Here is a 56592-nt window from a genome sequence, read left to right on the forward strand (position 1 = left end):
CGGAAGTTAAGCACTGCCGCGCCAATGGTACTTGGGCTTAAGCCCCGGGAGAGTAGGTCACCGCCAAACCTAGTAAAAGCCCAATCCTCTCTAACGATGAAAACCCAGAAAACAAACAACCACACGACGCCCAGACCCTGTAACCGTTCGAATTGCCCACGGCTATCAGTTCGTTGAGCGACACAGATGGGTTTGCCTTGGCTTAATGCCTGACGGTGTGGTCAAGCACTTCTATTTCAGGTGATCTCGAGCTTTTTCTTCAGCGGTCCGCTGTTTTTGATGATGACGGCAGGAACAGGTTCAGAAAGGCCCTGAATTGTAATTCCACCCGTCTTACCCAACATGTCCGCCACGCCCAAGCCACAGAGGTCGTGCATGTATTTCGAGTAGATAATGCCAGCTTCGATCTTATGGGTAACGGTTTCAAAGGCCTCTGCGATGACCGAAACTGTACCGATCGCGGTGACAGGTGTAAGCCCTGTTTGACCTGCAGATTTCCCCACACGCCCGATGACGGCCCGTCCTGAATGAACCCCGATGCCAACTTGCAGTGGTTCCTCAAGATGCTGTTCCAGGCTTCCTTGATGCTGTTGCAATATCAATTGACAGTTAGCCGCGGCTGACAATGCCGATCTTGCAGCCTGCGTTTTGTGTGTTTCCAAACCGAAAACTGCAGTCAAACCATCGTTGGTGAACTTATCGATATGGCCGTTTTGCTCCTCGATCTGCTCGACCATTTGATCCAAAAGCTGGTTCAGAACGAAGATGACGTCATAGGGCAGTGTTTTGTCGACGAAGGGTCTGAACTCTTTGATCTTCAAATTCAGCACACTGACTTCACGTTCTACGCCCCATCCATAAGGGTCTGATTTCAAAGGAGTAGACGCCAGGCGTTTTGGTTGGATCAGTGGACGGATACTGGTGTCGCCGGTTACGCGTGTTTGGCAAGCAAGGCGCATGTTGGGCTCGGCGTTGATTTTGTCGAGCAGCTTACGCTCTGCCGGGCCAATGGGGCTGAGGCCATCCTCTCCCGCGACCACCACAACCCTACAGGTCGAGCAGCGGGCCCGACCGCCGCAAACCGATACATGCGAAAGGCCGTTGTCCCGACTGATGTCCAAAATCGTTTTGCCAGGTGCCGCGTCAACAGTCAGACCTTCCCCGTAGGTGACACGTACGCGGCGTCGCAAACTGGTTGCTATGAAGAACAACAGGAATAATGTCAGAAGTCCGCACAATATGATGACCACCCAACCTTGGGCGATAGCCTGGTATTCCGAAACGGCCTGACGCACGACTGAAACGCGTTCGGCCAATTCTACGGCTTCGGTCGAGCTAGGATCGAGGTTAATCCTAAGCAGTTCGCGCTGTGCGGCCGTCATCCATCCGGCCATTGCGACGATAGGTACAGCGACCGCCAAAGGCAGCAAAACCAATAACCCGTTCTTGTACCATTGTTTAGGGCGCAACCAGAAATGCACGCCGATCATTCCATGTAACCAGACCAGCAACAGCAGCGCGTTCTGCTTGATGGCTGACACCGGCCAGAGCAGCGAAAGCTCTTGTACGTATGTCACGGGAACGCCTGTGACCAATTCTGAACCCCGGGTCACGATGACATGGCTGACCAGCCAATAAGGGATGGCAAGTCCCAGTATGATTTGGAACCAGCGCCAGAATGGCATTTTCAGGCTGCGGATACTCAGAATGCTGATGGCGCCCAAAAGGATGTGCACACCGAACGAGCCGTAAAGAAGAACGGTGCCGGGAACCGAGCTCCAGACAAGGGACATCACCGACAACATGCGATCCATCCAGTCGAGCGATACAAGGCCGAGCGCGTGGTTGATGAAATGACCCGTTGCATAGATCAATAGAACAAGACCGGACCAGAGCCGCGCTTGTTGCGTCAGGGTGCCTTGCCCGTTGGCTTTGATATCCCGGTGATTGATAGCCATGTCAGCGCCTATTCATCCGTCAGTACACCCCTATTCAACTAGCGAATGAACGGGTCACGGATAGTAGGGAATCCCATTGAATCGGCCTTTACCGGTTCACTTTCAGGTGTGGTTTTCGTGTGCAGTTTGACGTCCCTAGGCGGGTCAAGGTCGCTGAAAAAGCGCCGCCAACCGTGCAGGGGACAAGATTAACGAAGCTTAATCTGGCGGACCGACATCGTTAATTTGGCCTGCCTTTATTTGATGTGTGACTGGTAAAGCAACACAAACTCAATGGAGGATAATATGGGAACCGCACAAACTGTTACCCCGCAGAAGAGCCTGTTTTTTGGATTGTTCTCGAACTACGCAGAAGCAAGAGTCGAACAGTTCCGCCGTCGGATTTTTGCCAAAACTGTACGTGAGCTGGAAGCCCTGAGCGACAAGCAATTGGACGATATCGGTGTTCCGCGCGACAAGATCAAAGAGCGTGCTTATCAAAGTGTCTATGCCCATCAGCCCTATCAGCAAGCCGCGTAACACCGGCGAACGCAAATCAAGCTGAAACGTAATAGGGAGGAGAGTTATGCTGGATACGATTTCAAGCATCACGGTGACACCGAACGCCAGTGCATTGGTCCTGTTTGACCGAGCCATGAAAATAAAGGCGATCCGGGCGGATATCGTGCGCGCCGCGCAAGAACTTAACCGCCTAAGCGATCACCAGCTATCAGAGCTGGGAATAAATCGCAGTGACATCGAAGATACGATCGAAAGGTATATCTGAGCGATCATGACTAAAGACCGAAGTCGCGGGATCATTGTCTGTGCTGCTGCACACCGCAGGAACAGGGCAAGCTATAACCCCGCCAAAACAAAAGCCGTTCCGAAACCTCGGAACGGCTTTTGTTTTTGCGTCTAATAAGAAATGGGGTCACATGGTGTGATCCACAATTTGCAAATGCTGTGCCAGCCTGTCGATTTCGGCCATCCAATTCTGTACCAGTTTTGGGTCACTGGGCGCCGCGCTGACACCTGCCGGGATGGCGCGCGCTAGTACTGCCTCTACCGCCAAAGACACAGGGATTGAAACCAGGCGGGCCATTGCTGTGCCTCTGGCATCGCCCCAAGCATCCATCACGTAAGTCTTGTTCCAGACATCTATTCCGTCTTTTTGGGCCTTCAGGCCGACGCACAAAACAACGCGATCGGGCTCGCCTTCGTCATAGGCATTCTCGGCCCAGAACTGATCGGACATCTCTTTCAAGCACGCGTCGCCTTGCGCGCCCGAGAGGCTTTCGATCTCGGTAAACACGTCCGACCACGCATCGGCCCAACCGTTCAGGCGCAGGGTGCCGCGGACGAATTCCTTGACGGTCCAGTGATCTTCGAATTGGTACTCGGCCATGAAAGGCAGCGAGTCCCGATTGGGATAGACCTCAAAGCTTTCGGGTGTGGGCAGCGGCGCGATATAGCTGCTGATCGCGTCCCAGGGCCGCGTAACATCCAGCGGGGCGTAGTCGCGGATCGATTTGGACGGGGACCGCAGCGCCTTTAGCACGCCCAGAGGCGACCAGCTAAACTTATAGCGAAACGGGTTCGGGTTTTTGGGAATGCCACCGCAATATGAGATAAAGCTCAGGTGGTTTTGCGGATCGAATGCACCCGACGCGCGATAATCGGCGACCAGCGCATGGGCCATCAGGTGATCGATCCCCGGGTCCAGCCCAACCTCATTGACCAGCGCCACACCGGCCTCGCGCGCCTTGTCGTCCAGTGCGCGCATTTCGGGGGCGATGTATGAGGATGAGACAAAGTTTGCCTCTTTCGAGATCGCCAGTTCCGCCAGCGGCACATGCCAGTCACCGGGCAGCATGGACACGATCACGTCGCCCTTTTCCAGCACCGCGCCAAGCGCGTCGATGTCAAAGGCTTGGATGTCGTCGGTCAGGTCTCCGACCTCGGCCTTGGCTTTTTCGATGGTCCGGTTCCAGACGGTAACCTTGTGTCCGCCGTCTATCAGGCGGCGCAGGCCGGGGATGGCCGACAGGCCGGTGCCACACCAGTGGATGGTCATTCGTATGCTCCTTTTCGGCTTTCAGCCGAATTTAAGTTTCGCGGTTACAATCGCACCGACCAGCAGAATTGATATCACATTGCCAAGGATCAACGGCCATGCAGCGATCATCAGCCCATAGATCAGCCACAGTGTCAGCGTGGTCAGGATCAGCAAGTTGGCAGGAAGGGACAGGTCTTTTGTTTCGCGGGTGCGCCACGTTTTGAGAGTCTGAGGTAACCAGCACACTGTTCCCAAAATTGCCGCTGCTGCCCCGATCAAGTGTTCCATGGTTGCCTTGCCTAACAGTGTTTGACGAATTCGGCCCGTGCCCGACCCCAGACGCCGCTGTCCAGATCGGTCAGCGTCAGCAGCGAGGGCAGCAGTTGCGCGGCATAGTCCTGCGAGCTTTCGACAGGCAGCATTGAGGGCAGGTTGTCGATGGCCATCACATCCATCACCGGATCATCGGCCACGCGCAGGGCGGGGTCGTCCCATGTTGTGGCGCGGTCATAGACCGGGACCGGGTTGTAATCGCTGTCCGGGTCGCAGGCCACGTCACCGATCGCGGTCAGTTTGCGCGGTGCTGTCAGCGCCTCGCGCGGGACAAAGACGGGCGTGCCGGGGCGCGCAAAGATGCAGTTCAGGAACAGGTTGTGATCAAGAATTTCGGGGAAGGGTCCGCCGCTGGCAGTCTCGGCCATATCCCATTTGGTCACGGCGACGCCCATAGCCTCGCACAGATCCGCAGCGCCCGTGCCCACGCGGCCCAATGCGCCGATGACGATGGCCGTTGGGCGGGTGCCGGTGGTGTCCAACTGTGCCAGCAGTTCGGCATTCAGCGCGTCCTTGCCGGGGTAAACGCCAACCGGGGGACATTCCTGCCCCTGTTGCTGGGCGACCCATGTCTTAAGCGTGACCGCAGCGCCCGCATACCCGGCCCAATAGCCAAAGGCAGCAACACGGCGGCCATCTTCGTCCACCAGATATTCCAGATCATAAAGCGTGCCGCCGCCGGCCTTGAACCGCTCTAGCAGCGCGCGGCCTGAGTGCTGGCCCTTATAGGCATGGCCAAACATGATGTGGCGATGGGGCAAAGGCGTCCCGTCTTCCGGCAACTCTTTCAGGCCGAAGATGATCGCATCCAGCGGGGCTTCGGGCCACGAGTTCTCGGCTGCGATCTCACACCCGGCCTCTTTGTAGCCGTCCAGCGGGATGGCGCGGACCGAGCTTTCCTCGACCGTCACGCGGATACCTGCCGCGATCAACGCCGCAGCGCCTTCGGGGGTCAGCCCAACCCGTTCCTCGTTCGGGCGCTGTTCTGCCCGGACCCAGAGATGTGTCATTCTTATTCCTTTTGTCAGAGCATCCCGGCGGCACGCACCGCCTGAACCGAAGGTCTGGCCTCCATCGCGTCGCGGAAGGCGATAATCTTGGGAAAGGCCGAGACATCAACCCCGTCCCCTTCCAGCCAGCTGCACACGACGTAAAGGTAGGCATCGGCCAGCGAGAACGTGTCACCCAGAACGAATGGCCCACGCAACCCGTTGGACGAGATATACTCGCAGGACGCAGTCATCGTCTGGGTAACCTTGTCCTTCATGTCTTTCAAACTGGGCTTTTTGTCTGCCCAACGGTGCCCACGCATCTTGTGGGCGTGGTTCACATGCATGGTCGAGGCAAGGTAGTACATCACCTCACGCATCCGCGCCGCCATCACCGGATCCTCAGGGACCAGCCCCGCCTGCGGAGCAATCGTCGCAATATAGTCCAGCAGCGCGCCGGTCTCGGTCAGAATGCCGCCCTCAACCGCCAGCGCCGGAACGCGACCCTTGGGGTTGATCTGCCTGTAGGCGGGCTTTGTCTGTTCACCACCAGCGAAGTCCAGCTTGATCGCTTCATAGTCGAGCCCGCTTTCTTCGAGCACAATGGCGACAGCGACCGAGATCGTGCGCGGGGCATAATAGAGCTGCATCGTAGCCTCCTTACAGGTGAGTTTGTGCGAATTGCCGGTCTGGTGCTTCCAGATGTGGCACAGCGTTGAACAACACCGGGCTCAGCTGCGTTCCAATCGGGTGAAGACGGTGCATCGACGTATTCATGATCGCAAGCGCCACCCGCGCCATGGCCGGAATATCCAACCCCATGGCCTGTCGCACCACCATCGAGATCAACCCGCCAGAGGTCACCACGATGGCGGGCCCACCTTCGGTGCCAATATCGCGCAGCGCGTCTGATACGCGGGTTTCGAATTCGACAAAGGTTTCAGGGGTATCCTGAATCTCGCCATTGGCCCAGGCTGCGAAAGTTCGCGGCAGGTGTTCGACGAACTCTTCGCGGTCGGTGGGAACGGCTATGCCCTTTTGATCTTCAAGCAACTTGGCGAGCGTGAAATACTCAATCTCGTTCAGCCTTGCGTCCTGAATCGGTTCAGGAAGGCCCATGCTGGCCGATGTCTCGACGTGCCTGGTCAGGGTCCCACAATACACGCGTGGATAATGTGCCCGTGTGGCTTGCAGATGCGCGCCAAGCCAATGTGCCTGTTGATGGCCCAGTTCACTGAGCTTGTCATAGTTCTGTTCATCCCGTGCAGCGGTGTTGGCTTGGCCGTGACGTATCAGGGTAATATGTGACATGTGCGCCTCTCTTGCCGCAAAGTCTTAGGGCAGGTTCCCGGTCGGGACCAGAGACGTTCGCTCGCTGGATGGCAAAAAACTTGGGGATTGAACCTGCTTACCCGAAAGCGCGCGGCTTGTTTCCGTTCATGGTAAAATTCCCGTGTTGCGTAACGGAAAAAAGTTTCCTATACGACACAAAATCAGGCATACACGAGTATACTGACGATTCTGCACTTAACCAAACACGCTGGCATCTGCTGGTTGACTTGGGGAATGGTCCCGGAAAAAGTTGGAAAGGAACGTATGTCGCACCTTGTTGCCCAACCGATATGGGCAGCAGTTTTGGACAACGGGCTTGGAGGGGTCTTCGACATGACTGACGCACCAAAACGCACACCGCTCTACGATCTTCATGTCGAGCTTGGCGGTAAGATAATCGACTTTGCAGGGTGGGAGATGCCGGTCCAATATCCTTTGGGGATTATGGGCGAGCATAAGCAGTGCCGGGAAAAAGCGGCTGTGTTTGACGTCAGCCATATGGGTCAGGTGATCCTTCGGGGTGAAAACGTGGGCGAAAAGCTCGAGGCACTGTGCCCCCAAGCCTACGAAACCTTGAAAGAGGGCAAGGCGCGGTACGGGTTTTTCACCAATGCCGATGGCGGGATCATGGATGACCTGATCGTGTCGAATGCGGGGGACCACTATTTTGTAGTGGTGAATGCCGCGCTGCGCCATCAGGACATCCCGCATATGCAGGCGCATTTAGACGGCGTTGAGGTAACCGAAATCTTCGACCGCGCTCTGGTGGCCGTGCAAGGTCCGAAGGCCGAGGAGGTTGTTGGGGGCCTTTGTCCCGCGGCGCGTGATCTCAAGTTCATGGAAACTACGGTGGCGGAAATCAACGGTGTAGAATGCCGTATTTCGCGTTTGGGATATACAGGTGAAGACGGGTACGAAATCTCGATCCCCGAGGCTGAAGCGATAGGGATAACCCGCGCGTTTTTGGCCCATGATGATTGCGAGCCCGCTGGTTTAGGCGCGCGCGATAGCCTGAGACTCGAGGCTGGTTTGTGCCTCTACGGCAATGATATCGACCAGATGACCTCTCCGATCGAAGCCTCTCTGGGTTGGGCGATCCAGAAACGCCGCAAAGAAGAAGGCGGCTTTCCCGGTGCAGAACGCATCCAGATGGAACTGGCAGAGGGGCCTACGCGCAAGCTGGTTGGCATCAAGCCCGAAGGCCGCGCCCCCGCGCGTCAGGGCGTTGAGATCCAATGTGCCGAGCGCAACACAATTGGTCAGATCACATCGGGTGGTTTCGGCCCCACGGTCGGTGGCCCGGTAGCAATGGGTTATGTCTCAGCAGGACACGCCGCTCCGGGCGAAACTGTCAACCTGATCATCCGGGGCAAGCCGCAACCGGCGCAGATCGTGGCGCTGCCCTTCGTCACACAGAATTACAAGCGTTGAAGTCAGGAGAGAGAAGCATGGCAACCTATTATTCCGAAGAGCATGAATGGATCGATGTCGATGGCGACACGGCCACTCTGGGCATTACCCAGCACGCTGCCGAGCAGCTTGGGGATGTGGTGTTCGTTGAACAACAGGAAGTTGGCGACGAATTTGCCAAGGATGGCGAGATTGGCGTGATCGAGTCAGTCAAAGCCGCTTCGGAACTCTACGCGCCGGTGGATGGTGAGATCATTGAGGTTAACGAAACCCTTGCAGATAACCCTGGCGCTCTGAACGAAGATCCAGAAGGCAACGCGTGGATCTACAAAATCAAGATCGCAGACGCATCGCAGCTCGAAGATCTGATGGACGAAGCGGGCTACAAAGCTTTCATCGGCTGAACCCAAGGCGGGTCCCCGCGCGGATCCGTCCTTCATCTGGCTAAAAATATCCCCGCCGGAGGCATCTGCCACAGCGGCCGGGCGGGACCTTCCTTGAGGAGCGCTACCAATGGCTTTCAAACTCACCGATTACGAAGCCTATGACTTCGCCAACCGCCGCCATATCGGGCCCAGCCCGACCGAGATGCGCGATATGCTCAAGGTGATCGGCTTCAAGACGCTGGACCAGCTGATCGACGCCACTGTCCCACCTGCGATCCGGCAAAAGGAACCGCTGGACTGGGGTCCGGCGATGACCGAACGCGATGCGCTGTTCCATATGAAAGAGGTGGCGAGCAAGAACAAGGTTCTGACCTCACTGATCGGTCAGGGCTATTACGGCACCACCACGCCCGCACCGATCCTGCGCAACATCCTGGAAAACCCGGCCTGGTACACGGCCTACACGCCTTATCAGCCCGAGATCAGCCAGGGCCGTCTTGAGGCGCTTCTGAACTTCCAGACCATGGTTAGTGACCTGACCGGGCTGGACGTCGCCAATGCCTCCCTGCTGGACGAAGCCACCGCAGCGGCTGAGGCGATGGCCATGGCCAAACGTGGCGGGCGGTCCAAGGCCAACAACGCAGCCTTCTTTGTCGACCGCAACTGCCACCCGCAGACCATCGCTGTGATCAAAACCCGCGCCGAGCCTTTGGGCATCGACGTGCAGGTGGGCGACCCCGACAGCCTCGACGCCGGTGCGGTGTTTGGCGCGATCTTCCAGTACCCCGGCACCCACGGCCATGTGCGCGACTTCACCGCCGAGATCGCGGCGCTGCACGAACACAAAGCCATCGCCATCGTCGCCGCTGACATCCTGTCGCTGGCGCTGCTGAAATCCCCGGGTGAGATGGGCGCGGATATTGCCATCGGCTCGACCCAGCGTTTTGGTGTGCCGATGGGCTATGGCGGCCCGCACGCGGCCTATATGGCGACCACCGACAAGCTGAAACGCGCCATGCCCGGCCGGATCATCGGTGTCAGCATCGACAGCCGGGGCAACAAGGCTTATCGCCTCGCCCTGCAGACCCGCGAGCAGCACATTCGCCGCGAAAAGGCGAACTCGAACGTCTGCACCGCGCAGGCGCTGCTGGCCGTCATCGCCTCGATGTATGCCGTCTACCATGGCCCCGACGGCATCAAGGCCATCGCGCAATCGGTGCACCGCAAGACCTCGCGTCTGGCTGTTGGTCTGGAAGAGGCGGGCTTCACGGTCGAACCTGAGGTATTCTTTGACACCATCACCGTGGAAGTCGGCCACCTGCAAAAGACCGTCATGGAGGCCGCCGTGGCTCGTGGCGTCAACCTGCGCAAGGTCGGCGAGACGAAAGTAGGCATCAGCCTCGATGAACAAACCCGCGCTGAAACCATCGAGGCCGTCTGGGGTGCCTTTGGTATCGACCGCACCGATGACAGTTCGAACGTCGCCTACCGCTTGCCGGATTACGCGCTGCGCGAGACGCCCTATCTGACCCACCCGATCTTCCACAAGAACCGGGCCGAGGCCGAGATGACCCGCTATATGCGCCGTCTGGCCGACCGCGATCTGGCGCTGGACCGGGCGATGATCCCGCTGGGCTCTTGCACCATGAAGCTGAACGCCACGATCGAGATGATCCCGGTCACATGGCCCGAGTTCGGCAATCTGCACCCCTTTGCTCCGGAAGATCAGGCGCAGGGCTATCATGAGATGATTGCCGATCTGAACGACAAGCTGTGCCAGATCACCGGCTATGACGCGATCTCCCAGCAGCCCAACTCGGGCGCGCAGGGCGAGTATGCAGGCCTGCTGACCATCCGCAACTATCACTTCGCCCGCGGCGAAGGGCACCGCAATGTCTGCCTGATCCCGACCTCGGCACACGGGACCAACCCGGCCTCGGCCCAGATGGTGGGCTGGCAGGTGGTGCCGGTGCAATCGGATGAGAACGGCAATATCGACCTGAATGACTTCCGCGCCAAGGCCGAGAAGCATTCCGATCATCTGGCCGGTTGCATGATCACCTACCCCTCGACCCATGGCGTGTTCGAGACCACCGTGCAAGAGGTCTGCCAGATCACCCATGATCACGGCGGTCAGGTCTATATCGACGGCGCCAACATGAACGCCATGGTGGGTCTGTCGCGCCCCGGTGACATCGGCGGAGACGTCAGCCACCTGAACCTGCACAAGACCTTCTGCATCCCCCATGGCGGTGGCGGCCCCGGCATGGGCCCCATCGGCGTCAAAGCGCACTTGGAGGAACACCTGCCGGGCCACCCGGAATACGGCACCGCCGTGGGTCCGGTCTCGGCGGCGCCCTTCGGCTCGCCCTCAATCCTGCCGGTCAGTTGGGCCTATGTGCTGCTGATGGGCGGCGCGGGTCTGACGCAGGCGACCAAGGTGGCGATCCTGAACGCCAACTACATCGCCGCACGTCTGCAGGATGCCTATCCGATCCTATATACTTCCGAGACCGGACGTGTGGCACATGAATGCATCCTCGACACGCGCCCGCTGGACGCCGAGGCGCATGTGACCGTGGACGATGTCGCCAAGCGTCTGGTCGACAGCGGCTTCCACGCCCCGACCATGTCCTGGCCGGTGGCGGGTACGCTGATGGTGGAGCCGACGGAATCCGAGCCGAAGGACGAACTAGACCGTTTCTGCGACGCCATGCTGTCCATCCGGGCCGAGGCGCAGGACATCATCGACGGCAAGATCGACGCAGAGAACAACCCGCTGAAAAACGCCCCCCACACGGTGCGCGATCTGGTCGGAGACTGGGACCGCCCCTACACCCGCGAACAGGCCTGTTTCCCTCCGGGTTCCATGGGCGTCGACAAATACTGGTCGCCGGTCAACCGCGTCGATAACGCCTACGGCGACCGAAACCTCGTATGCACTTGCCCGCCGATGTCGGAATACGAGGAAGCAGCAGAATAACAAAAAAGCCCTGCATTTGCGGGGCTTTTTTACGGCTCGAAATCTGCTGGCACACCGAAAGGCGGTGCATCCACACTTGTTCCAGTCAGTGCGTGCATAAACGCCACAAGGCTACTGATTTCGGCGTCCGACAACTGCACCGGGGTTATGTCGATCTTTTTGCGCTGCCGCTCCATTTCCAGCCGATCATCCCACACTATAAAATCGGCTTTTTGCAGCCACGAGATGCGGGGCAACGCCGCCATATCTTTTGTCCAGTGTGACAGGCTGTGTTCGGGGTTCAGATGATGCCGGATCATGCTTTCGAGATCAGGAAACGCTCCGTTATGCCCGTAAGGTGCGGTCAGGGCGACATTGCGTAGCATCGGGGTGCGAAAGCGATAGGCGTCCTCAAGCCGGTCGCTTTCGCCCATGCGGCCAACGTCGCGCACATAAGGATCCCATTGCCGCGTGCGCCCCGGACCAAAGGGCGGTAGCGCCAGCGCATGGAATTCCTGATCCGACATTAGCGGGCCGGAATGGCACGAGGCGCAATTTGCCTTGCCATAGAACAGGTCCATTCCCTCTTTCTGATCTGTCGTCAGGGCTGATGCGTCGCCCGTCAAATACTGATCGAAGGGGCTGTCGGCACTGCGCCACTCAACCGCCATGAACGCGGCCAGGGCGTTGGCGATCTGGGTGATGGTGATGTCTTCGGTCGTTTCAACCTCATCAAAAGCGGCGACCATGGCCTTGCCATAGCGCGGATCGGTACGCACGCGTTTGGCAAGGATCGGCCAGCCCAGATCAATCCGGTCGGCAACCGCTCCGGTCACTTGATTTTCGCCGACATTCCCGGCCATTTCGAATTGCGACGTCAGCGGGAACAGCGCCTGCGCGGCCAACAGAGAATTCAGGCCCTCAGGCAGCCATTCCTGCGCGGGAGAGTTGAACCCGTTGCCGTAGACATCCGAGATACTCAGGCGGCCATCGTGGAATACGGTGTGAATCTCTTTCGCGCCAAGGTTCCAAAGTCCGGGCGAGTTGCGTGGAATGCGTTTGCGGATTCTGTCCTCTCCTGTGCCGGGTTTGCGATCCGGCCCCAGTCCTTGCCCGCCTTCGCCTATGCCCAAAGACAACCCGTCCGAAGTGCCAAAATCCGGGTGGTGGCAATGGGCGCAGGATATGTTCTGGTTGCCTGACAAGATGGGGTCATAAAACAGTTGATGACCGATGGCAGCCTGTTTCATATCAAAGGGGATAAAGTCATCATCGGTCAGTGGGCGGGGCAGTTCCTGCGCTGCCGCTGCACTGACGAAAAGGAAGAAAATCCCATGCGCCAGCTTGTATTTGCCCTTTGCCTTTTTGCGAGCCCCGCGCTGGCCGAGTTGGAACAAGCACGCGACATGATGGAGGCGGGCGAATTTGAGGCCGCGCGCAAGGAACTGCTGCCCGCCGCGCGGTCCGGCAATGCCGAGGCCGAAGAGTTGATCGGCGTCATGTACGGCCTTGGGCTGGGGGTCGAGCAGGACTACGAGCGGGCGTTTGAATGGTACTTGCGCGCGTCGATGAAAGGGCATCCGGGGGCGCAGTCGGGTGTCGGCTGGTACTATGAGCTGGGTCTGGGCATGCCTGCGCCCGATCTGGTTCGGGCGTATATGTGGTACACGCTTAGCGCGATTGGCGGCGACCCCGATGCGGCGATCAGCCTTGAGGAAGTGGTCAAGAAAATGACGCCGGAGCAGATTGAAAGAGCGCATGTTCTGGTGAATGACTACAAAGGGTGGATGTACCCGTTTCGGTAAGGGCCGGACGCAGCGCCCGGCCCCTTTCGCTTAGTTCAGATCCGCGTCGCGTGAGGCGTTGATATCAGCCTCGGCCGCTGCAACCGCTTCGGTCAGGGCGTTGAACACCTCGTCCCCGCGGGCCACGTTGGACTGGAACCAGTCATAGACCGGGGTTGCGGCCTCTTTGAACGCAGCTTTCTGGTCGGGTGTCGGCACGTAGAGGTCGCCGCCACCAGCGACGAAATCCTCATAGGCCTGGATCGACTTGCGCTTGGGCGAGGCAAAGGTGGCCTGCTGCAGCGCATAGAACCCGTCGACAACCACGCGGCGCATGTCCTCGGGCATCTCCTGGAACTTGGCGTTATTCATCCACCACAGCGCGCCCATATAGGCGTGGCCGTCCAGTGTGACGTATTGCAGACCGGCATCGGGGAATTTCATCCCCATGATGTCGGTGATCCCGTTCTTGGACCCTTCAACCACACCGGTCTGGAAGCTGGTGAACAGTTCAGGCCACGGGATCGGGGTGGGCGATGCACCCAGTGCCTTGACCAGCTCTTGCGGCAGGTCAGCGACCACGGTGCGGATTTTCAGACCTTCCATATCCGCAGGTTCGGCGATGCGACGCTGGGTGTTGGCAAAGTTGCGCCAGCCGCCGGTGTTGCCAATGGTCATCAGACGGATCGCGCCGCCGGAATCCTCAAGCGCCATGTCGCGGACCTTGCGGGTGAAATCGCCGGACAGCACATGCTCGGCCACGCGGTCATCGGCCATCAGATAGGGCAGGTCCAGGACCTGCACGTAGGGGAAGATGCCCGACGCGCCGCCCGAGGTCGAAATATAGATGTCGATCGTACCGTCAGCCACGCCTTGCAGGCACTCGGCCCCGTTCGAGCACAGCTGCGTGCCGATGAACAATTCGACCTCGATGGCGCCGTTCGAGGCAGCCTCGACATAGTTCTTGAAGACGATCAGACCGTCATAATCCTCGTCATTCTCGTTCGAGTTCGCTGTCGCGCGCAGGGTATAGTCGGCGGCAACGGCAGATATGGCGGACGCGGCCACCAGCGATGTGGCCACCGCTGCGGTTTGGAAAAGTCTTCTGAGCATGCGTTTCCTCCCTGTGATACTCAGTTCAGTTTGCAAATCCCGTTATCCTCGGGATTGTCATGGATAGTGCGGGGACATAGGTGATCAAAAAGATCACTATGATTTCGACAGCCAGAAATGGCAGGATTGCCTTGGCAATGGTCTCGACCTTTTCGCGCGACACAGCGGCGGCCACGAACAGCACTAGCCCCATGGGCGGAGTGGCCAGACCGACGGTCAGGTTAACGCTCATGATAATAGCAAAATGGATCGGGTCCACGCCGAGGCTGGTAAAGATCGGGCCAAGGATGGGACCAAGAATGATGATTGCCGGGCCTGCATCCAGAAACATGCCCACGACAAACAGCAACAGGTTGATCAGGAACAGCAGGATCAGCGGGTTTTCTGACAGGCCAAGGATCAGTGCTGCCAATTGTTCAGGCGCGTGGCTGAGGCTGACGACGGTCTTGAATGCCATCGCCGCGCCGACCAGCAGCAAAACCACGGCCGAGGTCAGGCCTGCGTTGCTAAGAATCTCGGGCACCTCTTTGATCGTCAGGGTGCGCAAGACGAAGAACCCGATTATGAAAGCATAGCCCACGGCCACGGCGGCGGCCTCGGTCGGAGTGAAGATTCCTCCAAGGATACCGCCCAGAATGATGACCGGTGTGAGCAAAGGAAAGAAAGCCTTGAGGCTGGCCTGACGACGCTCGGGCCATGTGTATTTGCGGCTTGCGACAGGGAAATCGTATTTGTCGGCCATGACCTTGATCATCAGCATCAGGCCGACGCCAACCATTACACCCGGCACGATGCCCGCAAGGAACAGAGCCGCAACGCTTTCACCCATCACATAGGCATAGATGATCATGATGCCCGAAGGTGGAATGATAGGCCCGATCACCGAGCTGGCCGCCGTGATCGCAGCGGCGAAACGGCGGGTATAGCCCTGTTTCTCCATCGCCGGGATCAGCATCGAGCCCAGTGCCGAGGTATCGGCCACCGCCGATCCAGACAGCCCGGCGAACAGGATTGAACTCAGAACGTTGACATGGGCCAGACCGCCGCGGAAGTGGCCCATCAGTGCCTGAGAGAACTCGACCAGACGGATGGTGATGCCGCCGCGGTTCATCAGCTCTCCGGCCAGCATGAAGAAGGGAATGGCCATCAACGGGAAGCTGTCCATACCATTGTAGACATTGCGGTACAGCAGCGTGATGTCGGCAGTTTGACCGTTCAGCCACAGCAGAATACCGGGCGCGGCCAACAGGGCGAAAAAGACCGGCAGGCCGATCATTAGGAACACGAGGAAGGTGGGCAGAAACCAGATCAGCATCTATTCAGCCCCCACCGGCGCATCTGCGATTTCAGGGAGCATGTCCCCGCCGCCCAGCATCGTTACGATGGCGCGCAAGATAAGCTCGATATTCACAACCAACAGAAGAATGACCCCCACCAGCAACGAGGCCATCATCCAGCTGCGCGGGACGCGGTACCATTCGTCAAAGCCCAGCGAAGTCGGAACATAGAGCGCCGCCGTGGCAAAGCGGCCGCCGAAACCCGTTACCTCAGACCAGCCGATATTCACCGCGACGGCCAGCACCACCAGAGAGACGAACAGCAGGAACAGCATCAACACCTGCCCCAGCACGCGCGGCAGCATCATTGGCACCATATCGATCGCCACGAATCCGCCGCGCCGGAACGCAGTGGGGGCCATCAGCCCGGTCATCCACAGCATGCAGAAGCGCGCGGCCTCATCCGGCCAGGGTAGGGCGTTGCCCAGAACGTATCGGAAGAACACCTGAATCAGGATTGCGATCACCATCAATGCAATCGCAACGACACCAACCGCGCGGCCCAAACGCAGCACGGTTTCGTTCACGAATGCAATCGGCGCAAGCGCCGTTGCCAGTCCGCTCATGCGGATCCTCCCTTGTTCAGCCGCAGGTTTGTCCCGCGGTCGTCAGATCGCGCTTAGTGTTGCGCGAATTGGCCGAGTTTCCCGGCGTAGAATGTCAGCGCGTCTCCGTCCGCCATGCTGACTTTCAGGACTTTGCCCACCACGATCACGTGATCGCCTGCATCGTGATAGGCATGCTGTTCACACTCAAACCGCGCCAGACAATCCGGCAGCAAAGGTGTTCCGTTCCCGCAGCGGTCGTGGTCGATATCCCGCAGGGCGAACGCGTCTTTAGAGCAGCCAAAACACAGATCGGCCTGTTCCGACGATAGCACGTGCACGCTGAAATGGCGCGCCTTGTGGAAATAGGGGAACCTGCGCGAGTTGCGATCGCCGGCCCACATGACCAGCGGGGGGTCCAGCGACAGCGATGAAAAGCTGTTGGCGGTGATGCAGACCGGGCCATCGTCGCTGTCACAGGTGACGATGGTGACACCGGTGGCAAACTTGCCAAAAGCGTCCCGCAGGGTGCGGGTGTCATCTTTGTGCGGGACGAATGTGCGAGTGATGTCCTTTGAGATTGCGTTCATCATGGTACCTCATGCCCCAGTGCCGCCTCATAAAGACGGAACCAGCTTTCACGATCCAGGTTGACTTTCAGCGCGTCCGAAATGCCTTGAATCCGGGTCAGGTTGTTGGTGCCCATCACCGGCAGAATCCCTGCCGGGTGCGCCAGCAGAAAAGCGACGGCAACTGCCGCGCGATCCACGCCGAATTCGGCAGCTATCTCATCTGCAACTATGCCGACCGGTGGATTTCCCGCCATCAGCAACCCACCCCCCAGCGGAGACCACGCCATAACGTGCTGGCCGTGCTGCTGATGAAAGGCAAGATCGCCATTGGTGAAAGGGCTTATCTGACCCAGAGACAGCTCGATCTGGTTAGTGACCAGCGGCGTCTTCATCGCCGATTGCAGCAGGTTCCAGTCCCAAGGACGGAAGTTCGACACGCCGACAGCACGCACCTTGCCGCTGGCGACCACCTCATCCAGTGCGGCGCCGGTTTCATGGTGGTCCATGAACGGATCAGGACGGTGGATCAGCAACAGATCGATATGGTCGATGGCCATCTCGGTCAGAGAAGTATCGACAGATTTCAGGATATGCGCGCGCGAGGTGTCATAGTATTTGACCTTCGCGTCCGAATACCGTCCACAGGGCGCGACGATATCGCATTTGGTGACGATCTCCATCTTTGACCGCAGGGTCGGATTGGCGCGCAGGGCGGTACCCAGAATGCCTTCGGCCGTGTAGTCGCCGTAGATATCCGCCTGATCGAAACTGGTGATCCCCTGATCCAGACAGGCTTGTATCTTGGCCTCGACATGTGCGGCCGAGGTGTCATCGTCATCTCCGATGCGCCACATGCCGTAGACGATGCGGCTCAGGTCCAGCGTGTCGGATAGTTTCACACGTTGCATCAGCGACGAACTCCGTTGCCCAGCGGGGTCGCCGGGGTATTTGCAGGCACGCGCCCGTATTCTTCGGGCAGCGAGCAGGTTTTCAGATTGGGCAGGACGCGGGCCCCGAAATGCTTGGCCTCATCCATGTGCGGATAGCCCGAGAAGATGAAGGCGCGGATGCCCATCTTTTGGTATTCTTCGATCTTGGTCATCACTTGGTCGGTCGATCCGACCAAAGCCGCGCCGCAGCCGGATCGCGCGCGGCCAACACCTGTCCACAGGCCCGGTTCGACATAGCCATATTCATCCGCCAGATCGCGGTTCTTGGCCTGATGCGCCACGCCCAAAGAGGTCGCGTCCAGCGCCCGTTCTCGGATCGTACGGCCATATTCGTCATCCAGCTTCGAGACGATATAATCCGCGTATTCCTGCGCCTCGGCTTCGGTATCGCGGACGATCATGTGAACGCGCAGACCGTAATCCAGCGTGCGGTTGTAGTTTTCAGCCACGGCGTGAACGGCCTTCATCCGCTCGGCTAGTTGATCCTTGGTTTCGGGCCACATCAGGTAGACGTCGCAATGCTCGCCACACAGGTCCAGCGCCGATGGAGAATACCCTCCGAAATACAGCAGCGGACCGCCGGTTTGATACGGCTTGGCCGGATCGGTGGTCAGGCCTGAGAAGTTATAGACCTCGCCCGCATGGTTGATCTCATCTAATGTCCAGGCTTGCTTGAGGATCTCGACCACCTCGCGGGACCGCTGATAGCGGAACGCGCTGTCGGCTTTCTCGCCGGGGAAGTCGGACGAGATGATGTTCACCGTCAGCCGCCCTTGCAGCATGTGATCCAGCGTTGCGATGGTGCGGGCCAACATGATCGGCTGCATCTCGCCACAACGCACGGCGGCCAGCAGGTTGATCCGGTCTGTGATCGGCGCGCAGCCCGCCACGAAACTCAGCGTGTCCTGACCGACCTGATAGGAAGATGGGCACAGGATGTTACGAAACCCTTGCGCTTCGGCTTCGCGCACGATGCCGGAACAATGTTCCCAACTGGATCGCAGGTCACCGTCGGGGACACCCAGAAACTGATAATCGTCTGAACACAAAGCTGCGAACCACGAAACCTCGGCCGCATCCAGATCGGGGGATGTGATGGGGACGATGGTCATTTGATTCGTTCTCCGTGCAGCTTTGACTTTCCTCTTGCGTAGCAATCACTTTGATGTAGATCAATAGTGTATCAATTTTTCCCGCGACTCAATGAAGCGCTTTTCCGATGGCAACAACGCACCGCAACCCCAACGCCCTGCCGATCTACGTTCAGATCGCCGAGCTTTTGATCCGCGATATTGCCGCCGGACGCCTGATGGACGGCGAACGTCTGCCCCCGGAGCGGGACATGGCAGCCAACCTCAATGTCTCGGTCGGGACATTGCGAAAATCGCTGGCAGAGCTTGAAAAGAAGGGCATGCTAGAGCGCGTTCAGGGTTCTGGGAACTACATCCGCGAGACGGGAACGCAGAACAGTGTCTATGCGATGTTCCGGCTGGAATTGCCCGAAGGTGGAGGACTACCGCGCGCTGATATCCTGTCCGTTGACCATCTTGCGAAACCTGCCGACCTGCCGCGCTTTGGGGCATCTGATCGCGGTTCGCGGGTGCGCCGGATGCGCTATCTGAATGACACAATTATCGCGGTCGAGGAAATCTGGCTGGACGAATCCGCCGGTTTGATTGATCGCGCGTTGCTTTCAGATTCGCTGTATCGCTATTACCAGCAGCAATTGGGTTTCTGGATCACCCGCGCCGAAGACCGGGTGAGTATCCGTGCTTTGCCCGACTGGACGCCCGCGGGGTTCACAAAACCAGCGGGCCAAACAGCTGGCTATATCGAGCGGTTCAGCTGGTCGGAAAAACCCGAACCGGTTGAGTTTTCTAAAACGTGGTTTGACCCGGACCGGGCGACCTATGTCCAACGTCTGAAGTAAAAGGAAGAACGCATGACCCGGACCATCCATTACGGGCTGATCGGATGCGGCATGATGGGGCAGGAACATCTGCACAATATCGCTTTGTTGGACGGCGCGCGTGTCGCTGCAATTTTCGAACCCGACCCGGACATGGCGCAGGCCGCGCAGAAGATTGCGCCAGAGGCAAAGATGGTGGCCTCTGTCGATGATCTTCTGACCGTGGCGGAATTGGATTGCGTCGTCATTGCCAGCCCGAACCATCTGCATGTCGCGCAAATCGAACACATCGCTCGGGTTCGCCCTTTGCCATTGCTGGTCGAAAAGCCGTTATTCACCAATCCCGAAGATGAAACGCGGCTAGAAGCGATCCAGCGCGATTACACCCATCCGATCTGGGTTGCGATGGAGTATCGCTATATGCCGCCCATCGCCGCTTTGATTGACGAGGCGTCAGCGACGGGCGGTGTCAAAATGCTGACGATCCGAGAGCACCGCTTTCCCTTTCTGGAAAAGGTCGGCAACTGGAATCGGTTCAATCGCAATACGGGCGGCACATTTGTCGAAAAGTGCTGTCATTTCTTCGACCTGATGCGTTTGATCCTGAAATCCGATCCGGTGCGTGTTACCGCAAGCGGCGGGCAAGCCGTCAACCATCTGGATGAGGTTTACAACGGCGAAACACCCGACATTCTGGACCACGGTTATGTCATGGTCGACTTTGCCTCGGGCGCGCGTGCGATGCTGGAGCTTTGCATGTTTGCCGAAGGCGCGCGCTACCAGGAAGAGATTTCGGCCATTGGTCCGAACGCCAAGATCGAAGCGCTGGTGCCCGGACCGGGCCGGTTCTGGCCCGATCATCTGGGCGAGGCACCGGTGCCGCAATTGATCATCAGCCCGCGTGCCCCGAAGGGGCCGGTTTGTAAGGACATCCCCGTCGACCCGGAACTATTGGCGGCAGGTGACCATAACGGGTCTACCTTCTACCAGCATCAGGGGTTTCTGGCGGTCATTCGGGGTGAGAAGTCTGCGCCTGAAGTGAGCCTGCAGGACGGCTTGTGGGCCGTGCGTATGGGGTTGGCTGCGCAAAAGGCGCTGGAAACCGGCGAAACTGTCTGGATTTGATGCCGCACTTATTGCGCGGCCTCCTTTTGTTGCGCGGTCGCCAGCAGCGCGGCCAGTTCCGGACGGCACGATCCGCAATTAGTTCCAGCCCGCAGGGCCTCGCCAATGGCGTCGACGGTCAAGAGGCCCTTGGTTTCGATCGCGGTTAGGATCGTATTCACACCGACATCGAAACAGGAACACAGAACAGGGCCGGGATCGGGCCTGTCTGCCGGTGCCCGGCCTGACAACAGATCGGGCACTTCCGGCAATGTCGCCAAATAATCACGCATCACGGCGACTGGTTCGGGTGAGACGAACAGGGCAGCAGCGATACGCCCATCCTCATGAAATGCCAGACGCGCCATTCCGCGTGCCGGGTCCTCGACCACTGCAACCTCTGCATCAGGAAGGTTAAGCATTTTGCGCGCTGTTTCGATCCAATCGTCCACGGCGTTCAATCCGGCCAGTTCAGCGCGATAGCCCGCTTTTGTCGGAACCTGCGCCCAGTATTCACAGGTTGGGGACATTTCGTGCCGAGATACCGCGAACCCGTACCATTTTGCGTCGAAACGGGTGAGACGAACGACCGAAGCCTTGCTCTCGGGTTGGCCAGAAACCGGATCGGTGGCCGCGGCGATGACTGCATCTATCCGGGCTGAGGGGGCGGTTTCCGCAGTCCAGTGGATTGGCGCAAAAACCTGTCCGCGCGTGACGTTTTCGTTGATCCGAGCGCGGAATATCGCCTTGCCATGCGGGCTGCTGATTTCAACAAGATCGGCAGGTTTTATTTCGGTCTTATGCGCGTCTTCGGGGTGAATCTCGACAAAGGGTTCAGGCAGGTGCGCCGACAAACGGGCGGATAACCCGGTGCGCGTCATGGTATGCCACTGATCGCGCAAGCGACCGGTGTTCAGCCAGAAAGGATGGCGCGGTTCAGTCTTTGCAGCCGGTGGCCGCCAGGACACCGGCAACAGCCGCGCCTTTCCGTCAGCGTGAAAGAACTGGCCGTCGGCAAAAAAACGACCGCCCTGTCGATTTGCCGTTACGGGCCAACGGGTGGGTTCAAGCGCCTCGTATCCGGCTGTATCCAGATCGGCAAAACCAGAGATATCGAAGTCACGGCCAAAACGCGCCGCGATACCAGACAGCGTGGCATATTCCCGAAATATCTCACTGGGGGACTGATAGTCGAAAGCCGATTGCCAGCCCATGCGACGCCCGACCTCGGCCAGAATGTCCCAATCTGCGCGCGCCTGCCCAGGTTGAGGCAAGATCGCGCGCTGGCGGCTGATCGTGCGGTCCGAATTGGTGACCGTGCCGTCCTTTTCGGCCCATGCTGCGGCGGGCAACAAGACATCAGCCAGCCGAGCGGTATCTGTGCGTGCCGTAATGTCCGAGACTACGGTGAATGGACAGGCCGCGATGGCGTCGCGAACGGAATCCGCTTCGGGCATCGAAACGGCAGGGTTTGTATGGATCACCCACAATGCCTTGATGCGTCCGTCCCCCACTGCGCGGAACAGGTCTACGGCCTTCAGACCGGGGGCTTCGGGCATGGTGGGGGCTGACCAAAATCCCCGCACGGCGGCGCGGTGGTCGGCGTTTTCGATGTCCAGATGGCAGGCAAGCATGTTGGCCAGCCCACCCACTTCGCGCCCACCCATCGCGTTGGGTTGCCCTGTGACAGACAGAGGCCCGCAGCCGGGTTTGCCAATACGACCCGTCGCCAGATGGCAGTTCAGGATCGCGTTGACCTTGTCACTGCCCGACGTTGATTGATTTACCCCTTGGCTAAAGATGGTCACGACCTTTTCGGTGCTTGTCCACATCTGGCAGAAGGTCGCAATGTCTTCTACGTTTAAGCCGGTGACCGAGACATCGTCGGCTTTTGCGGCCTGTATGGCCTGATCAAATCCGCTGGTGTGCGTCAGAAAATCGGTATCGATCAACCCACAGGCGTCAATCTGGGTCAATAGGTGGTTGAACAGCGCCACGTCACTGCCTGCGGCCAGCGGCAGATGCAAATCAGCGTTGTCACAGGATGCCGTGCGACGAGGATCGATGACAACGATCTTGGTTCCGCGCGCCTGTCTGGCGGCCATCAGGCGCTGATACAGAACCGGATGGCACCACGCGAGGTTCGATCCGACGAGGACGACCAGATCAGCCTCTTCCAGATCTTCGTATGTCCCGGGGACGGTATCAGTACCGAATGCGCGTTTATGCCCCGCCACAGTCGAGGCCATACAAAGGCGTGAGTTGGTATCGATATTGGCCGAACCGATAAAGCCCTTCATCAGCTTGTTGGCCACATAATAGTCTTCGGTCAGCAATTGACCCGACACGTAGAATGCGACCGAATCCGGCCCGTGCTCTGCGATCGTGTCCCTAAACCGATCGGCGACCAATTGTAGCGCGTCGTCCCAGCCAGCCTCTTCGCCCGCGACCACGGGCGACAGCAGGCGCTGCGACAGACCTACGGTTTCTGCCAGGGCCGATCCCTTGGAACACAAATGCCCGTAGTTGGCCGGGTGATCCGGATCGCCTGTAACGGTCAGGCCACCCGCGCCATCCGGTTGTAGCAGAACGCCACACCCGACCCCGCAATAGGGGCAGGTCGAGCGTTTGGCGCAGGCACTCATGTCTTTCACGCGGCGCTCCTTTGCCCCAGCGAGGTGCTGTCCAGCAGGATGCGATCCCCGTCCAGCTGCACCGGGTAGGTGGCAATCTGCCCTTCATCCGCGCCTTGCGCCTGACCCGAGTTCAGGTCGAACACCCAATTATGCAGCGGGCAGGTGACAGACTGGCCGTGCACGATGCCCTCAGATAGCGGGCCGCCCTTGTGGGGGCAGGTGTCCGAGGCGGCAAAGACCTCATCCTTTGCTGTGCGGAACAGGGCGATACAACCGACCGGCGTTTTCACCACGCGCGCGCCGCGCAGGGGGATGTCGTCGATATGTCCGATGTCGATCCAGCTCATTCTGCGGCCTCCAGTGTCAGATCGGCCAATGGCGCAAAGCGCGGGGCCTCTTTGGCCTGCTCGGCCCATGGGTCTTTGCGGTAGATGGATTGGCTGAGTTCGAACCGTTCAACCAGCGCGCGCCGGTTGTCCAGATCATCCACCACGGTTTCCTTGATCCAGTCGAGGCTGGCCTTCGCCATCCATTTGTACAAGCGGTCCAGATACTTGCCGCCCTCTCGATAGGCTTGGGTGACGGCCATCACGACCTCAATCGCCTCATCCTCGGTCGGAACCTGTACCAGCAGTTCGGTTTCCTTAACGTCCATGCCAGCGGCGCCGCCGATGCTGATCTGATAGCCGCTGTCGACACAGACAACACCGATATCCTTGCAGGTCGCTTCGGCACAGTTGCGCGGGCAGCCCGAGACTGCCAGCTTCAGCTTGTGCGGCGTCCACGAGCCCCACAGGATTTTCTCAAGCTTGATGCCCAGACCGGTGCTATCTTGCGTGCCGAACCGGCAATGATCGGTGCCGACACAGGTTTTCACCGTGCGCAAGCCTTTGGAATAGGCATGGCCCGAGACCAGACCAGCCTTGTTCAGATCGGACCAGATATAGGGCAGGTCTGCGCCCTTCACGCCCAGCAGGTCGATGCGCTGCCCGCCGGTGACTTTGACGGTCGGCACATCGTATTTCTCGGCCGCATCAGCAATAGCACGCAGTTCCGCAGGGTTGGTGATGCCACCCCACATTCGGGGCACAACGCTGAACGTGCCGTCTTTTTGAATGTTGGCGTGTTTGCGTTCGTTGACGAAACGGCTTTGCGGGTCGTCCTGATATTCCACCGGCCAGTCAGCCAGCAGATAGTAATTTACCGCCGGGCGGCAGACATGGCAGCCGTTGAGCGTTTTCCAGCCCAGCTCTTGCCAAACGGCCTCCTGGCTTTTCAGCTCTTGCGATTTGATCAGGCGGCGGACGTCTTCGTGGGTCAGATCGCAGCAGCCGCAGATGGGTTGTGCGGCTGGCATCTGGAAGTCATCGCCCAGCGTAACCTGCAGCAACTGTTCCACCAGTCCAGTACATGTCCCGCAAGAGGCGCTGGCCTTGGTGGTTGCCCGGATCGCGCCCAGATCAGTTGCGCCGCCTTCAATGGCTGATGTGATTTGGGATTTGCATACGCCGTTGCAGCCACAGATTTCCGCCTCAGGCGGCAATGCTGCAACGGCTGAGAGAGGGTCCACAGTGGCCCCTCCCTGATAAGCAGGACCAAAAATCAGCGTCTCGCGCATCTCCGAGATGTCCTCGCCGTCCCGGATGAGACCAAAGAACCAGTTGCTGTCGGCGGTATCGCCATACATGACCGCGCCGACCAGCTTGTCATCTTCCAGCACCAGCCGCTTGTAGACACCACGCGCGGGGTCGCGAAAGACGATGTCCTCGCGGGTTTCGCCCTCGGCAAAGTCCCCGGCGCTGAACAGATCGCAGCCCGTCACCTTCAGTTTGGTCGAGAGCGAGCGTTGTTTGAACGCCGCGTCTTCACCCAACAAGGTCTGGGCCAACACTTTCGCCTGATCGTATAGCGGTGCGACAAGGCCAAATAGCTCGCCCTGATGCTCGACACACTCCCCGACGGCGTAAATGTCGGCGTCCGAGGTGATCATCTGATCGTCCACATGGATGCCCCGACCTACGGCAAGGCCCGTCTCCTGCGCCAGTGCGGTGTTGGGGCGGATGCCCACAGCCATCACCAACAGGTCACAGGGAAGCTCGGTGCCGTCCTCCAACAGCAGCGCCCGGGCCTTGCCATCCTTGCCCGCGATTTCGGTCGATTTGGCATTCAACAGAACGGTGATGCCTTTTTCTTCCAGCGATTTCTTAAGCAGATAACCTGCGGCCGGGTCCAGCTGACGCTCCATCAGGTGACCCATGATATGCACAACGGTCACATCAGCCCCGCGCGCGGCCATGCCTGCGGCGGCCTCAAGCCCCAACAAACCGCCGCCGATCACGACGACCTTGTTGCCCGCACCCATGCCCATCATCTTCTGCGTGTCTTCCAGATCGCGATAGGCGATCACACCGTCCAGATCATGCCCGGGCATCGGGATCATGAAGGGGTTGGAGCCGGTGCCGAAGATCAGCTTGTCATAAGGAACATGGCCGTTTTCGCCTTCGACCACTTTCAGCTCGCGGTCGATTTTGACAACTTTCTCGCCGAACCGGCAGGTGATCCCGCGTTCCGCATACCAGGCGTCATCATGGGTGACGATGTCTTCATAGGTTTGTTCACCTGCCAGAACCGGGCTCAGCATGATGCGGTTGTAGTTTCCGCGCGGCTCGGCGTTGAACAAGGTGATGTCGAATGCATCGGGGGCGGCGTCGGTCAGGTGTTCCAACACCCGACCCGAGGCCATGCCGGCTCCGATGACAACCAGTTTCTGTTTCATGGCTTTCACTCCGCAGCGATGGCTTGGGGGGCAGGGGATTTGGGCTTGGGTTTCGCCCCGTGCTCGTATTCTTCGAGGAAATCCAACACCTCTTGCCGGTATTCGTAGTAATCGGGATGGGCCAGCAGCGCCTTGCGGGTACGCGGGCGCGGCAGGTCGACATTGGTGATCTTGCCGATCGTGGCCTGTGGGCCGTTCGTCATCATCACCACGCGATCGGCGAGCAGGATCGCCTCGTCCACGTCGTGAGTCACACAGATCGTGGTAACTTTGGTCCGCGACCAGACCTCCATCAGAACCTCCTGCAGCTCCCACCGGGTGAGGCTGTCGAGCATCCCGAAGGGTTCATCCAGCAGCAACAGTTTCGGCGACAGGGCAAAGGCGCGGGCGATGCCCACACGCTGGCGCATCCCGTTCGACATGTCGGCGGCGGATTTGTCCATCGCATCGGCCAGACCGACCCGTTCGAGGTAATATTCCACAACATCCTGCCGCTCGGCCTGGCTGGCGCGCGGATACACGCGGTCCACCCCGACCGATACGTTTTCCTTGGCGGTCAGCCATGGGAACAGCGAAGGCGATTGGAACACCACGGCGCGTTCCGGATCCGCGCCTTCGACGTGGCGGCCATCCAGCTTGATCGCACCTTTCGAGATTTCGTTCAGACCAGCGGCCATGGTCAACACCGTGGACTTGCCGCAGCCCGAGTGGCCGATCAGCGAGATGAACTCACCCCGGTTAAGCTTGAGGTTGAAATCCTCGACCACGGTCAGCGGACCTTTGGGCGTGGGGTAGACCTTGTGCAACTGGCTGAAGTCCAGATACCGTTCTTCGATCAGACCCTCCTGCGCTTCTTTCACCGCTGCGGGGACACCGTGGATCGGGGTTACGTCGGGCAGGGTCTTGGTGCCTTCGACCTTGGCCTCGATCCCCACATCCATCAGGTATTTCGTGACCTCGCCACGCAGCGCCTTGAACGTCTCGTCATGGTTCATGGCCGAGCGATCACGCGGGCGAGGGATCGAGACCTTGAACTCAGTCCCCAGCGTGCCATCGGGGTTCAGCGGGATGATGCGGTCGGCCAGCAGGATCGCCTCGTCCACGTCATTGGTGATCAGGACACAGGTTTTACGGTCGGCCTCCCAGATCTTTTCGATCTCTTCCGCCAGATTGCCTCGGGTCAATGCATCCAGCGCCGACAGCGGTTCGTCCAGCAGCAGAACCTCGGGGTCCATCGCCAGTGCGCGGGCCACGTTCACCCGTTGACGCATCCCGCCCGACAATTCAGCGGGGCGGCGACCAACGGCGTGGCTGAGGCCAACCATACGGATGAAATGGGCGACCTTTTCCTCTTTTTCAGCCTTGGGCATCTTGGGGAAAACCGCGTCCACGGCCAGCCGCACATTGCCCGTCACCGTCAGCCACGGCATCAGCGAGTAGTTTTGGAAGATCACCCCCCGTTCCGGCGCGGGGCCGGTGATGACCTTGTCGCGGAAAGTGACGCTGCCCTTGGTGGGGAACTCGATCCCCGCCATCAGGTTGATCAGCGTGGTCTTACCGGTGCCGGAAAAGCCCAGCAGCACCACGAACTCACCTTCCTGAACCGAGAGGTTGATGTCTTTCAGCACATCCGTCGCAGCAGTGCCGGTGCCGAAGGATTTGCTGACATTCTTGAAGTCGATCACAGCCATTTGGGTCACCGGTTGTTCGAGAAGGTAAACAGCGACTGCAGCGCATACATCACGCGATCCAACAGGAAGCCGATGATGCCGATGGTAAATACAGCCACCATGATCTTGGCGAGCGAGCTGGAGGAACCGTTCTGGAACTCATCCCATACGAACTTGCCCAGACCGGGGTTCTGCGCCAGCATCTCAGCCGCGATCAGGACCATCCAGCCAACGCCAAGCGACAGACGCAGGCCGGTGAAGATCAGCGGCAGGGCCGAGGGCAGCACCAGCTTGGTGATCTTGGTGTAGGTGTTCATTTTCAGAACTTTGGAGACGTTCACCAAATCTTTGTCGATCGACGCCACACCCAGCGAGGTGTTGATCAGCGTGGGCCACAACGAACACAGCGTCACGGTAATGGCCGAGATCAGGAAGGATTTTGCGAACCAACCGTCATTGGTGACGTAAACGGCCGAGACGATCATGGTCACAATCGGCAGCCATGCCAGCGGCGAGACCGGTTTGAAAATCTGGATCAGCGGGTTCAGCGCGGCGTTTGCGGTGGGCGACAGGCCCGCAGCGATGCCGAGCGGCACAGCGACAATAGTGGCGATCAGGAACCCGAAGAACACGGTTTTGATCGAGGTCCAGATTTGGTTGTAGTAACTCGGCGCACCGGTATAGGCGACTTCTTTGACTTTTTCGGGCTGGCCTGCGTCGATGAACTTTTGATTGCGCTTTTCGACCATGGCCTCGAACTTGGCCTTCTTGGCGGCCTTGGCCTGTGCGTCCTGATGCAGGCTAATGGCCTCGGACCAGACCTGCGCCGGACCGGGGACAGCGCCTAGCGAGGTTTGCACTTTGGGTGCCAACGTGCCCCAGAGAACCAAAAAGGCACAGATGGCCAGCAACGGTACGACCAACAGGCGCCAAATCTCACCCATCTGCGCGCGCGGGTTGTCGCCTGCGCCGGCTTTCAGAATGGGGGTGATCCAGGCCAGGCCCAAAACCTGAAACCATTTGTCGGCGGCGTTGATCCGGGTGAACAGGCGGGCCTTGCGGGCCTCGCGTTCAGCATCAGCGGATAGCGTATCGTGGTCGATGGCTGTCATCTTGCGGTCTCCTGGCCCGGTCGATCAGTGCCGGGCGGGGGTGAATTTCTGTGTGAGATGGGAAAAGCCCCCCGACCGCGCAGGGTCGGGAGGCAGGGGAGTTAACCCTGGACTTCGGTTCCAACGACGACCTGCTCGCCTTTCAGGCCAATCGGCAGGCTTTGCAAATAGGCATTAGGCTGACGGGCGTCGTAAGGGATGCCGTCGATGATATCTTCGGCAGGTGTCGGGGCCTTGTAGCCGTCGCTGTCCCAGGGGAAGTCGGCCTCATTCGCCAGGCCTTCGTCGACCAGCATTTTCGCGGCGTCCAGATAGATGTCGGGGCGGTAGACGGACTTGGCGACCTCATCATACCACGCATCGGTCTGCGGCTCGGCGATCTGGCCCCAGCGGCGCATCTGGGTCAGGTACCAGATGGCGTCCGAATAGAACGGGTAGGTCGCGTTATAGCGGAAGAACACGTTGAAATCGGGCACTTCACGCTTGTCGCCCTTTTCATATTCAAACGTTCCGGTCATCGAGTTCGCGATCACGTCGTAGTCGGCACCCACATATTCCGGCTGGCTCAGCATCTCGACTGCAGCAGGGCGGTTGGCGTTGTCGTTTTCATCCAGCCACATCGCGGCGCGGATCAATGCTTTGGTGACGGCGCGGGTGGTGTTGGGGTACTGCTCGGCGAACTCGGCATTGATGCCAAAGACCTTTTCGGGGTTGTTCTTCCACAGCTCGTAATCGGTGATGACTGGAACACCGATGCCTTTGAACACAGCCTGCTGGTTCCAAGGTTCACCAACGCAGTAACCGTAGATGGTGCCCGCTTCCAATGTGGCTGGCATCTGCGGCGGAGGTGTGACTGACAGGAACACATCCGCGCCGATCTGGCCGGTCACGTTCTCGGGGCTGTAGTAGCCCGGGTGCAGGCCACCAGCGGCCAGCCAGTAGCGCAGTTCATAGTTGTGCGTAGAAACGGGGAAGACCATGCCCATGTTAAAGGGCTTGCCTTCGGATTTGTACTTTTCGACCACCGGGGCCAGCGCCTCGGCCGAAATCGGGTGCTGCGGGCGGCCGTCATCCATTTTCGGGATGTTGGGCTTCATCTCTTCCCAGACTTCGTTCGAAACGGTGATACCGTTGCCGTTCAGGTCCATCGAGAAGGGGGTGATGATATGCGCCTCGGTGCCATAACCGATCGTCGCGGCCAACGGTTGCCCGGCCAGCATATGCGCACCGTCCAGCTGCCCGTCGATCACACCGTCCAGCAGCACTTTCCAGTTGGCCTGCGCTTCCAGCGTCACAAACAGACCCTCATCCAGAAAATAGCCATTCTCATAGGCCACAGCCAGTGGGGCCATGTCGGTCAGCTTGATAAAGCCAAAGGTCAGCTCGTCTTTTTCCAGCTCCAGTGTCTCAGCCAGGGCCGGGCTGATCAGCGCTGTGGTGGCGACAAGGCCTGCAAGGAATTTCTTCATGTGGGTCTGTCCCTTTCTTGGTCCCGGCGATCCGGGAGGGGTGAAAAACAAAAAGCCGCTGCACGCTCTGACCGGGAGGAGTGGTCAGAGAGTGAGCGGCTTTGCTCAGTCATTCCCAAACTTTGGGAGGAATTCTAAAGGTACACGCCTTTGCGTACCGATGAGATTAGCGTGCGGAAAGATGAGGCTCAAATCAAGGTTATTGCTGCGATGCAGCGTGATTTTTCTGCATTTGCGCTGCGCGCTGCTGACTGGCGCCTAATTTTTGGGCGTCAGATATCCTGAGGATCAAAAATGCGTCCATCCAGAAACGCGTCGCGCTTCAGTGACAGCTGCCCGTTATGCGATGCCACCGGCGTGGTTTCGCGAATCGCACCCTCAAGTTTTTCCGAGGCTCCGGGCAAATCGGCCCCAATGCCGTCCATTTGGTCGCGATAGATATCGCTGCGGAACACAGAGCCCGCCTGCGCCAGTGCTAAGTGCGGATCCAGATCAAACCGTTGGGCCAGGCGCTGGGCGATCCATTTGGCCTGACTGCGCCACGGAAAGCTGGCAGCGCCGTCATGAAATTCCAAAAAGCCGGGCACTTCGCGCTGCTCGGCCTGACCAGAGATGACAAATCTGCCCGACAGGGCGCGGTCGATCAATTCCGAGGGCAAATTCAGATAGGCATCGCGCGCCAGAATTTCTGCCGCCGCCGTTTGGCTTCCGGGTTTGCTGAGCCAGCGCCCCGCGCGCCATACAGCACGCATCAGCTTTCCTAGCAGATGCGGTTCCGTATCCGCCCATTCCGTCCGCACCGCCAAAACTTTTTCCGGCGCAAAGGCCCAGATCGCCTGACCCGGTAACAAAAGCGCGCCGGCCTGCGATTCGACCGCAACGGATCCCCATGGCTCTCCAACGCAGAACGCATCGACATCTCCGTCAGCCAACGCCTGCGCCATCAGGGGCGGTGGGATCGTGCGCACCTCAATCCCGATCTGTGACAGGGCGGTGGCTTCGATCCAGCAATGCAAAAGCTCGACATGCATGGAAAAGGGGAACGGAACGCCGAAAACCAAAGGGCGCTCAGTGACTGAAGCCAAAGCCGCTGCCGCCTTGTATGGATCATCGAAATCGAAATCATATCCTTTGTCGCGCAATCGCATCTCAAGCGCGCGGCTGACACCGATGACATCGCCATTCACCGACAGGACCGAAACGGCGGACAACGGTTGGGTTACGCCACCCAGGCCCAAAGCCATGGCAACAGGCACAGGCGACAGCAGATGCGCCGCATCCACACGTCCAAAGGCCAGCATATCGCGAACCGACGACCAGGATGGTGCGGCGATCAGGTCCAGTTCGATGCCTTCTGCACGTGCAAGACCCATCTCATGCGCAACGATCAAGGGCGCGGCATCCACCAAGGGGACATAGGCAACGGGTAACTTCACGGCGTTCATGACAACAACCCCGAGGCGGTCACCAGCGCTTCGGCCACATCCGCGACACGGCGGCCTTGGTCCATCGCAGCTTTGCGCAACAGGGCATAAGCCTCTTCTTCTTCGACCCCGCGCGCTTTCATCAACAACCCTTTGGCACGGTCGATGACCTTGCGTTCTTCCAAGGCCCGCTTGGTTTCAGCCAGCTCGCGGCGCATTTGGCGAACGATCTGGAACCGCGCAATGGCTGCATCCAGCACAGGTTTCAGGCGATCCGGCTGCATCCCGTCAACCACATAGGCTGAAAGCCCGGCTTCGATTGCTGTCGAGGCCAAATCCCCCGCGGCCCCTGATACAAACATTGCAACCGGACGTTCCAATGGCCCCGAGGCCAATGTCAGTTCTTCAAGCATATCGCGGGTGGGATTGTTAATGTCGATCAGCACCACATCCGGCACCAGCGCTGCAATCTTGCGCGCAAGGCTCGAGACGTTGCCGATGACGTGAACATCGTAGGCACCGGATGCCTTAAGCGCGTCGACAATGGCAATTGCGCGTTCGCGATCTTCTTCAACAACGACGATGGTCAAGGTGTCAGGCATGGCACCTTTTCACCAGTCAGGTGATCCACGACAAGAGATTGATGGGGATTCTTTCTGCCTTGCAGCAAGCCTGCCTAAAAAACAGTCAATCGGGCCGAAAGTCTGGCTTACGCGACGGATTTCTTCCGCCTATCGGAAACTCATGTGCGGAAAAGCGGCACGAACACCGGTCGTTTTTCTAAATTAACACGCCTTTTTCACTTGCTGGGCAGGGGATGGGTTTCTAGGTGTTGCGGCGGGACACCCCTCCCCAACGAGGGGCGTGTATCTGGAAGGGTAATACAGATGAGTATTCAACAACCGGCAACGCGGCCGGCTAATCCGCGTTTTTCTTCTGGCCCCTGCGCCAAACCCCCCACATTTGATCTGTCTAAACTGGCCGATGCTGCGCTGGGACGTTCGCACCGTGCCGCCGTCGGTAAGGACAAGCTGAAGGCAGCCATCGAAGGCACGCGTGAGGTGCTGGGCATTCCGGCGGATTACAAGATCGGCATCGTTCCCGCCTCGGACACTGGCGCGGTCGAGATGGCGCTGTGGTCGCTGTTGGGCGAGCGCAAGGTCGAGATGCTGGCATGGGAGAGCTTTGGTGCCGGTTGGGTGACCGACGTGGTCAAGCAGCTGAAGATCGATGCCGAGGTCAAGACCGCCGACTACGGACAGATCGTCGATCTGGCCTCGGTCGATTTTGCTAATGACGTTGTATTCACGTGGAACGGCACGACCTCGGGTGTGCGGGTTCCCGATGGCGACTGGATCGCGGATGACCGTCAGGGTCTGACGATCTGCGATGCAACAAGTGCCGCCTTTGCGATGGACCTGCCGTGGGACAAGCTGGATGTGACCACGTTCAGCTGGCAGAAAGTGTTGGGCGGTGAGGCGGCCCACGGGATGCTGATCCTGAGCCCTCGTGCGGTTGAGCGGCTGGAAAGCTATACCCCCGCATGGCCGCTGCCCAAGATTTTCCGCCTGACCAAAGGTGGCAAACTGATCGACGGTATCTTTACCGGGGCCACGATCAACACGCCTTCGATGCTGGCGGTTGAGGATTATCTGTTCGCACTGGACTGGGCGCGCTCGGTTGGCGGCTTGCAGGGCTTGATTGCCCGCGCGGATGCCAATGCCGGGGCAGTGCACGCGTTTTGCGACCAGAACGACTGGATCGCCAATTTGGCCGACGACGTGGCGACGCAATCGAACACGTCCGTTTGCCTGAAGTTCACCGATCCACGCATTCATGACGGTGCGACATTCGCCAAGGCCGTGGCCAAACGGCTTGAGGCTGAGAATATCGCGCTGGACATTGGTGCCTATCGCGACGCCCCCGCGGGTCTGCGCATCTGGTGTGGCGGCACGGTTGAGACCTCGGACATCGAAGCGATGTTGCCGTGGTTGGCCTGGGCCTTCGAGGCCGAGATCGCTGCGCAAACGGCAGCCGCCTGACAAGATTTTTCGACGAAAAATCTGGGCCCGCCTGTGGCCCGGACATTTCCCTATAGTTCAAGGACCAGAGATATGGCCCCCAAAGTACTCGTATCTGACAAGCTCAGCGAAACCGCCGTGCAGATCTTCCGTGATCGCGGCATCGACGTGGATTTCATGCCCGATCTGGGCAAAGATAAGGACAAGCTGGCCGAGGTGATCGGACAGTATGACGGCCTCGCCATTCGCTCGGCCACCAAGGTCACGCCGACCCTGCTGGAAAAAGCCGATAATCTGAAAGTCATCGGTCGCGCAGGGATCGGCACCGACAATGTCGACAAGGAAGCGGCCTCCAAGAAGGGTGTGATCGTGATGAACACGCCCTTTGGCAACATGATCACAACTGCCGAACACGCCATCGCGATGATGTTCGCCGTGGCGCGGCAAATCCCCGAGGCCAGCACCTCGACCCATGCGGGCAAGTGGGAAAAGTCCAAGTTCATGGGGATTGAGCTGACCAACAAGACGCTTGGTGTGATCGGTGCGGGCAATATCGGCGGCATCGTTTGCGAACGCGCGCTGGGGCTGAAGATGAAGGTTGTCGCGTATGACCCTTATCTGAGCGAAGAGAAAGCCGACAAGATGGGTGTCGAAAAGGTCGAGCTGGACCAGTTGCTGGCCCGCGCCGATTTCATCACACTGCATGTGCCGCTGACCGATCAGACGCGGAACATCCTGAGCCGCGAGAATCTGGCCAAGACCAAACCCGGTGTGCGCATCGTCAACTGTGCCCGTGGTGGTCTGGTCGATGAAGAGGCGCTGGCCGAGATGCTGCAATCGGGTCACGTGGCGGGCGCGGCCTTTGACGTGTTCAGCGAAGAACCGGCCAAGGAAAACGCCCTGTTCAACCTGCCCAACGTGGTCTGCACGCCCCACCTTGGCGCGGCCACGACTGAAGCTCAGGAGAACGTGGCGCTGCAGGTGGCCGAGCAGATCTCGAACTATCTGCTGACCGGGGCGGTGGAAAACGCGCTGAACATGCCCAGCGTGACTGCCGAAGAAGCCAAGATCATGGGCCCCTGGATCAAATTGGCCAGCCATCTGGGCAGCTTTATCGGCCAGATGACGGATGAGCCGATCAAGGCGATCAACATCCTTTACGATGGTGTCGCGGCCGAGATGAATCTGGCGGCGCTGAATTGTTCGGTCGTGGCTGGGATCATGAAAAAGTTCAACCCCGAGGTGAACATGGTCTCGGCCCCGGTTGTCGCGAAAGAGCGCGGCATCCAGATCTCGACCACCAATCAGGACAAGACCGGTGTCTTTGACGGCTATGTCAAGGTGACCGTCGTGACCACCAAGCGCGAACGTTCGATCGCGGGTACTGTGTTCAGCGACGGCAAGCCGCGCTTTATCCAGATCAAAGGCATCACGATCGACGCAGAGGTGGGCGCGCATATGCTCTATACCACCAACGAAGATGTACCGGGCATCATCGGTGCGTTGGGACAGACGATGGGCGAGAACGATGTGAACATCGCGAACTTTACCCTTGGCCGGTCCGAGGCCGGTGGCGAGGCCATCGCGCTGCTTTATGTTGATGAGCCGGTCCCGGCCGAGGCGCGGGCCAAGCTGGCCGAGACGGGTCTCTTCACCCAGATCAAGCCGTTGGAATTTGACGTCGCCTGAGTCACTTTTGAACGGTGACGATTTTGATGCCCGCACTGAAAAAGTGCGGGCATTGTCTTTCATTGGTCATTCTCATGGTCCAAAAGGCCGATGACCCACGCAGAAAGCATTGATGTGACGACCCCCATTTACGCAATCGGTGACATTCACGGGCAGCTCGGCATGCTTCAAGAGGCATTAGCTCGGATTGAGGCGGACGGAGGTCCGGATGCGCGCGTCGTGTTCTTGGGCGACTATGTGGACCGTGGTCCCGATAGTCGGGGTGTTTTGGATCTGCTGATCCAAGGCCAACAGGAAGGGCGGAATTGGGTCATGGTCCTTGGAAACCACGACCGAATGATGACGCGGTTCGTGCAGGAAGGTGAATTTGCCGACAAACATCTGCCAATCACACTCAGTTGGTTGCATCCGCGTCTGGGAGGGCGCGAAACTCTGGCCTCTTACGGAGTTGATGTGACGGATGCGGACCGTATCTATCAGGTACATGAACGCGCTTGCGCCGCTGTCCCGCCACGGCACTTGGATTTTGTAAACGCGCTGCCGACATATCATCGCGAAGGTGAGTTGCTGTTCGTGCACGCGGGTGTCAGGCCCGGTATTCCGATCGAGCATCAGGCCGAAGACGATCTGGTATGGATCAGGCACGAGTTTCTCGCAGAAAAACGCCCGTACCCGTGGCTGGTCGTTCACGGGCACACGCCGGTTGATCAAGCCGAACACTGCGGAAACCGGGTCAATCTGGATACGGGGGCAGGTTATGGGCGCCCCCTGACAGCCGCTGTTTTCGAAGGGCGCAACTGCTGGTCCCTGACCCAGCGTGGCCGGGTTCCACTGCGCAGTTAGGTAAACTGGTTCTTATAGCGTTCGCGTAAAACGTTTTTTTGAACCTTGCCCATTGTGTTACGGGGCAGTTCATCCAGTAAAATCAGTTCCCTAGGATGTTTGAACCGCGCCAGGTCGTTTTGCACGGTTTGCATTATGGCTTCCAGATCAGGCGTTTGCCCCGGCTGGGCCACCAGAAGACCCAGAACCGTTTCGCCGAAATCGGGATGCGGCACGCCAATTACGGCGCTTTCCAGAACGCCGCTTTGATCATCCAACATCACCTCGATTTCCTTTGGGTAGATATTGTAACCACCTGAGATAATAAGGTCCTTGCCGCGTCCGAGGATATGGACATAGCCGTCCTTGTCCACGCGCCCCAGATCGCCGGTGATAAAGAACCCGTCCGCGCGCAGTTCGGCTGCGGTCTTTTCAGGCATTTGCCAATAGCCTTCGAAAACGTTCGGGCCGCGCACTTCGATCATGCCGATCTCGCCTTGAGCCAGATCCGCGCCGGTTTCGGGGTCGGTCACTTTCAATTCGACATCCGGCAAGGGGAACCCAACCGTACCCGGGCGACGTTCTCCGTCATAAGGGTTCGAGGTGTTCATGTTGGTTTCGGTCATGCCATAGCGTTCAAGAATGCGGTGACCGGTACGCGCTTCAAACCGCTCATGTGTCTCTGCCAGCAGTGGGGCTGATCCCGAGATGAAAAGTCTCATGTGTGACGCCAGGTCCTGAGTAAAGCGCTCATCCCCCAGCAAACGGGTGTAAAACGTTGGAACGCCCATCATCGACGTCGCCTGAGGCATGAGGCGCAAGATATCGTTCAGATCAAATTTAGGCAGAAAGATCATTGACCCGCCCGAGGCCAGAGCAACGTTTGTCGCGACAAACAGACCATGCGTGTGAAAGATCGGAAGCGCATGCAAAAGCACGTCATCCTGAGTGAACCGCCATTCCCGCACCAGCGTTTCCGCGTTCGACAATAGATTGGCCTGGGTGAGCATGGCCCCTTTTGATCGCCCTGTTGTCCCGGACGTATACAAAAATGCAGCCAGATCGTTTTCGTCCCGTCGGACAGGCTCAAACGCCGGTAGCATGCCCAATGCCCGCCGCATCAGACTACCGGATCCATCAGCGTTTAGGGTTTCAAGCCGGGCATTTTGTGCCTCTGCAATCGGTGCCAACCCGTTTTCGTTTGCGGCGTCGCACACCACCAGAGAGGCCCCGCTGTTTTCAACAAAATAGCTCAGCTCGCTGACCGTGTACGCGGTGTTGAGAGGCAGGAAGATCAGGCCAGCCTGAGCACATGCAGCATACAGCGCCAGTGCTTCGGGGGATTTTTCAACCTGCACGGCGACCCGGTCACCCGGTTCCAGCTCAAACCCAACCAGCGCGTTGGCCAGCTGCGCCGCCATATCCAGAAACGCGGCATAGCTTAAGGTTTGTCCGTCTGAAAGATGCAGGAATGGAGTGTCCTTGCCCGCGTGAATGCCAAATAAGCGATCATAAAGCGGGTTGCCCATGGCATCTGTTCCTTTTGCCCGATCAGTTGTCCGGAAACTTGGCTTGGATTGATGGGGCGGTAAAGCCTATTCTTGATGAGATCAAAACTGCGTGGTCATGCGGTAACCGGCTGCAAAGAACATCTTTGCAAAGGTGACGGGCTGACCCTCTAGCCAGGTGATGCGTTCACCGGTGAAGACGGGCTCGCCCTCAGATACGTCCAGAAATCCTGCAACAGCGTGATCAGCGCGGCTGGCCAGAAAGGTCAGCTCGACATTGGTAAAAGGTACTGTCTGTATTAGCCATTCATTTGGCCCGATCGTCGAGAAATCTGCATTTACAACCTGCGGAACGCTGTCGACAACGATCCAGCGATCTTCGTATTGAAACGGTGTATTGCCTGAAAAATGCATGCAACGCACATGCATGACCTGTTGCCCCGCCGCCAATGCAAGCCGCGCGCTCAGCCAGTCCGGAGCATCCTCAAGCCCGGAAGACACCAACGCATAGCGATAGGTTCCACCAGACGCTTCGACTTCATCCCGGACCATGGGAATCGTAAATCGAGCCTGACGCTGCGGTGCGCTAAGGACCCGAGTACCTGCTTTGCGCCGCCGTTCCAGATACCCTTCTTCGGCAAGTTCACGCAGCGCGCGATTGACGGTTGTTCGGGTGCACGAAAACTCGGCCGCGAGGTCCTGTTCATTGGGTAACAGCGACTCTGGCCCCCAATGCCCGGTACGAATACGCGAAAGAACGGTTTTCTTGATGTCTTTGTAGCTGGTATTTTCGGTGGTCTGTGGCATGGAACCTCGTCTTGGCTACGGGTTTTAGACGTCGTTCAGCAAATCGGCAATCGCGTGGCGATAGTTCGATACGATCTGGTCGTGCGAGACGTGCCGTCCACCGCTAACCATGTGCCGACCTGCGGACCAAAGATCCGTTACTAACCTGTCAGGCGCTGCAAAACACAGACCGTCCAATAGTTGTTCATCCGCAAGGCCGCACAATGTGGGATGAGCCCGGTCAATCGCAACCAGGTCAGCCAGTTTACCTAGTGCAATCGTCCCCGCATCACGCCCCAAGGCCTGCGCCGCCCCTTGAGCCGCGCCGGTGTAAAGCGAGTGTCCGACAGACCCTTTGCCAGTGACCAGTACAGCTCTTTCACGGTCTCTCAGACGTTGAGAGTATTCCAGCAGGCGAAGCTCTTCTGGCAGGGAAATCCTAATATTAGAGTCTGATCCAATGCCAAATCGACCACCTTCATTCAGAAAAACCGAGCCGTTGAAGATACCATCGCCAAGATTGGCTTCGGTAATGGGGCATAGCCCGGCCACTGCGCCAGACGTGGCCAATGCTCGGGTTTCCGCGTCGGTCATGTGTGTTGCGTGGATCAGGCACCAGCGATCGTTCACTTCGACCCTATCAAGCAACCACTCGACCGGCCTGCGGCCCATAGCGGCCTGAACATCGGCGACCTCGCGCAATTGTTCGGCGATGTGGATGTGGACCGGCCCACTTGGCGTCGCCGCAAGCAACGACAGAAGGTCGTCCGGCGATGTCGCCCTGAGTGAATGCGGTGCAACACCAATTCTGCTGTCAGGATGGGGCAGAGCGGCGCGACAATCCGAGACCAATTGTAGATACGCATCCAGGCTGTTCCCAAAGCGAAGTTGCCCGCCCGTCAACGCCTCTTGCCCGACCCCGCCATAGGTGTAGAGGACCGGCAGATGCGTCAGACCAATGCCTGTTTCTACGGCAGCGGCGAATATGCGCTGACTCAATTCGCTCTTGTTGTGGTAGTGAAGGCCGCCGGGCTGGTGGTGGACGTAGTGAAACTCGCCCACCGCGGCGTAACCGGCCTCTTGCATCTCCATGAATGCCAGCGCGGCAATGGCTTGGATCTGGTCCGGCGTAAGCCTGTCCAGAAACCGGTACATCAGGCTGCGCCAAGTCCAGAAACTTTCACGCCCGGCCATGCGGGTCTCGGTCATCCCGGCCATTGCGCGCTGAAAGCTGTGGCTGTGCAAATTCCCCAGTGCCGGAAGAAGAACGTCCACTCGTATATCTTCGCCTTTGGCAGGCGCGTCGGTTTCCAACTGGGAAATTTTACCGTTTCGAATTTCGACCCTCAGATTCTGAATCCATTCAGAGCCTAACAAAGCTGTTTTCGCGTGGAGCATCATTGTCATTTCTTTTGTGTAGACTTTAAAATTTTATAAGTATACGAAAAAATAATCCATATCCTGAACCAGAAGAATCGGCATGACGGCAAATTCAGTCCTCTTCAGCGCATGCGTGGCCATGATGACAGATGGCCCGATGCCGTACGGGATATGCCCGAACGGCGCTGTCGCTATCGAAGTTGGAAAGATAGCCTGGGTGGGGCCGCGGCGTGACTTGCCGGAGGCGTTTTCCGACTGGCCCACACGTGATTTCGGCGACCGGCTGATCACGCCTGCATTGATTGATGCGCATACGCATCTGGTTTTCGGAGGCAACAGAGCAGCCGAATTCGAAATGCGCCTGAACGGGGCATCTTACGAGGACATCGCGCGGGCCGGGGGTGGGATTTTGTCCACCGTTCAAGCAACGCGCGCAGCGACTGAGGCTGAGTTGCTGTCTGACGCCCTAACCCGCGCCGACGCGTTGTTGGCAGAGGGCGTTAGTTGCTTGGAAATCAAATCGGGATACGGGCTGGATATCGAGACCGAGCTAAAGATTCTGCGCGTCGCCCGAAAGGTTGGCGAAGCCAGACCGGTTCGGGTGAGGACCAGCTTTTTGGGCGCACACGCCGTGCCGCCTGACTATGCCTCAGACCCTGACGCCTATTTGAAAGAGGTCTGTATTCCCGCTTTGCGGACGGCCTTCGCAGAAGGTTTGGTGGATGCAGTAGACGGGTTTTGCGAAGGCATTGCCTTTTCACCACAACAGATCGCCCTTGTTTTCGACGAAGCCCGAAAACTCGGGTTGCCGGTCAAGCTGCATGCCGAGCAGCTTTCGAATTTGGGCGGTGCCAAACTGGCAGCGGGATACGGTGCGCTATCGGCGGATCACGTAGAATATCTTGATCAGGACGGAGTAGAAGCGATGGCCGCGGCGGGTACGGTCGCGGTTCTGTTGCCAGGTGCTTATTATACACTGCGCGAAACACAGGTGCCGCCTGTTGCGCTGCTGCGCAAAAATGCTGTTGCGATGGCGTTGGCGACGGATTGCAATCCCGGATCGTCGCCGCTGACGTCGTTGCTGTTGACCATGAATATGGCCTGCACCTTGTTTAGACTAACACCACAAGAGGCATTGGCCGGGGTGACGCTGCATGCCGCGCAAGCACTTGGTTTGCAGGATACCGGCCAAATCGCAGTTGGTATGCGCGCGGATCTTGCGGTTTGGGATGTCGCGCACCCGGCCGAGCTGTCGTACCGCATGGGATACAACCCGTTGCACACGCGGTACTTTGAGGGGGCGGAATGATGCGCCTTGTACCCGGGCAGGTTTCCATCGCCGAATTGGCTGAAATCTATTGGCGGCAGCGACCGGTCACCCTCGACCCGACTTGCAAACCTCTTGTTGAGGCGGCCGCCGAACGGATCAAAACCGCCGCTGCCGGAGACGCTGCCGTCTACGGCGTCAATACAGGCTTTGGGAAACTGGCCAGCCACAAGATCGCGCCCGAAGATACGGCTCTTTTGCAACGAAACCTGATCCTGAGCCATTGCTGCGGTGTGGGCCCTGCGACGCCGCGACAGGTGGTTCGTCTGATGATGGTGTTAAAGCTTTTGTCTTTCGGGCGTGGTGCATCCGGTATTCGGTGGGAACTGATCGCATTATTGCAAGACATGCTGGATCGCGGTGTCACGCCCGTGGTCCCAGCGCAAGGTTCGGTTGGTGCGTCCGGTGATCTGGCCCCATTGGCGCATATGGCTGCTGTTTTGATCGGAGAAGGGCAAGCTGACGTAAATGGTTCGGTCTTGTCGGGGCGTGAAGCCCTGCAGTCTTGCGGGTTAGAGCCTGTTGAGCTTGGCCCGAAAGAGGGTTTAGCCCTGATCAATGGCACCCAGTTCTCAACCGCTTATGCCTTGGCCGGTTTGTTTCAGGCCTGGCGGACCGCGCAAAGCGCATTGGTGATCTCGGCGCTGTCCACGGATGCGATCATGGGATCGACCGCTCCGCTGCAGCCGGAAATCCACACCTTGCGCGGGCATAGGGGCCAGACCGAGGCCGCGAACGCGATGCGCGCGGCGTTGGCGGGTTCCGCGATACGTGAAAGTCACCGCGACGGGGATACGCGCGTGCAGGATCCGTATTGCATCCGATGTCAGCCACAGGTCACGGGCGCGGCCATGGACGTGATGCGGCAGGCTGCAGCAACCCTTGAGGTCGAAGCAAACGCAGCAACAGATAACCCGCTGGTGTTGAACGGCGTCGACGCCATTGTCTCAGGTGGAAATTTCCACGCTGAACCTGTTGGATTTGCCGCCGACATGATTGCATTGGCGATTTCGGAAACAGGTGCCATCGCGCAACGGCGGATCGCGCTTATGGTTGACCCTGCGCTCAGTTTTGATTTGCCCCCGTTTCTGACAGCTGAACCGGGTCTGAACTCTGGTCTGATGATTGCCGAGGTGACGACAGCCGCGTTGATGAGCGAAAACAAGCATCTCGCGAACCCTTGCGTGACCGACAGCACGCCCACTTCGGCCAATCAGGAAGATCACGTTTCAATGGCCGCGCATGGGGCTCGGCGTCTGGGGCGAATGGTCGAAAATCTGAACTACATCCTGGGTGTCGAGCTTTTATGCGCTGCGCAGGGCGTAGAATTCCGAGCTCCTTTGAAAACCAGTACGCCGTTGGGGCGTGTCATCGACCGGTTAAGAGCTGATGTCGCAGCGCTGTCGGATGACCGGTACCTTGCGCCCGACCTGGAAAAGGCCAAGGCATTGGTCGCAGAGGGCGACATTCTGGCTTCTGTCGGGACCTCCATGCCGGAGTTGGCTTGATGCAGGTGGTCGGCGTGCAAAAGGGTGATGGCCCTCTTGTTTTGGGGCAACCGCACGGCGGTACATCCGTGCCCGACGCTATCGCGGATCGTCTGAATAATGTTGGACGGGCATTGGCGGATACGGATTGGCACATAAACAGGCTCTATGATGGATTGAGCCCAGCAGCGACGGTGGTGCAGGCCCATGTCAATCGCTATGTGATCGACGCCAATCGGGATCCTGAAGGTGTTTCGCTGTATCCGGGTCAGAACACCACCAGCCTTGTCCCCCTGACCGATTTTGACGGCCGCCCCATATGGAAGGAAGGGCAGCAGCCTACTGACGACGAGGTCGCGGATCGGCGCGAGATGTACCATGCGCCGTACCATGCGGCGCTTGGTGCTGAGCTGGAGCGCGTTCGCGCGAAACATGGCGTGGCTGTCTTGTTTGATTGCCACTCGATCCGCAGCCGGATTCCATTTCTGTTCCAAGGGACGCTTCCTGATCTGAACATTGGTACAAACAACGGCACAAGCTGTGCGCCCGTGCTTGAAGCGATCGCGCATGAGTTTTCGGCATCGTCCCCATACAACACGGTGTTGAACGGCCGCTTCAAAGGTGGGTGGACAACCCGGCACTACGGTCGACCCGACGCAGATGTGCACGCCATCCAGATGGAGCTGGCGCAATCTGCATACCTGGCCGCCGAATACGCGCCGTGGCGCTATGACACGACCAAAGCCACGCGTCTGCGCCGCTGGCTGCGCGACATATTGGATGCCGTCCAAGACACTGCATTGGAGCTTGCCCCATGACCGATCCACGCAAGAACACCCGAGACGTCTTTCCACCCACAGGGCCTGAATTGAATGCCAAAAGCTGGGTGACCGAGGCACCACTTCGGATGCTGATGAACAATCTGCACCCGGATGTAGCCGAAAACCCCCATGAGCTTGTGGTTTATGGCGGTATTGGGCGCGCCGCGCGTACTTGGGAAGATTTTGACAGGATCGTTGCGGGTCTGAAGGACCTGGAGCAGGACGAAACCCTGATTGTTCAATCGGGCAAGCCGGTTGCAATCATTCGCACCCACAAGGATGCGCCCCGCGTTTTGATTGCGAATTCGAACCTTGTGCCGCACTGGGCGACTTGGGATCACTTTAATGAGCTCGATAAGAAAGGCCTGATGATGTATGGCCAGATGACCGCCGGGTCGTGGATTTACATCGGCACGCAGGGCATCGTTCAAGGCACGTACGAGACTTTTGCCGAAGCTGGACGTCAGCATTATGGCGGTGATCTGACCGGCAAATGGATTCTGACCGGCGGTTTGGGCGGCATGGGCGGCGCTCAGCCCTTGGCGGCCGTGTTCGCCGGGGCCTGCTGTCTGGCGGTTGAATGCAACCCGGACAGTATCGATTTCCGTCTGCGCACCAAATACCTCGATGAAAAGGCCGAAACGCTGGATGAAGCTCTGGCCATGATCGATCGCTGGACCAAGGCGGGCGAGGCGAAGTCTGTTGGGTTGTTGGGCAACGCTGCCGAGGTGTTCCCTGAGATTTACCGCCGCATGACCGAGGGTGGAATGCGCCCAGACATCGTCACTGACCAGACCAGCGCCCATGACCCGATCAACGGCTATCTCCCGCTGGGGTGGTCCATGGCTGAGTGGCGTGACCAGCGGGAATCAGACCCTAAAACGGTGGAAAAAGCAGCGCGCGCGTCGATGAAACAGCATGTGGCGGCGATGGTCGATTTCTGGAACGCCGGTGTGCCGACGCTGGATTACGGCAATAACATCCGCCAGGTCGCGCTGGATGAGGGGCTAGAGAACGCCTTTGCCTTTCCCGGCTTTGTTCCCGCCTATATCCGTCCGTTGTTCTGCAAGGGGATCGGCCCGTTCCGATGGTGTGCTTTGTCCGGCGACCCCGAGGACATCTACAAAACCGACGCCAAGATGAAAGAGCTGTTCCCAGAGAACGAGCATCTGCACCGCTGGCTGGACATGGCGCAGGATCGGATTGCGTTTCAGGGCTTGCCGGCCCGTATTTGCTGGATTGGTCTTGGCGATCGTCACCGTGCAGGGTTGGCCTTTAACGAGATGGTCGCCAATGGCGAACTCAAAGCCCCTGTCGTGATTGGACGGGATCATCTGGATTCGGGCTCTGTCGCCAGTCCGAACCGGGAAACCGAGGCGATGCTGGATGGCTCGGACGCGGTCAGCGATTGGCCCTTGTTGAACGCGCTCATCAATACGGCCAGCGGTGCCACATGGGTATCACTGCATCATGGTGGCGGCGTCGGCATGGGGTTCAGCCAGCACGCGGGTGTGGTGATTTGCGCTGACGGCACCGAAGACGCTGCCAAACGGCTCGAGCGTGTTTTGTGGAATGACCCGGCCTCAGGCGTCTGGCGTCATGCGGATGCTGGATATGAGGCCGCCAAAGACTGCGCCCGCGAACACGGTCTGCGTCTGCCGGGTATTCTGGGCTAGGGCACAACTGTCCTCTGGCGCATATGCTGCACCTGCGATATCCCGCAGGTAAGCTTGCCGGAGACCGAAGATGTACGTAGCCACCCTTTTGACGAACCCCGAACGAAACGCGTTGGATCAGACCCTGATCGAGTCGTTACGGAATGCGTGGGGTGGCGGGGATGCAAGGTGGCTCAGCCCCGACGAAGCGGCCGAGTTTCCATTGGCGGATTTGCCGGGCAATCAGTGGGACGTCTGGGCCGATCTGCAGAAAATGGACACCGATCTGATCATTCAGCCTGCAGAAGGGCGCCGCAAAAAGATGCTGCTGGCTGACATGGACAGCACCATGATCCAACAGGAATGTATTGACGAATTGGCGGACGAGGCCGGCGTTGGCGACAGGGTCAAGGACATCACTGCGCGCGCCATGAACGGAGAGCTGGATTTCGAGGGCGCCCTGACCGAGCGTGTCGGATTGCTCAGGGGATTGGACGAGGCCGTGATTGAAAAGGTGCTGAACGAGCGCATCACCCTGATGCCCGGCGGCAAAGAGCTGGTCGGCACGATGCGCGCCAATGGCGGTTATGCGGCTTTGGTTTCGGGCGGGTTCACCGCATTTACGGCCAAGGTGGGGGCCGAACTGGGGTTTGACGAAAACCGTGCCAATACTCTGTTGGCCGAAGGGGGCAAGCTGACCGGGGATGTGCAGCGGCCTATTCTGGGCCGTCAGGCCAAGGTCGATGCGCTGGAACAGATCACCAACCGGCTGGGTTTGTCCGAATCGGATGTCATCGCCGTGGGTGATGGTGCGAATGATCTTGGGATGCTGGGGCGGGCTGGAACCGGTGTGGCGCTGCACGCCAAACCTTCGGTCGCGGAACAGTGCGAGGTTCGCGTAAACCACGGGAACCTCACGGCTTTGCTGTTCCTACAGGGGTATGCACGGAGCGAATTTGCCGAGGCCTAAAACCTCGGGGCTTTCTTCTATTTAACAAAAATGTTAAACAATGATCATGAACACGCTTCTGATCACTTTTTCTGCGTTGTCCGACGCAACGCGTTTCTCGATTGTCGAGCAATTGATGCAGGATGGCGAATTGCCTGCCGGTGACCTGATCCAAGGGCGGGGCATGTCCGGTGCCGCAATCTCGCGCCATTTGAAACTGCTGCGTGAGGCCGGGCTGGTGCGGCAACGCATCGAGGGATCAAAACGCCTGTATTCGATCCGTCCCGAAGGTTTGCGCGCCATTGCCGACTGGACGATCTCTAAGCGTGAGTTCTGGGAAAGCAGCCTCGACCGTCTTGGCGATATTATCGAAAGGGAAAACTCATGGCCGACCTGAAACTGGAACGGGAATTTCCCATAAGCCCCGAAGATTTGTTCGCATGGGTCAGCGACGGTGCCCGACTGTTGCAATGGTGGGGGCCCGAGGGGATGCACGTACCCGAACACGATCTGGATTTCTCGCGTACCGGCCCGTGGTATTCGGTGATGCAAAACAGCGAGGGCCAGCAATACAAGGTTTCGGGGCATGTGACGCATGTCGATGCACCGCATTCTGTTGGTTTTACCTGGGCCTGGCATGACGATCAGGACCAAAGAGGTGCCGAAAGCCACGTGACATTCACGGTCACCGCGACCCAATCCGGTTCCCGTCTGGTGCTGGATCATCGCGAGCTGGCGGATGCCGAAGTTGCCGCAAATCATAATCAAGGCTGGACGTCCTCGCTGCGAAAGCTCGAGGCGCAGGCGAAATAGATTTTCTAAAGGGAGGAGCATCATGCCCCAGTTTTTGTTTGTTTATCACGGGGGACACACCCCAACCGATCCTGCCGAGGTCGAGGCGACGATGGCCGCTTGGGGTGCATGGTTTCAGGGTATGGGACCCGCGCTGGAGATACCCGGCAATCCGGTTGGGCAGTCCTATACCGTCAGCAGTAGTGGCGTCGTCGACAATGGCGGGGCGAATCCGGCATCAGGCTTTACGGTGATCAAGGCCGACAGCATTGATGCGGCGACCCAGATGGCCAAGGGCTGCCCGATGGTCGTGAACGGCTCCGGCTCGGTCGAGGTGGCCGAGATACACGAGATCGAGATGTGAGGCCTAGCCGGGAAACCCCGGTGCAGGTTTGATCACACCGCATTCCAACCCTCTGCGGCTGTATTGTGTGGCATTCATGAATTTGCGCGTGGCCGGGTGATCGGCCTCCAGCACACCAAGGCTCACCAGAATTGCCGCAATCGCGCACTCGCTGGCGCGCGTGGTGCCATCGGTGATCTTGAGCGCGACACCCATCCGCTTTTCAGGGATGATCGCGACAAACACGGCCTCGGCCCCGGTTTTGATTGCCGCACGGCCATTCATGGCTCGCATCAGCTCGGTACAGGCGCGGGTTTCTCCTGCGACCAGTTCAGGGTGCTTGATCATTGCAGCGGTGAGCTGCTGCGCGGCATCACTGGCCCGGTCTGATCGGTCCGCGGCCGAGGCGAACCATGCCATCGACCGCGCCAGTCCAGCCAAAGAGGTCGCGAAATTTGGGGCTGAACAGCCGTCGATGCCGTAGGCCGGGCTGGTCTCACCTGTTGTTTCTTCGATCGCGGACAGACAGGCCTGCTGAACCGGGTGGTCAATCTCAAGATATTCGGGGCCTGCACCCATATGCTGTGCCACCGTAAGGAACCCGCAGTGTTTGCCCGAACAGTTGTTGTGTATCTGGCAAGGCGTGTCGTCCGCCAGGATCAGCCCGTCCCGCGCCGCCATATCCTGTGGTTCCTGCGCGCCACATCGAAGGTCGGGTTCAGCTAGGCCCAGATGATCCAACCAGGCAGATACGCGGTCGGTGTGAATATGTGCGCCACTATGTGACGCGCAGGCCAGTGCAAGATGTTCCGAGGTCAACCCGAACTTGGCCGCGGCCCCGGACGTGATCAGCGGCAAGCCCTGAATCATTTTTGCTGACGACCTGGGATAGATCACGACGTCGGGGTCACCCCAACTGCGCACGATCTGGCCTGTATCATCGCAGATCACCGCATGTCCCAGATGAAGGCTTTCCAGCAACGGGCCTCGCCATAGTTCTGTCATTGGTATTGGCTGTGTCATCCGGGCCCTCCGTAACATGCGCAAAAATCTGCCAATTGCCCTTTCGCCTGTGGCGAAACCTGCGTTAGTGTGTGTATGTCGGCAATCACCGAAAGACGCAACTTACAGACGAGCCAGGCAGGGTTCGCACGCAGTTTCGGTGGGTATGAGGTATTAGGTCGAGCTAGGAGGCTGGACGATGGGATCAAAGCTTGTCCGCGTGATCGCGGGCCTTTGCGTGGCGGGGCTGGCCACAACTGCAACTGCCCAACAGGCGACAAGCACCAACAGGGTTGCCGCCAAGACGGACTGGAGCGTGTTCGTCGAAGATGACCCAACAGAATGCTGGAGCGTGTCTGCGCCCAAGGAAACCGTGAATACTCGCGGTGGACGGGTTGTTTCGGTACGGCGCAGCGACATTCTGCTGTTCGTGTTCTACCGCCCGAACGCCGAGGTCAAAGGACAGGTGACCTTTACCGGCGGCTATCCTTTCGCAGCCGGTTCAACAGTCAATCTTGATGTCGACGGGACAAAGTTCGAGCTGATCACCGAAGGTGAATGGGCGTGGCCTGCAACGGAAGGCGAAGACCTGAAAGTCGTGGCCGCCATGAAACGCGGAACCGAGGCTGTGCTGACCGCAAGATCAGAGCGTGGAACGCAGACCAAAGATACGTTCTCGCTGTTGGGCTTTACCGCCGCGATTGAAGACGCAGAAACGCGCTGCACGAACTGATCCGTAAACGGTCATGATATGTTAGGCTGGGGCAACCATAATCGGGAGCCCCGCCATGCGTTACATCGCCCTTATTTGTCTTGTGCCGTTCACTGCGCTTGCTGATCCGACGCTGGAATGCGCCGATGCCGCTTCGCAGATCGAAATCGGCGCCTGCGTCTCCAAGATGGAAGAGCAGGTAAACGCTGCCGTGAACGCGGCGTTTGGTTTTGCGTCAGGTGCAGCCAAAGAACTGGATGAAATTACCGACCGCGCCGCAGCCCTTCCAGCATTGGAGGCATCGCAAACCGCCTGGGCAGCGTATCGAGACACGCAATGCGAGGCCGTCGGCGCATCATTTGGTGGCGGCTCGGGTACAGGCATAGGTATCACCGCCTGCCGGGTTCAACTGGGTCGCGCGCGTGTGGACGAATTGCTGCGCTATTCGAATTAGGTCTGTCGAATTCTTTTGATCTTTGCGCTGGGTCCTATATAGAGGCGCATTCCAAGCCAGAATCCGTTGAGACAAGCCAATGTCGCCCAAAGCGCCGATCACTCAAGACGTCATGACCATCCCCCGCAAATTACCGGAGGGGAAGGTAAACCTTGTGGGTTTGACCCGTGATCAACTGCGCGAGGCGCTGATCGAGCACGGCACGCCGGAAAAGCAGGCCAAGATGCGGACCGGACAGATCTGGCAATGGATCTACCAGTGGGGCGTGCGCGACTTTGCCGAGATGACGAATCTGGCCAAGGCCTACCGCGCGCAGCTGGCCGAAAAGTTCGTGATCGAAATCCCCGAAGTCGTGACCCGTCAGGTGTCCGAAGACGGCACCCGCAAATACCTGTGCCGCATCGCCGGTGGGCACGAGGTCGAGGTTGTCTACATCCCCGAAGAGGATCGCGGCACGCTGTGTATCTCATCCCAGGTGGGCTGTACGTTGACATGTTCGTTCTGTCACACGGGCACGCAGAAACTTGTGCGTAACCTGACGGCAGCGGAAATTGTCGGTCAGGTGATGATGGCGCGCGACGATCTTGAGGAATGGCCTACCCCTGGCGCGCCCAAGGATGAAACCCGTCTGCTGTCCAACATTGTTCTGATGGGCATGGGTGAGCCGCTTTATAATTTCGATAACGTCCGCGATGCGATGAAAATCGCCATGGACCCCGAAGGGATTTCCCTGTCACGTCGGCGGATCACTCTGTCGACGAGCGGCGTGGTGCCGGAAATCGCGCGCACGGCCGAGGAAATTGGGTGCCTTCTGGCGATCTCTTTCCACGCCACCACCGATGAGACGCGCGATGTGTTGGTGCCGATCAACAAACGATGGAATATCGAAGAGCTGCTACAGTCTCTGGCCAGCTACCCGAAAGCCTCGAATTCCGAGCGGATTACGTTTGAATATGTCATGCTGGACGGCGTGAACGATACGGATGAAGACGCCCATCGCCTGATAGATCACATCAAGCGCCACAACATTCCTGCAAAGATCAACCTGATCCCGTTTAATGAATGGCCGGGCGCGCCTTACAAACGCAGTTCGAACAACCGCATCCGGGCCTTTGCGAACATTATCTATCAGGCAGGATATGCATCGCCGATCCGTAAAACGCGAGGCGAAGACATCATGGCAGCCTGTGGTCAGTTGAAGTCAGCGACCGAGCGCGCACGTAAATCGCGCAAGCAAATCGCGGCAGAAGCGGGCCTTAGCGAGCAGTAAGCGCAAAATTTGATCGAGATGTGAACAGATTCAGTGACGATGCCGCTGTCTATTGCATGCGGAATTTGGTATGTTTGTGGGGCCTGAACGGGTGAAGCACTCGTACACCAGCGCAAACACAGCGCAGTTTCACCTGTTTTTTGGCAAGAATACGCGTGGCCGCTATCCAATAGCCACTCACATGACGTGCGGCGCTCCTGTGAAACGAATTTACCGGTTGGGCCATAAGAATGTACTTGGACTTGATACGACGTAACCTCGGCGTTCTGTCGGGATTTGGGCTGACTTGCGCGGTAGCCTTTGGCGCGGCAGCGCAATCTGAAAGTGAAAGCGCGCATCTGGCGATTGAAAACCCCGCTGCGCTTTCCAAGGAAGAAGCGCTGAGCATTTACACCTCGCTAAAGCGCCGGATGGCCCTTGGGTATGCCGCGGCGCAGATGGACCTTCTGAGGAATTACCAGAATTGGCCGCTTTTCAACGACGCGCCCTATATCTCGGCGACGCATGGTCAGAGGTTTGTAAACAGCTATGCGAACAGAATGGCCCATAACTACGGCACCTTGCAGGAGGGTGAGCAATTGCCGATGGGCTCGGTGCTGGCCAAGGACAGCATAACCGTGACAGACGAAGGCAATATCCATCCGGGCGCGCTATTTGTGATGGAGAAACTGGCCCAAGGTGCCAGCCCGGACACTGCCGATTGGCGTTACATTATGGTGATGCCGGATGGGTCTTTGTTCGGTGATACGATGGGCGACCGTGCTAATGTTGTGGCGTATTGCCACGATTGCCACGCGGCAGTCGCTGATCGGGATTATACTTTTTTTGTCCCCGAAGAGTATCTGGTGAAAAACTGAAACCTAACGCTGTCCGAACCGCGCGGTGCCGATCACATTAATCAGGCTCTGGCGCACAGGTTCGGGTTGCGCTTCGACGGCGGACAGCACCTCGCGCAGTTCAGCGCGCAACCCGTGCATTTGGTCGATCAGCGACATCATCATCGACAAGGCGTCGGCTTCCATATCGTATTGGTCATGCAGTTCGCAGGCCAGTTCAAGCCGGGCTACGTCGATCCGGTGATAGACCAGCCCTGCCTCAGTCTGTTCGGGGATAACGATTTCTGCGGCCAGATACTCGGTCAGGCGTGTTGAAGTCAGACGTGCAACGGCTGCAATCAGTTCCTCTTCGGTCAATGTTCGGCTCATGACGGCATTCCTTTGCGGGGATCATAGCGATGGTTTTCTCGCCATGTCTCCATGAAGCTTTTCAGGTCGTCGTCGATCTGATCAGGGACCGTGACGGTGAGTTCGATCAGTTGATCACCCCGTTCAGAAGTTCCCCGTTTCTTGACGCCCTTGCCACGCAGGCGCAGCGTCTTGCCGCTGCTGGTTCCGGCGGGCACATTTACGTTTACGCCACCGTCGATCGTAGGCGCGGGAACCTTTCCGCCCAGAACGGCCTCGTCCAGCGTGATGGGCAGGGTGATGTGGATGTCGTCACCCTGCCGGTCAAACACCGGATGCGCCGCCACTGAAACAGTGACCAGCGCGTCGCCGGGCGGCCCACTCCCAAAGCCCGGATCACCCTTGCCACGCAGGCGGATGGTTTGGCCATCTGTGATCCCGGCGGGGATTTTCACCTCAATCCGGTCACCATCGGGCAGGGTCAGTTTCTGGCTGGCACCAAAAACCGCATCAAGAAAGCTGATCTGCAGGCTATAGCTGCGGTTATGCCCAGGGGCGTGAAATTCCTGAGAACGCTGGCCATACCCGCCGCGCCCGCGCATGAATTCGGCAAAGATGTCGGACATATCTTCGGGGTCAGCGGCGCGCCCGCGATACGGATTTCCCGCAGCTTCGGCATAGTCACGATAATACTGCTGTTGCGGTCGTTCTTGACCTGACGCGTCAATCTCGCCTGCGTCATAACGGGCCCGCTTTTCGGGGTCTTTCAGCAGGTCATAGGCGGCGGCAGCGGCTTTGAACTTTGCTTCGGCCTTGGCGTCACCGGGTTTCAGGTCCGGATGGCATTCCTTTGCGATGCGTCGATAAGCCTTTTTGATTTCAGCTTCGGTGGCATCTTTGGCGACACCAAGGGCGGAATAGGGATCGTCGCTCATCTCACCTCTCGTCAAATGGGGTGGGGGTCTGAACTTGATGAATGGGTTTTATCATGCGATTTCAATGGCCCGAAAGGAAGAGGCTTTTGAAACGCCTCGCTAAATCGCTTTATTCTGCTAATATCTAAATGTTTTAAGTGAATTGCTGACGGAGATCGAAATGACGCGCAGACTCAAGTCCATTCTGGCCTTACTGGCCGGCAATGCCATCGGATTGCTGTTGGCCGCACTTTTGTTGCCCGAATTTGCGATCAGACCGATCTCATTCATTGTTGTCGTGATTGTCTTTACCCTGATCCAATGGATCGCCGAGCCGCTGATCTTAAAGCTGGGTGCCAAGCGCGCTCCAGCGATCAAGGGCGGTATTGCGTTGATTGTGACGTTCGTGGGTCTGTTGCTGACCGATCTCATCACAAACGGTCTGACCGTTGGCGGTATTTCGAACCTGTTGGCGGCGACATTGCTGGTTTGGCTAGGCGCTTTGATCGCCAGCATTGTGCTGCCGATTTATGTCTTTACCGAGCTGCGCGAAGCCAAGAAGTAATCACAGCGCATTCAGGCTGGCGTCGATTGCCTGCCAAAGCTCCTCAACCGGCTCGCATCCGACCGACAGCCGGACAAAGGCGGGGTCGACATCGTCGCCCCATCGCGCGCGGCGTTCAGCGGAACTGTGGACGCCGCCAAACGAGGTTGCCGGGCGCAGCATCGGACAGGTGTTGATAAACACCTCGGCCTGCTCCTCGGTCTTTAAGGTTACAGACAACAGGAATCCAAACCTTGCCGTTTGCGCCTGGGCCAACGCATTAGAGGGGTCATCCGGCAGGCCCGGATAGCGGATCGCTTGAACTGCGGGGTGTTTTTCCAGCCTTTCGGCCAGCACCTGAGCAGAAGAACACATCCGGTCAAAGCGTACATCCAGCGTTTCCAGCCCGCGATGTAACAGCCAGGCCTCATGCGGTCCGGGGATCGACCCCGAGACGCGCCGCCATTCTTCGACCCGTTCCATGATCTGGGGATTCCGGCTGGCGACATGGCCCATCAATAGGTCCGAATGCCCGCCCATCGCTTTGGTGTCCGAGGCAACGACAACGTCGATACCCAGTTCCAGTGGCCGTTGGCCAAGTGGAGTCAATGTTGTGTTGTCCGCTATCGTCACGCCTCCGCTTGCGCGGACTGCGGCGGCAATGGCAGGCAGGTCCATCATATCGAGGCCCGGGTTCGACGGGCTTTCAACAAAGACAACGTCGAAGCCTTCAAACCCGCCATCCGCAAATGCCGTTGTCGGGCGTTCCGTGACAGAGACCCCAAGATCGGCAAGAAACCGGTCCGCCAACACACGGGTTACATAATACCCATCCGATGGGATCAGAATGCGCGACCCCGATTTTATCAGGGCGAACAGCGCAGCAGAAATTGCAGCCATGCCAGATGGAAACGCAAGGCAGGGCGCGTCCTCGAGATGGGACAACACATGTTCCAGATGCGCCCAGGTTGGGTTGTTCACACGACCATAGAAATCGTGCCCGTCCGGCAGACCGGGTAAGTGAAACATACTGCTTTGTGTTAAAGGCAGCGCAACGGGGTCGCCCTTTTCCAAAGCATTCCCACGCAAGTGCAACATCTGACCGGTCTTTGGAGCCATATCAGCGACCCGGAATATCGTCACGGGGTGGGGCTGGCTCCCAATTCTCAATGATGTCGACCGCTTCTTGCGCGGTATCAACAAAACGGAACAGGTCCAAATCCTCGTCCGAGATCGTGCCCGCGTCTGCCAGAGCTTCCCAATTGATGACTTTCTCCCAGAATTCGCGCCCGAAAAGCAGGAACGGGACACGTTCCATCCGTCCGGTCTGGATCAGGGTCAGGGACTCGAACAGCTCGTCCATCGTGCCAAAACCGCCGGGAAAGATCGTGATGGCGCGGGCGCGCATCAGGAAATGCATCTTGCGGATGGCAAAGTAGTGAAAGTTAAAGCTGAGCTCGGGCGTTACATACAGGTTCGGCGCTTGCTCGTGGGGCAACACGATATTCAGGCCAATCGAAGAGCCGCCCGCATCCTGCGCGCCTCGGTTGCCAGCCTCCATCACGCCGGGGCCGCCACCGGTGACAATGACGTTTTCCTGGCCGCCGGTCTCGTTCGACTTCTCGGTCATAAGGCGTGCGAATTCGCGCGCTTCATCGTAATATTCGGACAGACCTGCCAGAGTTTCTGTACGCGCAGTGTGTTTTTGCGAAGGCTCCGGGATGCGCGCGCCGCCGAACATCACGATCGTCGAGGTGATGCCACGTTCGCTCATGACCATTTCGGGTTTGAGCAACTCTAGCTGCAGGCGAACTGGGCGCAGTTCATCCCGGCACAGAAATTCGTCATCCGCAAAGGCAAGGCGATAGGCAGGCGAACGTGTTTGCGGCGTATCAGGCACTTCGCTCGCGGTCGAGCGGTCGGTCTGTGCGTCGCGAAACGGGCTGTGGCGGTCTTCTCTCATAGGTGATCGATCCCTGCTTGCGTGTTTGACAAACAGCTATAGGGTTCGCGGGCAGAGTGCCAGTCACGGAAAAACAAGAATGAATTGGAAGAGTGAAATATCAGCCGCTGCTGATCGAATTGCCGGATACGCCCAAGTCACGCCGGTCATGGAAAGCCACGCTTTGGGGCTGGGCTATCCTGTCGAATTGAAGCTTGAGCATATGCAGCACACCGGCAGCTTCAAGGCGCGCGGCGCGTTTAACACTTTGCTCAGCATGGATGTGCCAGAGGCCGGCGTCGTGGCCGCCTCAGGCGGTAACCACGGGGCTGCGGCGGCTTATGCTGCCCAAACGCTGGGCTACCATGCCAAGATTTTTGTTCCGGAACTGGCCGGGCCTTCCAAGATCAAACTGATTGAACAAACCGGAGCAGACCTGACCGTGGTCTCCGGTGAATACGCCAACGCCCTGACGGCGGCACAGGCCCACGAAGCGCAAACAGGGGCGATGCAGATCCACGCCTATGATGCGCCTGCTACAGTTGCGGGTCAGGGTACGTGTTTTGCTGAATGGGAAAGGCAGGGGCTGCAAGCGGACACCGTGTTGGTGGCCGTCGGCGGTGGCGGCTTGATCGCCGGAGCGTTGGCTTGGTTGCAAGGCACGCGTAAGGTCGTTGCGGTCGAGCCAGAAACATCATGCGCCTTGCACGCCGCGCTAGAGGCCGGAGAACTGGTCGACGTTTCAGTCTCGGGGATTGCGGCCAATGCGCTGGGCGCACGCCGGATCGGGTCGATCTGTTTCGAACTTGCACAAGGGATGACGTCGGTCGTGGTCCCGGACTCTGCGATTGAAGAGGCGCAAAAGCTGTTGTGGCGGGCCCACCGAATTCTCGTGGAGCCAGCGGGCGCGGCAGCGCTGGCGGCGCTGATGTGCAACGCGTATCAGCCCGAGCCTGGCGAACGGGTGGCAGTGCTGATTTGCGGCGGCAATATTTCTCCGGACCCGCTGGGTGGGTGAAACAGCCGCAAACCGCGCGTTCTGCGTCGCATTGCGCCATGGATGGTGCTTGCGTATAGGCAACACCAACGTGAACAGATTCGTCAGGGAGCCCCGAAATGTCTAACGCGCAACTGGAAGCCGCCATCGAAGCCGCATGGGAGGCACGCGATACCATCACACC

At 58.6% G+C, this 56592-nt stretch carries 55 protein-coding genes (1 of these 55 only partly in view); 26 read left to right on the forward strand and 29 right to left on the reverse strand.

The annotated features are described in order from the left end of the window. Nucleotides 1-236: 236 nt before the first annotated feature. A complete protein-coding gene (locus ACR0DG_RS13110) occupies nt 237-1958 on the reverse strand; it encodes an adenylate/guanylate cyclase domain-containing protein (protein WP_480698126.1) in 1722 nt (573 codons plus the stop codon). A 285-nt stretch (nt 1959-2243) separates the two neighbouring features. Between ACR0DG_RS13110 and ACR0DG_RS13115 the strand changes: the two genes are divergently transcribed. Together ACR0DG_RS13115 and ACR0DG_RS13120 are read left to right on the forward strand one after the other, a co-directional pair. Further along, nucleotides 2244-2477: a DUF1127 domain-containing protein gene (locus ACR0DG_RS13115; protein WP_480698124.1), complete on the forward strand. Its 234-nt coding sequence runs from the start codon at nt 2244-2246 to the stop codon at nt 2475-2477. A 46-nt stretch (nt 2478-2523) separates the two neighbouring features. After that, complete coding sequence (locus ACR0DG_RS13120; protein WP_480698122.1) at nt 2524-2724, forward strand: DUF1127 domain-containing protein; 201 nt, start codon at nt 2524-2526, stop codon at nt 2722-2724. 147 nt (nt 2725-2871) lie between these two features. Here the strand turns inward: ACR0DG_RS13120 and ACR0DG_RS13125 are convergent, their stop codons facing one another. The 5 genes from ACR0DG_RS13125 to ACR0DG_RS13145 are packed head-to-tail and all read right to left on the reverse strand — an operon-like array spanning nt 2872 to nt 6629. Beyond that, complete coding sequence (locus ACR0DG_RS13125; RefSeq protein ID WP_480698120.1) at nt 2872-4014, reverse strand: saccharopine dehydrogenase family protein; 1143 nt, start codon at nt 4012-4014, stop codon at nt 2872-2874. 21 nt (nt 4015-4035) lie between these two features. After that, a complete protein-coding gene (locus ACR0DG_RS13130) occupies nt 4036-4284 on the reverse strand; it encodes a SemiSWEET family sugar transporter (protein ID WP_480698119.1) in 249 nt (82 codons plus the stop codon). Nucleotides 4285-4295: 11 nt separating this feature from the next. After that, nucleotides 4296-5339, reverse strand: coding sequence for a saccharopine dehydrogenase (locus tag ACR0DG_RS13135; RefSeq protein WP_480698117.1), 1044 nt, complete (start codon nt 5337-5339; stop codon nt 4296-4298). Nucleotides 5340-5353: 14 nt separating this feature from the next. Beyond that, the gene (locus ACR0DG_RS13140; RefSeq protein WP_480698115.1) at nt 5354-5968 is read right to left on the reverse strand and encodes a glutathione S-transferase family protein; all 615 of its coding nucleotides are present in this window, start codon (nt 5966-5968) and stop codon (nt 5354-5356) included. Nucleotides 5969-5978: 10 nt separating this feature from the next. Then, nucleotides 5979-6629: a histidine phosphatase family protein gene (locus tag ACR0DG_RS13145; protein WP_480698113.1), complete on the reverse strand. Its 651-nt coding sequence runs from the start codon at nt 6627-6629 to the stop codon at nt 5979-5981. Between the two features lie 354 nt (nt 6630-6983). Between ACR0DG_RS13145 and gcvT the strand changes: the two genes are divergently transcribed. From gcvT to gcvP, 3 genes are all read left to right on the forward strand, one after another. Beyond that, complete coding sequence (gcvT, locus tag ACR0DG_RS13150) at nt 6984-8081, forward strand: glycine cleavage system aminomethyltransferase GcvT (RefSeq protein ID WP_480698111.1); 1098 nt, start codon at nt 6984-6986, stop codon at nt 8079-8081. Nucleotides 8082-8098: 17 nt separating this feature from the next. Beyond that, nucleotides 8099-8464 (forward strand): glycine cleavage system protein GcvH, encoded by a 366-nt coding sequence (gcvH, locus tag ACR0DG_RS13155; protein ID WP_480698109.1) that lies wholly within the window; start codon nt 8099-8101, stop codon nt 8462-8464. 109 nt (nt 8465-8573) lie between these two features. Then, on the forward strand, nt 8574-11429 hold the full coding sequence (gcvP, locus tag ACR0DG_RS13160) for an aminomethyl-transferring glycine dehydrogenase (RefSeq protein WP_480698107.1): 2856 nt from the start codon (nt 8574-8576) through the stop codon (nt 11427-11429). Nucleotides 11430-11458: 29 nt separating this feature from the next. On the opposite strand, the gene ACR0DG_RS13165 is transcribed toward gcvP, so the two are convergent. Then, nucleotides 11459-12658 (reverse strand): cytochrome-c peroxidase, encoded by a 1200-nt coding sequence (locus tag ACR0DG_RS13165; RefSeq protein ID WP_480698105.1) that lies wholly within the window; start codon nt 12656-12658, stop codon nt 11459-11461. 84 nt (nt 12659-12742) lie between these two features. Between ACR0DG_RS13165 and ACR0DG_RS13170 the strand changes: the two genes are divergently transcribed. Continuing rightward, complete coding sequence (locus tag ACR0DG_RS13170) at nt 12743-13213, forward strand: tetratricopeptide repeat protein (RefSeq protein ID WP_480698143.1); 471 nt, start codon at nt 12743-12745, stop codon at nt 13211-13213. A gap of 30 nt (nt 13214-13243) precedes the next feature. Here ACR0DG_RS13170 and ACR0DG_RS13175 read toward each other — a convergent pair whose 3' ends face one another. The 6 genes from ACR0DG_RS13175 to ACR0DG_RS13200 are packed head-to-tail and all read right to left on the reverse strand — an operon-like array spanning nt 13244 to nt 18821. Next, nucleotides 13244-14305: a TRAP transporter substrate-binding protein gene (locus tag ACR0DG_RS13175; RefSeq protein ID WP_480698104.1), complete on the reverse strand. Its 1062-nt coding sequence runs from the start codon at nt 14303-14305 to the stop codon at nt 13244-13246. A 25-nt stretch (nt 14306-14330) separates the two neighbouring features. After that, a complete protein-coding gene (locus ACR0DG_RS13180) occupies nt 14331-15620 on the reverse strand; it encodes a TRAP transporter large permease (protein ID WP_480698102.1) in 1290 nt (429 codons plus the stop codon). Then, nucleotides 15621-16208 carry a TRAP transporter small permease gene (locus tag ACR0DG_RS13185; RefSeq protein ID WP_480698100.1) on the reverse strand — a complete coding sequence of 196 codons (588 nt, stop codon included), beginning with the start codon at nt 16206-16208 and terminating at the stop codon, nt 15621-15623. 53 nt (nt 16209-16261) lie between these two features. Continuing rightward, nucleotides 16262-16777 (reverse strand): flavin reductase family protein, encoded by a 516-nt coding sequence (locus ACR0DG_RS13190; RefSeq protein ID WP_480698141.1) that lies wholly within the window; start codon nt 16775-16777, stop codon nt 16262-16264. After that, nucleotides 16777-17667 (reverse strand): aldo/keto reductase, encoded by an 891-nt coding sequence (locus ACR0DG_RS13195; protein ID WP_480698098.1) that lies wholly within the window; start codon nt 17665-17667, stop codon nt 16777-16779. Before ACR0DG_RS13195 ends, ACR0DG_RS13190 begins: the two co-directional genes overlap by 1 nt. Beyond that, nucleotides 17667-18821 (reverse strand): LLM class flavin-dependent oxidoreductase, encoded by a 1155-nt coding sequence (locus ACR0DG_RS13200; protein ID WP_480698096.1) that lies wholly within the window; start codon nt 18819-18821, stop codon nt 17667-17669. The genes ACR0DG_RS13195 and ACR0DG_RS13200 overlap by 1 nt, the downstream gene beginning before the upstream one ends. Before the next feature lie 107 nt (nt 18822-18928). Between ACR0DG_RS13200 and ACR0DG_RS13205 the strand changes: the two genes are divergently transcribed. Both ACR0DG_RS13205 and ACR0DG_RS13210 read left to right on the forward strand, forming a co-directional pair. Further along, a complete protein-coding gene (locus tag ACR0DG_RS13205) occupies nt 18929-19639 on the forward strand; it encodes a GntR family transcriptional regulator (protein ID WP_480698095.1) in 711 nt (236 codons plus the stop codon). A gap of 12 nt (nt 19640-19651) precedes the next feature. Next, on the forward strand, nt 19652-20743 hold the full coding sequence (locus tag ACR0DG_RS13210; RefSeq protein ID WP_480698093.1) for a Gfo/Idh/MocA family protein: 1092 nt from the start codon (nt 19652-19654) through the stop codon (nt 20741-20743). 8 nt (nt 20744-20751) lie between these two features. On the opposite strand, the gene ACR0DG_RS13215 is transcribed toward ACR0DG_RS13210, so the two are convergent. The 8 genes from ACR0DG_RS13215 to ACR0DG_RS13250 all read right to left on the reverse strand — a co-directional run bounded on the left by ACR0DG_RS13215 (nt 20752) and on the right by ACR0DG_RS13250 (nt 32411). After that, nucleotides 20752-23367, reverse strand: a complete 2616-nt coding sequence (locus tag ACR0DG_RS13215) for a molybdopterin-dependent oxidoreductase (protein ID WP_480698139.1) — start codon at nt 23365-23367, stop codon at nt 20752-20754. Nucleotides 23368-23372: 5 nt separating this feature from the next. Continuing rightward, entirely contained in the window at nt 23373-23705 is a 333-nt protein-coding gene (gene nirD / locus ACR0DG_RS13220) for a nitrite reductase small subunit NirD (protein WP_170355473.1), read from the reverse strand. Further along, nucleotides 23702-26134 (reverse strand): nitrite reductase large subunit NirB, encoded by a 2433-nt coding sequence (nirB, locus tag ACR0DG_RS13225; RefSeq protein WP_480698091.1) that lies wholly within the window; start codon nt 26132-26134, stop codon nt 23702-23704. Before nirB ends, nirD begins: the two co-directional genes overlap by 4 nt. Nucleotides 26135-26139: 5 nt before the next feature. After that, complete coding sequence (locus ACR0DG_RS13230; RefSeq protein ID WP_480698089.1) at nt 26140-27825, reverse strand: ABC transporter ATP-binding protein; 1686 nt, start codon at nt 27823-27825, stop codon at nt 26140-26142. Between the two features lie 5 nt (nt 27826-27830). Next, the gene (locus ACR0DG_RS13235; RefSeq protein ID WP_480698087.1) at nt 27831-28916 is read right to left on the reverse strand and encodes an ABC transporter permease; all 1086 of its coding nucleotides are present in this window, start codon (nt 28914-28916) and stop codon (nt 27831-27833) included. A gap of 101 nt (nt 28917-29017) precedes the next feature. Next, on the reverse strand, nt 29018-30385 hold the full coding sequence (locus tag ACR0DG_RS13240) for a CmpA/NrtA family ABC transporter substrate-binding protein (RefSeq protein WP_480698085.1): 1368 nt from the start codon (nt 30383-30385) through the stop codon (nt 29018-29020). Nucleotides 30386-30657: 272 nt separating this feature from the next. Beyond that, nucleotides 30658-31830: a CmpA/NrtA family ABC transporter substrate-binding protein gene (locus tag ACR0DG_RS13245; protein ID WP_480698083.1), complete on the reverse strand. Its 1173-nt coding sequence runs from the start codon at nt 31828-31830 to the stop codon at nt 30658-30660. After that, nucleotides 31827-32411, reverse strand: a complete 585-nt coding sequence (locus ACR0DG_RS13250) for an ANTAR domain-containing response regulator (protein ID WP_480698081.1) — start codon at nt 32409-32411, stop codon at nt 31827-31829. The genes ACR0DG_RS13245 and ACR0DG_RS13250 overlap by 4 nt, the downstream gene beginning before the upstream one ends. 285 nt (nt 32412-32696) lie before the next feature. Between ACR0DG_RS13250 and ACR0DG_RS13255 the strand changes: the two genes are divergently transcribed. The 3 genes from ACR0DG_RS13255 to ACR0DG_RS13265 all read left to right on the forward strand — a co-directional run bounded on the left by ACR0DG_RS13255 (nt 32697) and on the right by ACR0DG_RS13265 (nt 36362). Continuing rightward, a complete protein-coding gene (locus ACR0DG_RS13255) occupies nt 32697-33851 on the forward strand; it encodes a phosphoserine transaminase (RefSeq protein ID WP_480698079.1) in 1155 nt (384 codons plus the stop codon). A 72-nt stretch (nt 33852-33923) separates the two neighbouring features. Beyond that, nucleotides 33924-35519 carry a phosphoglycerate dehydrogenase gene (gene serA, locus ACR0DG_RS13260; RefSeq protein WP_480698077.1) on the forward strand — a complete coding sequence of 532 codons (1596 nt, stop codon included), beginning with the start codon at nt 33924-33926 and terminating at the stop codon, nt 35517-35519. A 90-nt stretch (nt 35520-35609) separates the two neighbouring features. Then, complete coding sequence (locus ACR0DG_RS13265; RefSeq protein WP_480707180.1) at nt 35610-36362, forward strand: metallophosphoesterase family protein; 753 nt, start codon at nt 35610-35612, stop codon at nt 36360-36362. On the opposite strand, the gene ACR0DG_RS13270 is transcribed toward ACR0DG_RS13265, so the two are convergent. From ACR0DG_RS13270 to ACR0DG_RS13280, 3 genes are all read right to left on the reverse strand, one after another. Then, on the reverse strand, nt 36359-37870 hold the full coding sequence (locus ACR0DG_RS13270) for a malonate--CoA ligase (protein WP_480698073.1): 1512 nt from the start codon (nt 37868-37870) through the stop codon (nt 36359-36361). The genes ACR0DG_RS13265 and ACR0DG_RS13270 overlap by 4 nt on opposite strands. Nucleotides 37871-37951: 81 nt before the next feature. Beyond that, nucleotides 37952-38656, reverse strand: a complete 705-nt coding sequence (locus tag ACR0DG_RS13275) for a GntR family transcriptional regulator (RefSeq protein ID WP_480698071.1) — start codon at nt 38654-38656, stop codon at nt 37952-37954. 24 nt (nt 38657-38680) lie between these two features. Next, on the reverse strand, nt 38681-40036 hold the full coding sequence (locus tag ACR0DG_RS13280; RefSeq protein ID WP_480698069.1) for a formimidoylglutamate deiminase: 1356 nt from the start codon (nt 40034-40036) through the stop codon (nt 38681-38683). Nucleotides 40037-40115: 79 nt separating this feature from the next. Between ACR0DG_RS13280 and hutI the strand changes: the two genes are divergently transcribed. The 8 genes from hutI (at nt 40116) to ACR0DG_RS13320 (ending at nt 47410) form a co-directional block, all read left to right on the forward strand. Then, complete coding sequence (gene hutI, locus ACR0DG_RS13285; protein ID WP_480698067.1) at nt 40116-41324, forward strand: imidazolonepropionase; 1209 nt, start codon at nt 40116-40118, stop codon at nt 41322-41324. After that, the gene (hutH, locus tag ACR0DG_RS13290) at nt 41321-42850 is read left to right on the forward strand and encodes a histidine ammonia-lyase (protein WP_480698065.1); all 1530 of its coding nucleotides are present in this window, start codon (nt 41321-41323) and stop codon (nt 42848-42850) included. The genes hutI and hutH overlap by 4 nt, the downstream gene beginning before the upstream one ends. Then, entirely contained in the window at nt 42850-43647 is a 798-nt protein-coding gene (hutG, locus tag ACR0DG_RS13295; RefSeq protein WP_480698063.1) for an N-formylglutamate deformylase, read from the forward strand. Before hutH ends, hutG begins: the two co-directional genes overlap by 1 nt. Then, entirely contained in the window at nt 43644-45326 is a 1683-nt protein-coding gene (gene hutU, locus ACR0DG_RS13300; protein WP_480698061.1) for a urocanate hydratase, read from the forward strand. The genes hutG and hutU overlap by 4 nt, the downstream gene beginning before the upstream one ends. A 70-nt stretch (nt 45327-45396) precedes the next feature. Next, nucleotides 45397-46275, forward strand: coding sequence for a phosphoserine phosphatase SerB (serB, locus tag ACR0DG_RS13305; RefSeq protein WP_480698059.1), 879 nt, complete (start codon nt 45397-45399; stop codon nt 46273-46275). Between the two features lie 46 nt (nt 46276-46321). Next, nucleotides 46322-46651, forward strand: a complete 330-nt coding sequence (locus tag ACR0DG_RS13310) for an ArsR/SmtB family transcription factor (protein ID WP_480698057.1) — start codon at nt 46322-46324, stop codon at nt 46649-46651. Further along, entirely contained in the window at nt 46639-47067 is a 429-nt protein-coding gene (locus ACR0DG_RS13315) for an SRPBCC family protein (RefSeq protein WP_480698056.1), read from the forward strand. The genes ACR0DG_RS13310 and ACR0DG_RS13315 overlap by 13 nt, the downstream gene beginning before the upstream one ends. A 22-nt stretch (nt 47068-47089) precedes the next feature. Continuing rightward, nucleotides 47090-47410, forward strand: a complete 321-nt coding sequence (locus tag ACR0DG_RS13320; RefSeq protein WP_480698055.1) for a YciI family protein — start codon at nt 47090-47092, stop codon at nt 47408-47410. A 3-nt stretch (nt 47411-47413) separates the two neighbouring features. Here the strand turns inward: ACR0DG_RS13320 and ACR0DG_RS13325 are convergent, their stop codons facing one another. Next, nucleotides 47414-48412, reverse strand: coding sequence for an asparaginase (locus ACR0DG_RS13325; protein ID WP_480698054.1), 999 nt, complete (start codon nt 48410-48412; stop codon nt 47414-47416). Between the two features lie 178 nt (nt 48413-48590). Here ACR0DG_RS13325 and ACR0DG_RS13330 point away from each other — a divergent pair, with 178 nt between their 5' ends. The 4 genes from ACR0DG_RS13330 (at nt 48591) to ACR0DG_RS13345 (ending at nt 51684) form a co-directional block, all read left to right on the forward strand. After that, nucleotides 48591-49124 (forward strand): invasion associated locus B family protein, encoded by a 534-nt coding sequence (locus ACR0DG_RS13330; RefSeq protein ID WP_480698053.1) that lies wholly within the window; start codon nt 48591-48593, stop codon nt 49122-49124. Nucleotides 49125-49179: 55 nt separating this feature from the next. Beyond that, the gene (locus ACR0DG_RS13335) at nt 49180-49557 is read left to right on the forward strand and encodes a lysozyme inhibitor LprI family protein (protein ID WP_480698052.1); all 378 of its coding nucleotides are present in this window, start codon (nt 49180-49182) and stop codon (nt 49555-49557) included. A 79-nt stretch (nt 49558-49636) separates the two neighbouring features. Next, nucleotides 49637-50827 (forward strand): dual-specificity RNA methyltransferase RlmN, encoded by a 1191-nt coding sequence (gene rlmN / locus ACR0DG_RS13340; RefSeq protein ID WP_480698051.1) that lies wholly within the window; start codon nt 49637-49639, stop codon nt 50825-50827. A gap of 230 nt (nt 50828-51057) precedes the next feature. Further along, entirely contained in the window at nt 51058-51684 is a 627-nt protein-coding gene (locus tag ACR0DG_RS13345) for a cytochrome P460 family protein (RefSeq protein ID WP_480698050.1), read from the forward strand. Nucleotides 51685-51687: 3 nt separating this feature from the next. Here ACR0DG_RS13345 and ACR0DG_RS13350 read toward each other — a convergent pair whose 3' ends face one another. After that, on the reverse strand, nt 51688-52032 hold the full coding sequence (locus ACR0DG_RS13350) for a hypothetical protein (RefSeq protein WP_480698049.1): 345 nt from the start codon (nt 52030-52032) through the stop codon (nt 51688-51690). Continuing rightward, nucleotides 52029-52946 carry a DnaJ C-terminal domain-containing protein gene (locus ACR0DG_RS13355; RefSeq protein WP_480698048.1) on the reverse strand — a complete coding sequence of 306 codons (918 nt, stop codon included), beginning with the start codon at nt 52944-52946 and terminating at the stop codon, nt 52029-52031. Before ACR0DG_RS13355 ends, ACR0DG_RS13350 begins: the two co-directional genes overlap by 4 nt. Before the next feature lie 160 nt (nt 52947-53106). Between ACR0DG_RS13355 and ACR0DG_RS13360 the strand changes: the two genes are divergently transcribed. Further along, entirely contained in the window at nt 53107-53490 is a 384-nt protein-coding gene (locus ACR0DG_RS13360; protein WP_480698047.1) for a hypothetical protein, read from the forward strand. Here ACR0DG_RS13360 and ACR0DG_RS13365 read toward each other — a convergent pair whose 3' ends face one another. Further along, nucleotides 53491-54588 carry a cystathionine gamma-lyase gene (locus ACR0DG_RS13365; RefSeq protein WP_480698046.1) on the reverse strand — a complete coding sequence of 366 codons (1098 nt, stop codon included), beginning with the start codon at nt 54586-54588 and terminating at the stop codon, nt 53491-53493. 1 nt (nt 54589) lies between these two features. Continuing rightward, on the reverse strand, nt 54590-55432 hold the full coding sequence (locus tag ACR0DG_RS13370; protein ID WP_480698045.1) for an LOG family protein: 843 nt from the start codon (nt 55430-55432) through the stop codon (nt 54590-54592). A 79-nt stretch (nt 55433-55511) separates the two neighbouring features. Between ACR0DG_RS13370 and ACR0DG_RS13375 the strand changes: the two genes are divergently transcribed. Both ACR0DG_RS13375 and dapD read left to right on the forward strand, forming a co-directional pair. Further along, nucleotides 55512-56429 (forward strand): threonine/serine dehydratase, encoded by a 918-nt coding sequence (locus ACR0DG_RS13375; RefSeq protein ID WP_480698044.1) that lies wholly within the window; start codon nt 55512-55514, stop codon nt 56427-56429. A 98-nt stretch (nt 56430-56527) separates the two neighbouring features. Beyond that, on the forward strand, nt 56528-56592 hold the 5' end (the start) of the coding sequence (gene dapD / locus ACR0DG_RS13380; protein WP_480698043.1) for a 2,3,4,5-tetrahydropyridine-2,6-dicarboxylate N-succinyltransferase. Its footprint extends 763 nt past the window's final position; 65 of the gene's 828 nt are visible here — the first part of the coding sequence; its start codon is at nt 56528-56530; the stop codon falls past the right edge of the window.

This window comes from Ruegeria sp. BG8 (genome assembly GCF_056538325.1).

Coding starts and splice junctions, on each gene's coding strand:
- gcvH (WP_480698109.1), top strand. CDS start 8,099: ATGGCAACCTATTATTCCGAAGAGCATGAATGGATCGATGTCGATGGC.
- ACR0DG_RS13280 (WP_480698069.1), bottom strand. CDS start 40,036: ATGATGCTCCACGCGAAAACAGCTTTGTTAGGCTCTGAATGGATTCAG.
- ACR0DG_RS13125 (WP_480698120.1), bottom strand. CDS start 4,014: ATGACCATCCACTGGTGTGGCACCGGCCTGTCGGCCATCCCCGGCCTG.
- ACR0DG_RS13170 (WP_480698143.1), top strand. CDS start 12,743: ATGCGCCAGCTTGTATTTGCCCTTTGCCTTTTTGCGAGCCCCGCGCTG.
- ACR0DG_RS13245 (WP_480698083.1), bottom strand. CDS start 31,830: ATGAACGCCGTGAAGTTACCCGTTGCCTATGTCCCCTTGGTGGATGCC.
- ACR0DG_RS13365 (WP_480698046.1), bottom strand. CDS start 54,588: ATGGCTCCAAAGACCGGTCAGATGTTGCACTTGCGTGGGAATGCTTTG.
- ACR0DG_RS13320 (WP_480698055.1), top strand. CDS start 47,090: ATGCCCCAGTTTTTGTTTGTTTATCACGGGGGACACACCCCAACCGAT.
- ACR0DG_RS13355 (WP_480698048.1), bottom strand. CDS start 52,946: ATGAGCGACGATCCCTATTCCGCCCTTGGTGTCGCCAAAGATGCCACC.
- ACR0DG_RS13275 (WP_480698071.1), bottom strand. CDS start 38,656: ATGCCACAGACCACCGAAAATACCAGCTACAAAGACATCAAGAAAACC.
- ACR0DG_RS13185 (WP_480698100.1), bottom strand. CDS start 16,208: ATGAGCGGACTGGCAACGGCGCTTGCGCCGATTGCATTCGTGAACGAA.
- ACR0DG_RS13315 (WP_480698056.1), top strand. CDS start 46,639: ATGGCCGACCTGAAACTGGAACGGGAATTTCCCATAAGCCCCGAAGAT.
- nirB (WP_480698091.1), bottom strand. CDS start 26,134: ATGAAACAGAAACTGGTTGTCATCGGAGCCGGCATGGCCTCGGGTCGG.
- gcvP (WP_480698107.1), top strand. CDS start 8,574: ATGGCTTTCAAACTCACCGATTACGAAGCCTATGACTTCGCCAACCGC.
- ACR0DG_RS13255 (WP_480698079.1), top strand. CDS start 32,697: ATGAGTATTCAACAACCGGCAACGCGGCCGGCTAATCCGCGTTTTTCT.
- ACR0DG_RS13140 (WP_480698115.1), bottom strand. CDS start 5,968: ATGCAGCTCTATTATGCCCCGCGCACGATCTCGGTCGCTGTCGCCATT.
- hutU (WP_480698061.1), top strand. CDS start 43,644: ATGACCGATCCACGCAAGAACACCCGAGACGTCTTTCCACCCACAGGG.
- ACR0DG_RS13330 (WP_480698053.1), top strand. CDS start 48,591: ATGGGATCAAAGCTTGTCCGCGTGATCGCGGGCCTTTGCGTGGCGGGG.
- ACR0DG_RS13165 (WP_480698105.1), bottom strand. CDS start 12,658: ATGAAACAGGCTGCCATCGGTCATCAACTGTTTTATGACCCCATCTTG.
- ACR0DG_RS13310 (WP_480698057.1), top strand. CDS start 46,322: ATGAACACGCTTCTGATCACTTTTTCTGCGTTGTCCGACGCAACGCGT.
- gcvT (WP_480698111.1), top strand. CDS start 6,984: ATGACTGACGCACCAAAACGCACACCGCTCTACGATCTTCATGTCGAG.
- ACR0DG_RS13235 (WP_480698087.1), bottom strand. CDS start 28,916: ATGACAGCCATCGACCACGATACGCTATCCGCTGATGCTGAACGCGAG.
- ACR0DG_RS13270 (WP_480698073.1), bottom strand. CDS start 37,870: ATGGGCAACCCGCTTTATGATCGCTTATTTGGCATTCACGCGGGCAAG.
- ACR0DG_RS13230 (WP_480698089.1), bottom strand. CDS start 27,825: ATGGCTGTGATCGACTTCAAGAATGTCAGCAAATCCTTCGGCACCGGC.
- serA (WP_480698077.1), top strand. CDS start 33,924: ATGGCCCCCAAAGTACTCGTATCTGACAAGCTCAGCGAAACCGCCGTG.
- nirD (WP_170355473.1), bottom strand. CDS start 23,705: ATGAGCTGGATCGACATCGGACATATCGACGACATCCCCCTGCGCGGC.
- ACR0DG_RS13345 (WP_480698050.1), top strand. CDS start 51,058: ATGTACTTGGACTTGATACGACGTAACCTCGGCGTTCTGTCGGGATTT.
- ACR0DG_RS13135 (WP_480698117.1), bottom strand. CDS start 5,339: ATGACACATCTCTGGGTCCGGGCAGAACAGCGCCCGAACGAGGAACGG.
- ACR0DG_RS13180 (WP_480698102.1), bottom strand. CDS start 15,620: ATGCTGATCTGGTTTCTGCCCACCTTCCTCGTGTTCCTAATGATCGGC.
- ACR0DG_RS13175 (WP_480698104.1), bottom strand. CDS start 14,305: ATGCTCAGAAGACTTTTCCAAACCGCAGCGGTGGCCACATCGCTGGTG.
- ACR0DG_RS13205 (WP_480698095.1), top strand. CDS start 18,929: ATGGCAACAACGCACCGCAACCCCAACGCCCTGCCGATCTACGTTCAG.
- hutI (WP_480698067.1), top strand. CDS start 40,116: ATGACGGCAAATTCAGTCCTCTTCAGCGCATGCGTGGCCATGATGACA.
- ACR0DG_RS13215 (WP_480698139.1), bottom strand. CDS start 23,367: ATGAGTGCCTGCGCCAAACGCTCGACCTGCCCCTATTGCGGGGTCGGG.
- ACR0DG_RS13190 (WP_480698141.1), bottom strand. CDS start 16,777: ATGAACGCAATCTCAAAGGACATCACTCGCACATTCGTCCCGCACAAA.
- serB (WP_480698059.1), top strand. CDS start 45,397: ATGTACGTAGCCACCCTTTTGACGAACCCCGAACGAAACGCGTTGGAT.
- ACR0DG_RS13240 (WP_480698085.1), bottom strand. CDS start 30,385: ATGAAGAAATTCCTTGCAGGCCTTGTCGCCACCACAGCGCTGATCAGC.
- ACR0DG_RS13120 (WP_480698122.1), top strand. CDS start 2,524: ATGCTGGATACGATTTCAAGCATCACGGTGACACCGAACGCCAGTGCA.
- ACR0DG_RS13325 (WP_480698054.1), bottom strand. CDS start 48,412: ATGACACAGCCAATACCAATGACAGAACTATGGCGAGGCCCGTTGCTG.
- ACR0DG_RS13250 (WP_480698081.1), bottom strand. CDS start 32,411: ATGCCTGACACCTTGACCATCGTCGTTGTTGAAGAAGATCGCGAACGC.
- hutG (WP_480698063.1), top strand. CDS start 42,850: ATGCAGGTGGTCGGCGTGCAAAAGGGTGATGGCCCTCTTGTTTTGGGG.
- ACR0DG_RS13375 (WP_480698044.1), top strand. CDS start 55,512: ATGAATTGGAAGAGTGAAATATCAGCCGCTGCTGATCGAATTGCCGGA.
- ACR0DG_RS13350 (WP_480698049.1), bottom strand. CDS start 52,032: ATGAGCCGAACATTGACCGAAGAGGAACTGATTGCAGCCGTTGCACGT.
- ACR0DG_RS13130 (WP_480698119.1), bottom strand. CDS start 4,284: ATGGAACACTTGATCGGGGCAGCAGCGGCAATTTTGGGAACAGTGTGC.
- ACR0DG_RS13370 (WP_480698045.1), bottom strand. CDS start 55,432: ATGAGAGAAGACCGCCACAGCCCGTTTCGCGACGCACAGACCGACCGC.
- rlmN (WP_480698051.1), top strand. CDS start 49,637: ATGTCGCCCAAAGCGCCGATCACTCAAGACGTCATGACCATCCCCCGC.
- ACR0DG_RS13360 (WP_480698047.1), top strand. CDS start 53,107: ATGACGCGCAGACTCAAGTCCATTCTGGCCTTACTGGCCGGCAATGCC.
- ACR0DG_RS13265 (WP_480707180.1), top strand. CDS start 35,610: ATGACCCACGCAGAAAGCATTGATGTGACGACCCCCATTTACGCAATC.
- ACR0DG_RS13335 (WP_480698052.1), top strand. CDS start 49,180: ATGCGTTACATCGCCCTTATTTGTCTTGTGCCGTTCACTGCGCTTGCT.
- ACR0DG_RS13210 (WP_480698093.1), top strand. CDS start 19,652: ATGACCCGGACCATCCATTACGGGCTGATCGGATGCGGCATGATGGGG.
- ACR0DG_RS13145 (WP_480698113.1), bottom strand. CDS start 6,629: ATGTCACATATTACCCTGATACGTCACGGCCAAGCCAACACCGCTGCA.
- ACR0DG_RS13195 (WP_480698098.1), bottom strand. CDS start 17,667: ATGCAACGTGTGAAACTATCCGACACGCTGGACCTGAGCCGCATCGTC.
- hutH (WP_480698065.1), top strand. CDS start 41,321: ATGATGCGCCTTGTACCCGGGCAGGTTTCCATCGCCGAATTGGCTGAA.
- ACR0DG_RS13200 (WP_480698096.1), bottom strand. CDS start 18,821: ATGACCATCGTCCCCATCACATCCCCCGATCTGGATGCGGCCGAGGTT.
- ACR0DG_RS13110 (WP_480698126.1), bottom strand. CDS start 1,958: ATGGCTATCAATCACCGGGATATCAAAGCCAACGGGCAAGGCACCCTG.
- ACR0DG_RS13115 (WP_480698124.1), top strand. CDS start 2,244: ATGGGAACCGCACAAACTGTTACCCCGCAGAAGAGCCTGTTTTTTGGA.